Annotated in this window: 51 protein-coding genes (2 of these 51 running past the window's edge); 19 read left to right on the top strand and 32 right to left on the bottom strand. The window is 62.9% G+C overall.

Annotated features, from left to right (window positions below; all coding sequences use genetic code 11):
• Positions 1-3388: the 5' portion of a transcription-repair coupling factor gene (mfd, locus tag AL755_RS06280; protein ID WP_054010275.1), read on the bottom strand. 272 nt of this gene lie to the left of the window's left edge; 3388 of the gene's 3660 nt are visible here — the first part of the coding sequence; the start codon lies at positions 3386-3388; its stop codon lies off the left edge, out of view.
• Positions 3389-3593: 205 nt separating this feature from the next.
• Between mfd and AL755_RS06275 the strand changes: the two genes are divergently transcribed.
• The gene (locus AL755_RS06275) at positions 3594-4097 is read left to right on the top strand and encodes a DUF2505 domain-containing protein (RefSeq protein WP_054010274.1); all 504 of its coding nucleotides are present in this window, start codon (positions 3594-3596) and stop codon (positions 4095-4097) included.
• A 263-nt stretch (positions 4098-4360) separates the two neighbouring features.
• Here AL755_RS06275 and AL755_RS22350 read toward each other — a convergent pair whose 3' ends face one another.
• The 7 genes from AL755_RS22350 to AL755_RS06240 all read right to left on the bottom strand — a co-directional run bounded on the left by AL755_RS22350 (position 4361) and on the right by AL755_RS06240 (position 9785).
• A complete protein-coding gene (locus tag AL755_RS22350) occupies positions 4361-5647 on the bottom strand; it encodes a S24/S26 family peptidase (RefSeq protein WP_150117061.1) in 1287 nt (428 codons plus the stop codon).
• 10 nt (positions 5648-5657) lie between these two features.
• Positions 5658-6245, bottom strand: coding sequence for a SipW-dependent-type signal peptide-containing protein (locus AL755_RS06265; protein ID WP_054010273.1), 588 nt, complete (start codon positions 6243-6245; stop codon positions 5658-5660).
• Positions 6242-6976 carry a hypothetical protein gene (locus AL755_RS06260; protein ID WP_054010272.1) on the bottom strand — a complete coding sequence of 245 codons (735 nt, stop codon included), beginning with the start codon at positions 6974-6976 and terminating at the stop codon, positions 6242-6244. Before AL755_RS06260 ends, AL755_RS06265 begins: the two co-directional genes overlap by 4 nt.
• Positions 6973-7590: a signal peptidase I gene (locus AL755_RS06255; RefSeq protein WP_237762610.1), complete on the bottom strand. Its 618-nt coding sequence runs from the start codon at positions 7588-7590 to the stop codon at positions 6973-6975. Before AL755_RS06255 ends, AL755_RS06260 begins: the two co-directional genes overlap by 4 nt.
• On the bottom strand, positions 7587-8171 hold the full coding sequence (locus tag AL755_RS06250; protein ID WP_054010271.1) for a SipW-dependent-type signal peptide-containing protein: 585 nt from the start codon (positions 8169-8171) through the stop codon (positions 7587-7589). Before AL755_RS06250 ends, AL755_RS06255 begins: the two co-directional genes overlap by 4 nt.
• A gap of 28 nt (positions 8172-8199) precedes the next feature.
• Positions 8200-8760 carry an alternate-type signal peptide domain-containing protein gene (locus AL755_RS06245; protein WP_054010270.1) on the bottom strand — a complete coding sequence of 187 codons (561 nt, stop codon included), beginning with the start codon at positions 8758-8760 and terminating at the stop codon, positions 8200-8202.
• Between the two features lie 128 nt (positions 8761-8888).
• A complete protein-coding gene (locus tag AL755_RS06240) occupies positions 8889-9785 on the bottom strand; it encodes a response regulator transcription factor (RefSeq protein ID WP_054010269.1) in 897 nt (298 codons plus the stop codon).
• Positions 9786-9993: 208 nt separating this feature from the next.
• Here AL755_RS06240 and AL755_RS06235 point away from each other — a divergent pair, with 208 nt between their 5' ends.
• Positions 9994-11658, top strand: coding sequence for a sensor histidine kinase (locus AL755_RS06235; RefSeq protein ID WP_237762609.1), 1665 nt, complete (start codon positions 9994-9996; stop codon positions 11656-11658).
• 32 nt (positions 11659-11690) lie between these two features.
• Here the strand turns inward: AL755_RS06235 and AL755_RS06230 are convergent, their stop codons facing one another.
• The 4 genes from AL755_RS06230 to AL755_RS06215 all read right to left on the bottom strand — a co-directional run bounded on the left by AL755_RS06230 (position 11691) and on the right by AL755_RS06215 (position 14466).
• Entirely contained in the window at positions 11691-12620 is a 930-nt protein-coding gene (locus tag AL755_RS06230; protein WP_054010267.1) for a hypothetical protein, read from the bottom strand.
• Positions 12617-13234, bottom strand: a complete 618-nt coding sequence (locus AL755_RS06225; RefSeq protein WP_054010266.1) for a signal peptidase I — start codon at positions 13232-13234, stop codon at positions 12617-12619. The genes AL755_RS06230 and AL755_RS06225 overlap by 4 nt, the downstream gene beginning before the upstream one ends.
• Before the next feature lie 13 nt (positions 13235-13247).
• Positions 13248-13514, bottom strand: a complete 267-nt coding sequence (locus AL755_RS06220) for a hypothetical protein (protein WP_054010265.1) — start codon at positions 13512-13514, stop codon at positions 13248-13250.
• Between the two features lie 403 nt (positions 13515-13917).
• Positions 13918-14466 (bottom strand): alternate-type signal peptide domain-containing protein, encoded by a 549-nt coding sequence (locus tag AL755_RS06215; protein ID WP_054010264.1) that lies wholly within the window; start codon positions 14464-14466, stop codon positions 13918-13920.
• A gap of 278 nt (positions 14467-14744) precedes the next feature.
• Between AL755_RS06215 and AL755_RS06210 the strand changes: the two genes are divergently transcribed.
• From AL755_RS06210 to AL755_RS06195, 4 genes are all read left to right on the top strand, one after another.
• A complete protein-coding gene (locus AL755_RS06210) occupies positions 14745-15122 on the top strand; it encodes an Hpt domain-containing protein (RefSeq protein ID WP_054010263.1) in 378 nt (125 codons plus the stop codon).
• Between the two features lie 127 nt (positions 15123-15249).
• A complete protein-coding gene (gene nhaA / locus AL755_RS06205; protein ID WP_054010262.1) occupies positions 15250-16551 on the top strand; it encodes a Na+/H+ antiporter NhaA in 1302 nt (433 codons plus the stop codon).
• Between the two features lie 5 nt (positions 16552-16556).
• Positions 16557-17075: a VanZ family protein gene (locus tag AL755_RS06200; RefSeq protein ID WP_054010261.1), complete on the top strand. Its 519-nt coding sequence runs from the start codon at positions 16557-16559 to the stop codon at positions 17073-17075.
• A 10-nt stretch (positions 17076-17085) separates the two neighbouring features.
• The gene (locus AL755_RS06195; protein WP_054010260.1) at positions 17086-17661 is read left to right on the top strand and encodes an arsenate reductase/protein-tyrosine-phosphatase family protein; all 576 of its coding nucleotides are present in this window, start codon (positions 17086-17088) and stop codon (positions 17659-17661) included.
• A gap of 1168 nt (positions 17662-18829) precedes the next feature.
• Here the strand turns inward: AL755_RS06195 and AL755_RS23195 are convergent.
• From AL755_RS23195 to AL755_RS24510, 8 genes are all read right to left on the bottom strand, one after another.
• Positions 18830-20077: a lipopolysaccharide biosynthesis protein gene (locus tag AL755_RS23195; protein WP_150117059.1), complete on the bottom strand. Its 1248-nt coding sequence runs from the start codon at positions 20075-20077 to the stop codon at positions 18830-18832.
• Complete coding sequence (locus AL755_RS23190; protein WP_160318869.1) at positions 20064-21191, bottom strand: O-antigen ligase family protein; 1128 nt, start codon at positions 21189-21191, stop codon at positions 20064-20066. Before AL755_RS23190 ends, AL755_RS23195 begins: the two co-directional genes overlap by 14 nt.
• A 59-nt stretch (positions 21192-21250) precedes the next feature.
• The gene (locus AL755_RS22345) at positions 21251-22129 is read right to left on the bottom strand and encodes a polysaccharide pyruvyl transferase family protein (RefSeq protein ID WP_272946707.1); all 879 of its coding nucleotides are present in this window, start codon (positions 22127-22129) and stop codon (positions 21251-21253) included.
• A 122-nt stretch (positions 22130-22251) separates the two neighbouring features.
• Positions 22252-22794, bottom strand: a complete 543-nt coding sequence (locus tag AL755_RS24520) for a glycosyltransferase (protein ID WP_160318868.1) — start codon at positions 22792-22794, stop codon at positions 22252-22254.
• Positions 22764-23300 (bottom strand): glycosyltransferase family 4 protein, encoded by a 537-nt coding sequence (locus AL755_RS24515; RefSeq protein ID WP_082368959.1) that lies wholly within the window; start codon positions 23298-23300, stop codon positions 22764-22766. The genes AL755_RS24520 and AL755_RS24515 overlap by 31 nt, the downstream gene beginning before the upstream one ends.
• Positions 23266-24516: a glycosyltransferase family 4 protein gene (locus AL755_RS22330; RefSeq protein ID WP_150117057.1), complete on the bottom strand. Its 1251-nt coding sequence runs from the start codon at positions 24514-24516 to the stop codon at positions 23266-23268. The genes AL755_RS24515 and AL755_RS22330 overlap by 35 nt, the downstream gene beginning before the upstream one ends.
• Positions 24513-25520, bottom strand: coding sequence for a glycosyltransferase family 4 protein (locus tag AL755_RS22325; RefSeq protein WP_082368957.1), 1008 nt, complete (start codon positions 25518-25520; stop codon positions 24513-24515). The genes AL755_RS22330 and AL755_RS22325 overlap by 4 nt, the downstream gene beginning before the upstream one ends.
• A 41-nt stretch (positions 25521-25561) precedes the next feature.
• Positions 25562-26215, bottom strand: coding sequence for a glycosyltransferase (locus AL755_RS24510; protein ID WP_160318867.1), 654 nt, complete (start codon positions 26213-26215; stop codon positions 25562-25564).
• An 810-nt stretch (positions 26216-27025) separates the two neighbouring features.
• On the opposite strand from AL755_RS24510, the gene AL755_RS06190 reads away from it, so the two are divergent.
• From AL755_RS06190 to AL755_RS06175, 4 genes are all read left to right on the top strand, one after another.
• Entirely contained in the window at positions 27026-28507 is a 1482-nt protein-coding gene (locus AL755_RS06190) for a polysaccharide biosynthesis tyrosine autokinase (RefSeq protein WP_082368955.1), read from the top strand.
• Positions 28508-28598: 91 nt separating this feature from the next.
• Positions 28599-30035, top strand: a complete 1437-nt coding sequence (locus tag AL755_RS06185; protein WP_054010259.1) for a sugar transferase — start codon at positions 28599-28601, stop codon at positions 30033-30035.
• 333 nt (positions 30036-30368) lie between these two features.
• Positions 30369-32147, top strand: a complete 1779-nt coding sequence (locus tag AL755_RS06180) for a DUF4012 domain-containing protein (RefSeq protein ID WP_237762608.1) — start codon at positions 30369-30371, stop codon at positions 32145-32147.
• Positions 32148-32328: 181 nt separating this feature from the next.
• Positions 32329-32958, top strand: a complete 630-nt coding sequence (locus tag AL755_RS06175) for an LPXTG cell wall anchor domain-containing protein (RefSeq protein ID WP_054010258.1) — start codon at positions 32329-32331, stop codon at positions 32956-32958.
• Between the two features lie 90 nt (positions 32959-33048).
• On the opposite strand, the gene sufU is transcribed toward AL755_RS06175, so the two are convergent.
• The 3 genes from sufU to rfbA form a co-directional block, all read right to left on the bottom strand.
• A complete protein-coding gene (gene sufU, locus AL755_RS06170; RefSeq protein WP_054010257.1) occupies positions 33049-33510 on the bottom strand; it encodes a Fe-S cluster assembly sulfur transfer protein SufU in 462 nt (153 codons plus the stop codon).
• Positions 33511-33513: 3 nt separating this feature from the next.
• Positions 33514-34824, bottom strand: a complete 1311-nt coding sequence (locus AL755_RS06165) for a SufS family cysteine desulfurase (protein WP_237762607.1) — start codon at positions 34822-34824, stop codon at positions 33514-33516.
• 85 nt (positions 34825-34909) lie between these two features.
• Positions 34910-35770, bottom strand: coding sequence for a glucose-1-phosphate thymidylyltransferase RfbA (rfbA, locus tag AL755_RS06160; RefSeq protein ID WP_054010255.1), 861 nt, complete (start codon positions 35768-35770; stop codon positions 34910-34912).
• 51 nt (positions 35771-35821) lie between these two features.
• On the opposite strand from rfbA, the gene rfbB reads away from it, so the two are divergent.
• From rfbB to AL755_RS06140, 4 genes are all read left to right on the top strand, one after another.
• Positions 35822-36856 (top strand): dTDP-glucose 4,6-dehydratase, encoded by a 1035-nt coding sequence (gene rfbB, locus AL755_RS06155; protein ID WP_054010254.1) that lies wholly within the window; start codon positions 35822-35824, stop codon positions 36854-36856.
• Positions 36853-38268: a sugar nucleotide-binding protein gene (locus tag AL755_RS06150; RefSeq protein ID WP_054010253.1), complete on the top strand. Its 1416-nt coding sequence runs from the start codon at positions 36853-36855 to the stop codon at positions 38266-38268. Before rfbB ends, AL755_RS06150 begins: the two co-directional genes overlap by 4 nt.
• Before the next feature lie 469 nt (positions 38269-38737).
• Positions 38738-40375, top strand: a complete 1638-nt coding sequence (locus tag AL755_RS06145; RefSeq protein ID WP_054010252.1) for a hypothetical protein — start codon at positions 38738-38740, stop codon at positions 40373-40375.
• A gap of 134 nt (positions 40376-40509) precedes the next feature.
• Entirely contained in the window at positions 40510-41046 is a 537-nt protein-coding gene (locus tag AL755_RS06140) for a DapH/DapD/GlmU-related protein (protein ID WP_054010251.1), read from the top strand.
• Between the two features lies 1 nt (position 41047).
• On the opposite strand, the gene AL755_RS06135 is transcribed toward AL755_RS06140, so the two are convergent.
• The 3 genes from AL755_RS06135 to AL755_RS22315 all read right to left on the bottom strand — a co-directional run bounded on the left by AL755_RS06135 (position 41048) and on the right by AL755_RS22315 (position 44761).
• Complete coding sequence (locus AL755_RS06135) at positions 41048-42307, bottom strand: hypothetical protein (RefSeq protein ID WP_054010250.1); 1260 nt, start codon at positions 42305-42307, stop codon at positions 41048-41050.
• A complete protein-coding gene (locus tag AL755_RS06130) occupies positions 42304-43737 on the bottom strand; it encodes a polysaccharide biosynthesis tyrosine autokinase (RefSeq protein ID WP_054010249.1) in 1434 nt (477 codons plus the stop codon). The genes AL755_RS06135 and AL755_RS06130 overlap by 4 nt, the downstream gene beginning before the upstream one ends.
• A 151-nt stretch (positions 43738-43888) precedes the next feature.
• Positions 43889-44761, bottom strand: coding sequence for a glycosyltransferase family 2 protein (locus tag AL755_RS22315; RefSeq protein ID WP_082368953.1), 873 nt, complete (start codon positions 44759-44761; stop codon positions 43889-43891).
• Between the two features lie 25 nt (positions 44762-44786).
• Here AL755_RS22315 and AL755_RS06115 point away from each other — a divergent pair, with 25 nt between their 5' ends.
• Positions 44787-45974, top strand: coding sequence for a glycosyltransferase (locus AL755_RS06115; RefSeq protein WP_054010246.1), 1188 nt, complete (start codon positions 44787-44789; stop codon positions 45972-45974).
• Here the strand turns inward: AL755_RS06115 and AL755_RS06110 are convergent.
• Entirely contained in the window at positions 45953-47419 is a 1467-nt protein-coding gene (locus AL755_RS06110; protein ID WP_054010245.1) for a lipopolysaccharide biosynthesis protein, read from the bottom strand. The two genes, AL755_RS06115 and AL755_RS06110, sit on opposite strands and share 22 nt — an antisense overlap.
• 186 nt (positions 47420-47605) lie before the next feature.
• Here AL755_RS06110 and AL755_RS06105 point away from each other — a divergent pair, with 186 nt between their 5' ends.
• Genes AL755_RS06105 through AL755_RS06090 form a run of 4 tightly spaced genes read left to right on the top strand, consistent with a single transcriptional unit; the run spans position 47606 to position 51348 of the window.
• Positions 47606-48451, top strand: coding sequence for a hypothetical protein (locus AL755_RS06105; RefSeq protein WP_237762606.1), 846 nt, complete (start codon positions 47606-47608; stop codon positions 48449-48451).
• On the top strand, positions 48444-49529 hold the full coding sequence (locus AL755_RS06100) for a glycosyl transferase (protein WP_237762605.1): 1086 nt from the start codon (positions 48444-48446) through the stop codon (positions 49527-49529). Before AL755_RS06105 ends, AL755_RS06100 begins: the two co-directional genes overlap by 8 nt.
• Positions 49526-50617 carry a glycosyltransferase family 2 protein gene (locus AL755_RS06095; RefSeq protein ID WP_082368952.1) on the top strand — a complete coding sequence of 364 codons (1092 nt, stop codon included), beginning with the start codon at positions 49526-49528 and terminating at the stop codon, positions 50615-50617. The genes AL755_RS06100 and AL755_RS06095 overlap by 4 nt, the downstream gene beginning before the upstream one ends.
• Positions 50614-51348 carry a polysaccharide deacetylase family protein gene (locus AL755_RS06090; RefSeq protein WP_107503818.1) on the top strand — a complete coding sequence of 245 codons (735 nt, stop codon included), beginning with the start codon at positions 50614-50616 and terminating at the stop codon, positions 51346-51348. The genes AL755_RS06095 and AL755_RS06090 overlap by 4 nt, the downstream gene beginning before the upstream one ends.
• A 3-nt stretch (positions 51349-51351) precedes the next feature.
• On the opposite strand, the gene AL755_RS06085 is transcribed toward AL755_RS06090, so the two are convergent.
• The 5 genes in view from AL755_RS06085 to AL755_RS06065 are tightly spaced (at most 32 nt apart) and all read right to left on the bottom strand, a layout consistent with a single transcriptional unit that may run on beyond the window.
• Positions 51352-54180, bottom strand: coding sequence for a PKD domain-containing protein (locus AL755_RS06085; RefSeq protein ID WP_054010242.1), 2829 nt, complete (start codon positions 54178-54180; stop codon positions 51352-51354).
• Positions 54180-54929: a delta-60 repeat domain-containing protein gene (locus AL755_RS06080; protein WP_054010241.1), complete on the bottom strand. Its 750-nt coding sequence runs from the start codon at positions 54927-54929 to the stop codon at positions 54180-54182. Before AL755_RS06080 ends, AL755_RS06085 begins: the two co-directional genes overlap by 1 nt.
• 2 nt (positions 54930-54931) lie before the next feature.
• Entirely contained in the window at positions 54932-55726 is a 795-nt protein-coding gene (locus tag AL755_RS23445) for a hypothetical protein (RefSeq protein WP_160318866.1), read from the bottom strand.
• A gap of 32 nt (positions 55727-55758) precedes the next feature.
• Positions 55759-56541 (bottom strand): CDP-alcohol phosphatidyltransferase family protein, encoded by a 783-nt coding sequence (locus AL755_RS06070; RefSeq protein ID WP_054010239.1) that lies wholly within the window; start codon positions 56539-56541, stop codon positions 55759-55761.
• A 6-nt stretch (positions 56542-56547) separates the two neighbouring features.
• Positions 56548-57671, bottom strand: the 3' portion of a protein-coding gene (locus AL755_RS06065; protein ID WP_082369523.1) for a DUF1972 domain-containing protein. 76 nt of this gene lie beyond the right edge of the window; the window shows 1124 of its 1200 coding nt (coding positions 77-1200); its start codon lies off the right edge, out of view — the gene reads right to left on this strand; the stop codon is at positions 56548-56550.

The following is a 57671-nucleotide window of genomic DNA, read 5'->3' as shown; positions in this document are numbered from 1 at the left end:
CATGGACCTTGAAGCGGGCCACGGCGATCAGGTTCACGGCGGCGGCCGGCAGCTCGCCGTACCGGTCCACCAGCTCGGCCACGACGTCGTCGATCTCGGCGATCGTGACGGCGGCGGCGAGCTTGCGGTAGGCCTCCAGGCGCAGCCGCTCCCCCGGCACGTAGTCATGCGGCAGGTGGGCGTTGACGGGCAGCTCGATCTTCATCTCGGCGGCGCGCTCCTCGCCACCGCCACGGAACTCGGCCACGGCCTCGCCCACCAGGCGGATGTACAGGTCGAAGCCCACTCCCTGGATGTGGCCGGACTGCTCGCCGCCCAGCAGGTTGCCGGCGCCGCGAATTTCCAGGTCCTTCATGGCCAGCGCCATGCCGGCACCGAGCTCGTTGTGCGCGGCCACGGCCTTCAGGCGTTCAAGTGCCACCTCGCCGAGCGGCTTGTCGGCCGGGTACAGGAAGTACGCATAGGCGCGTTCACGGCCGCGGCCCACACGCCCGCGCAGCTGGTGCAGCTGGGAGAGGCCGTAGTTGTTGGCCTGTTCCACGATGAGCGTGTTGGCGTTGGAGATGTCCAGGCCGGTTTCGATGATGGTGGTGCACACCAACACGTCGAAACGCTTTTCCCAGAAGTCCACGATGATCTGTTCCAGCCGGGACTCGCTCATCTGCCCGTGGGCCACGGCCACGCGGGCGTCCGGGACCAGCTGCTGGATGTGCGCGGCCGTGCGCTCAATGGACTTGACCCGGTTGTGGACGTAGAACACCTGGCCCTCGCGCATGAGTTCGCGCCGGATGGCGGCGCCCACCTGCTTGTCCGTGTAGCCGCCCACATAGGTCAGCACGGGGTGGCGTTCCTCCGGCGGGGTGGCCAGGGTTGAGGTTTCGCGGATGCCCGTCATGGACATCTCCAGGGTGCGCGGGATGGGCGTGGCGCTCATGGCCAGTACGTCCACGTTGGTGCGCATCTTCTTCAGCGCCTCCTTGTGTTCCACACCGAAGCGCTGCTCCTCATCGACAATAACCAGGCCCAGGTCTTTGAAGCCGAAGTCCTTGGAGAGGAGCCGGTGCGTGCCGATCACCACGTCCACGGAGCCGGTGCGCACGCCCTCCATGATCTCCTTGGATTCCTTGGCGGTCTGGAAGCGCGACAGCGGCGCCACCCGGACCGGGAAGCCGGAGAAGCGTTCGTTGAACGTCTCGTAGTGCTGTTGGGCGAGCAGCGTGGTGGGCACCAGCACGGCCACCTGCTTGCCGTCCTGGACGGCCTTGAACGCGGCGCGCACGGCGATCTCGGTCTTGCCGTAGCCCACGTCGCCGGAGATCAGCCGGTCCATGGGGACCTCCTTCTCCATGTCCGCCTTGACCTCGTTGATCGCCACGAGCTGGTCGGGCGTCTCCACATAGGGGAATGCCTCCTCGAGCTCGGCCTGCCAGGGCGTGTCGGGTCCAAACGCGTGCCCCTTGGAGGCCATGCGCGCGGAGTACAGCCGGATCAGTTCCCCGGCGATTTCCTTGACAGCCTTGCGGGCCTTGCTCTTGGTGGCGGCCCAGTCGGAGCCGCCCATCTTGGAGAGCACGGGCGCGTCGCCGCCCACATACGCCGTCACCTGGTCCAGCTGGTCCGTGGGCACGAACAGCTTGTCGCCGGGCGCGCCGCGCTTGGACGGCGCATATTCGAGCACCAGGTATTCGCGCAGCCCGACGGCCCCGCCAACACCGGCGCCGGCCACCTTGCGCTGGATCAGCTCCACGAACTTGCCCACGCCGTGCTGTTCGTGGACCACGAAATCGCCGGCGCGCAGTTGCAGCGGGTCCACCACGTTACGCCGTTTGGAGGGCAGCTTGCGCATGTCCTTGGTGGAGACCGCCGACGCCCGGCCCAGCAGGTCCGCCTCGGTCAGCAGCCCCAGCTTGAGGGAGTCGAGCACGAAGCCGCGACCGACGTCGGCCGTGGTCACCTCGATGATGCCCGGCTGCGGCTCCGCATCCAGGGAGTCCACGCGCGACGCCGGGATGTTGGCTTCGTGGAACAGCTCGGCCAGGCGCTGGGCCGGGCCGGGACCCTCGGTGGCGACCACCACGCGCCACTGGTCCTTCACGCGGGAGCCGATGAATTCCATCATCTCGGCCACGTCGCCGCGGTAGCCGCGCGGTTCGCGGGCGTGCAGGTTCACCACGTCCGTCTCGGGGAGCAGTTCCTCGTCCTGGGTCAGCGAGGTGATGGACCACCAGGCCACCTCGTCTCCCAGGGCGGCCTCCCGGGTCTCGGCCAGCGACTTGAAGCTTGCGGCGGCCAGGTCCACGCCGTGCCCGGCCAGGTCAAGGGGTGCGTCGCCGCCGTCGGACGCCGTGGACCAGGCGGCCTCGAGGAACTCCTCGTTGGTGGACTCCAGGTCGTGCGCGCGGGCCCGGACCTTTTCCGGTTCCAGCACCACGGCCACGGAGCCCGCGGGGAACAGCGAGGTCAGGGCCACCATGCCGTCCACGAGCGCCGGAGCCAGGGATTCCATTCCCTCCACGGCAATGCCGCCGGCGATCTTTTCCAGCATGGCGGCTGCTGCCGGCATGCTGTTCTTCAGCTTGGCGGCGCGGCCCATGACGGTGGGCGTGATCAGGATTTCCCGGCATGGCGGCGCGTACAGCTCGGTGGGGTGGGCGATCCCGCCGGTGGTCGAGCTTGTCGAGACCTTGGAGGACAGCGAGCGCTGGTCGGCCACGGAGAACCAGCGCATCGCATCCACCTCGTCGCCAAAGAACTCGATGCGGATGGGGTGGTTTTCGGTGGGCGGGAAGACGTCCAGGATGCCGCCGCGGACGGCGAATTCGCCGCGATGCGTCACCATGTCCACGCGGGCGTAGGCGGCGTCGGCCAGCTGCTTGACGAGCTCGGTGAAGCCGATCTCCTCCCCCACCTTTACATGCACGGGCGCCAGCTCGCCGAGCCCGGCGACGATCGGCTGCACCACGGCGCGGATGGGTGCCACCACCACGCGCAGCTGCCCACCGGCGTCGAGCTCCGGGTGTGCCAGTCTGCGGAGCACGGCCAGGCGGCGGCCCACGGTGTCCGATCGCGGCGACAGCCGTTCATGCGGCAGGGTCTCCCAGCTGGGGAATTCGGCCACGGCGTCGGCCGGCAGGAAGGAGCGCAGCGCGGCCACGGTGTCCTCGGCCTCGCGCCCCGTGGCGGTGACGGCCAGGACCACCCCGGCGCCGCCGTCGGCCGCCACGGCCAGGCCGTCGGCCATCTCGGCCAGGAGCACCGGGCGCATGCCGGCCGGGGCGCTGAAGGCGAGGTCGGTGCTGCGTTCGGCGGTTGAGGTGGCCGCATAGCTGCGCACGCGGGCAAACAGCGGATCGGCGGCAAGGGCTGTGCGCAGACCTTCAAGACTCATGGGTGGCTAATCTCCTTGGCGCGGGGGCCGCTGGGGCACATTCTTTTTTCGCGCCGCTGAACAGCACGAAAGCCCGGAATTCGTGTGAACGCCGGGGACCGTTCCAGCTTACTCCCGGGCGGGCCGCCGCGCTCGGCGCAGCCGTGCCTTGGTATCCTGATACCTGCCCTAGCGGGCCACCATTTGAGCTATATACGGAGGAACCATGGCACTTGCTGCCTCGACCACCCTGTCCGCCACCGCCCAGCGTGTCACGGACGTGTTCACCGATGAGGAATTCATCAAGTACGTCAGCTTCACCGTGGGCGGGGAGCTGAAGTCGTTTGAGATCAGCGGCCCCACCACCGGCGCGTTCACCACCAAGACCGTGCGCACCCTGCCCACCGACCGGATGCCCGACATTGCCCGCAAGGTGGTTGGCGCCACGCTGACCGTCACCCAGGTGGAGACGTGGGAGGCCCCGGCGGCCGACGGTTCCCGCAACAGCACCATCAAGCTGACCGTGGGCGGCGCGCCGCTCGATGTCACCGCGGTGCAGAAGCTCAGCGCTTCCGGCGAGAACACTGTTGTCGACCTCACGGGCGAAGTGAAGTCCTCGATCCCGTTCCTGGGCGCCAAGATCGCCTCCGCGGCAGAGCCCGTCGTGGGCCGCGCCCTGAACCTGCAGGCCACCCTGGCGCAGGAGTGGCTCACCTCCCACCCGGCGTAGGCCCCGGCCCATCCCGCGAAAACGGGGCCAACTCGCGAGAACGGTGCCAAGCCGCGAAAACGGTGGCAAGAACCACCGTTCTCGCGGCTTGGCACGGTTTTCGGAGTATTGCCAATTCGGCGGTGCAGCTCCTGCGACGTTCCGCTTCCGGAACCCGCATCTGCTGCACCGCCGAAACCGACGATGCGGTGCCGAGTCCGACGATTCGCTCCGTCAGACTCGACACCGCATCATCGACCTCTACATCTCGGTGGCTCGATAGGTCAGCAAGTCAACATCTTCCCGCCGAACAATGCACCCTTGTTGGCCGCCACAAGAGTGTCATATGTTGCAGGCGCCGACTCCCAGCCGTTCGGGTAGATGGCTACGACACTCACCGTAACCGGGTAGCTGTACGGAATTAGGATCGACAGAATGTCGACGAGGAGACTGAGCACGGCGCCCAGCAGTCCATTGGCATTTTGCATGGACAATCGCTCTGTTAGTACATCGCTGGCCAGCGTTTCGCTGTTACTCTTGCCACCCACCAGCACGGAAAGCCGGTATCCGATCGGCGGCACCGGGCTGTTGACCGGTGCTTTCCAGTTGAAATCGACCGATTCCTTGTCGGCGGTTTGGCTGCAAGACAAGGTTGTCGGCGCCGGCATCGTCGCGGCCGTCACGGACGCCTTGGCCGCGGCGCTGCCCGTGAACGACGCCTGGGTCGGTTCCGCCCGCGCGGCAAACCCGGCCGGTACGACTATCGCGAGCGCGGCCAGCACCGCCACAGTACCCTGCAGCGTCCGACGCCGGGCAAGCCGCCGGATAATCCCGAACCCGCCGGCGGGAGTTTCCGCGGGGACGCTCAAGGAACTGTAGCGCCCCCAATCGGCGCGGCGCTGGACCGGGCCGGAGCCGGGCACCGAACCCGCAAGCGGAGAATCCGGCCCTTGCTCACGAGGCAGGCGAGCGCCCGGGCCCGCGCTCGAACCCTTGCCGGCGCCGTTACCGCTGCCCGCGCCGCCTTCCGTGCCCGCATCCTTGCGGACGAATGCCAGATACACGAGCATTGCGCACAGCAGCCCGCCCAGGAAATACACCCACGGCTGGCCAAGCGCACTCGCCACAAAGCCTAGTACCGGCACGCTAAAGAAGAGCCTGTCCACCGTCTGCGCCATATAGGGCTGCAGATCGGCCACCGCGTTGGCGTCACCCTTGAGGATCAGTCCCCCGTCCGGGGTGCGGGACACCAGGCGGTGGGTGATGCGGGTCCCGTCGGAGGTCACCACGGACACCACCTGGCCGGGCACCGCATCAGCGGCCGGCGTGGAAATGGCCAGCCCCAGCGAGCCGGTCGGAATGCCAGGTCCCATGGATCCGGAGGCAAAAATCAGCGGCTTGATGCCAAGCACCAGGGTCAGCGCGGCAAGGACCAGGCACAGCGAACCCAGTACTGCGCCAATGTTCAGCGCCCACCGTTGCCAGCCTGGGCCGGCCGCGCCCAGCCTCCGGCCCAGCCCGACACCAGGCACAACGCCCGGCCCCCGGCCCCCGTGAAAAGTGCGGTTCACATGGCGCATGTCAGGACCCGATGGTGGCGGTAAACGTCAGGGTCAGGGCCGTCGCGGCGGATTGCAGGGTATTGGGGGCCGTGGTCGGCAGCGTGTATTGCACGCACAGGGCTTCCGACGCGCCGGCGTTCAGGCTGGGGCGAGTCACCGCCGTCGGGAATGCGGCTCCCGCCGCCTTCGTCATCAACACCGTGCCACCGGTGCACGTGGTCGCCGGCGGGGTTCCCGTCAAGGTGCCCGTGCTCACCACCACGTTCAGGCCGTTACCCAGGGCACCAGCCCCGGTTTCCGCCACACTGCCGGCGATCGAGTACGGGGCGGCGATGCTTCCGGTGTTCTTCACCACCACCGCCGCAGCCTCAACCATGCCCGGGTACCAGTTCGTGCTGGTGAGCATCGGGTAACTGGCCGAAACCGAACCTGCCGTTGCCCCGGCCCCCAGTGAGACGGTTCCCGCCGAAATGCTCGAGGTCGCGGTCGCCGATCCCGTCCAGGCGGCCAGGGTGGACACGGCGCCCAATCCCACCAGCACGCCCATGGACAGCAGCGCCTTGACCTGCATGGCCCGCCGCGGTGTGAGCCCCTTGTTCTTGATCATTGCTGTCCTTCCGTGCAAGTGTTGTCGCCGGCTTTCCCAGCCCGCGAAGTTCGACGCCGCGACGCCAGTGCCGCCGCCCCGCCCACCAGGGCGGCTACCGCCAGTGGCCACATTCCGAGTGCGGCGCCGGTGTCGCCAAGTTCGCCCGGCCGGACGGGCCATCCCGGCAGGCCCGGGCCGCCCGGCCCAACGGGTTTGCCCGGGTTTCCAGGGCTGCCGGGGCGTGCCTCCGCGACGACGACCCGCAAGGTCACGGCATCCTGCCGGGACTGGGAACCGTTGCCGGCATCCTCCGGCAGCCTGGCGCCAATCCGGACGCTGGCGCTGCCGCCGGGTTCCAGTGCCACCACCTTCGAGCTGCCGGCATTGACGTCCACCTGCACGCCGCTGGACGGCACTGGTGGGACGATCGAGACCTCCACCGCCATGGCGTTGGCGTTGCGCAGCCAAATCGTTCGTTCCAGCGATTCACCCGGCACCAGCTTCGGGGCACCGGCAAAAAGGTCGGGGACGTCGGTCCCATAGTGGACGCCGTCACCGCTGTAGAGCATCCCGGTCCCCCCGATGTTGTTGCCCGAGCCCTGATTCCCCGGCTCCCCGCCGTCCATGGCCAGAGAACCGGGGTAGGTGAAAGGTGCCGGTCCGGCCAGGGCGGGAGCCGCACCCAGACCCAGCGCCGCCACCACCATTAGGCCGGCAGCCACGGAACGAACGCCGTTGCACAAAGTCATGAGCGCGCCTTCCTGCTCGTGTCCCCGGCCGTATCCCCAGCCTTGCCACGGGTTTTGTCCCGAACAGCACTGACGGCCATGAAGGCGGAGTAGCCCAGGAGTGCCGCGACGGCCAGCCACAGCAGCACGCCGCGCTGCTGGTTGGTCAAAGCGGTGTTGATGTATCCGAGGTAAGGCACCGAGTACCAGAGGCGCCCACGGATCTGTTCCGGAAGCACCTCGGGGTCGGCCGAGTTGTTGGCATCGCCCTGGGTGATGAACGTTGCCTGGCCGCCCAGTGTGGAACCGACGGCAATGATCCTGTGCGTGACCACGTCGGGTTCGCCGGGCTTCATTTGGTAGGTGACCACGTCGCCGGTGCGCAGTGTGGCCGGGTCCACGGGGCGCACCACGGCCAGTGTGCCGGGCGGCATGCCGGGCTCCATGGAACCGGTCAGCACTGTGTAGGCGGTACCACCGGCGGCGCGCGGCAACACCACCATGATCACCGCCAGGGCCAGGACCGTGAACAACGCCAACCAGGACGCCGTCTGTCCAATCCACCACAGCGCACCGCCGCGCGCGGAGTCCGGCCGGGAGCTTGGCGAACCGTGCCGCATTGCCACGGCCGTCACTTTTGGTCTCCCCGGAAGGACAGTACAAGGTTCATGATGCCGCCGGCCGCGCTTTGCGGGGCCGTTGCCGGCAGGCCCACGCGCACGCACAACAGCTGGGCGCCTGTCTTGGCCGGCAGTACCTGGGCGGCAGAAAAGACCGCCCCGGCACTTGGCGGACCGGAGTAGAGCGCCTGTGCGGGGTCGAGTGCCTGGCCGGCGTTGCAGGCGGTCGGGTCCGTGACGGCGTGGATGGTCAGGACGGCGGCCGCGGCCAGCGCGTTATCCGCCGGTTTCGGAACGGCGGGAGCCGTGGCAGCGCCGTTGAGGGTGTAGCCGAGACTGGTGGTGCCGCCGTTGCTGATGGTCAACGGGGCCTGGACAAATCCGCCGGGCAGCAGGGCCGCAGTGTTGAGCTGGCTGAACGCATAGCTTGCCGACGCCGTGCCGCCGTTTCCGGCAAAAAGGACAAGGTTTCCCGTGGTCACGGTTCCCGGCTCAACAGCTCCCTGGGCACGCCAAAGCGCGGCCGTGCCTTGGGCGCCCACTAAGAGCACCACCAGCACGACCGCGGCAAGGGCGGCCTTGAGCCTTGCGGGCATATCGGCAAACGTCTCGTCCGCGGTCTCGCTACGGGCGGGTCTGATTCAGGGTCAGCGCCAGCGCGTCAAGGGCTATCGGCTGATTCATGGTGGCCGCCAAGGTGCTGCCGGTGGTGCCCTTGGCAAAGGCCACGGTGATGGTGACGGGTACCGAATACGTACCCGGCTCCGTGAACGTAATGACGTTCCCCGCTGCACTGATGCCCGTTCCGCTGGCGGTGGCCGCAACGGTCACCGTGACGTCGGGCTGGAGGGCGGCCGGGATGGCGGCAAGCGTGCCCACGGTCAGCGCCCCCTTGAGGTTTTTGCCATCGGCGGAAATCTTCACGGTCTGACTGAATTCGACGGTGTCGCCGGGAACAATGTGCTGCGTTGCCGGATCGAACGCGGCGTTCGCGGGGAGGACGTCGGCGCTTACGTCGGCCCACGTCCCCGGGGTGGTCGTGGTGTCCAGGGTCAGGTGGCCCGTGCTCACGGTGCCGGCGTCGATGTTGCCGGAGCCCTGCCACAGTGCAAATGTGCCGGCCCCGCCCAGGAGCAGTGCGGCAGCCGCGCCGGCAGCGAGACCGGACTTCAGAACCTTCTTCATGGGTTTCCTCACGTTAGTTGCGTGCCCCAACAGGCATCAACCACCACTCAAACCCAAAAACTCACAAGATACAGCCCTGCAGGTGGCCCATTACCTTGGCCAATCGGCCAAAGTTTGCCGCCAATTGGCTAGATTGCCAGCTGATAGCCCACGCCGCGCACCGTCTTGATCCAACGCGGGGAGCGCGGATTGTCGCCAAGCTTGCGCCGCAGATTGGCCATGTGGACCTCGATGGTCCGTTCGTCGGCGTCGTTGATGTAGCCGCCCACGTCGTAGTCCTCCCCCCGCAGCCGGCGCACCAGCTCGGCCTTGGTGCGCACCAGCTTGCCGCTTTCCATCAGGGCCAGCATCAGGTCGAATTCCGTGCGGGTCAGCTCAAGATCGGTACCGTCGACGGCGGCCGATCGGGTGGCCCCGTTGAGTCGCAGGCCCCCGTGTTCCAAGGTGCCCGGTTCCAGGGTGCCGTAGTCCAAGGCGCCGGGTGCGACTGCGGGCTGCGTCGCCGCTGCCGCTGCTTCCGGGACCAACGACGGCGTCGCTCCGGTTTCCGGGGCGGGCACGTCGCCGCCGGGACCACCGTCGAGCGGGGCGGCGAGCGGGGCGGCGGACGGGGCGGCGGACGCAGCGGCAGGCGCGGGAACGGCGCCGGAATTCTGGCGGGGACGGCGGAGCATGGCACCGACCCGGGCACGGAGTTCGCGGGGCCGGAAGGGTTTGGTCAGGTAGTCGTCCGCGCCTGTTTCCAGGCCCAGCAGGGTGTCCAGTTCGTCGGCCCGGGCCGTGAGCATGATGATGTACGCGTCGCTGAAGAGCCGGATCCGCCGGGCCACTTCAAAGCCGTCGATGTCCGGCAGGCCAAGGTCGAGGGTGACGATGTCGGGCTTGGCGCGGCGGACGGCTTCAACGCCGTCCAGGCCTGTACCGGCCGATTCGACCACGAACCCGGACTGGTTCAAGACCATGGTGATCAGTTCGCGAATGTCCTGATCGTCCTCAATGACAACAGCGCTTCGAAGACCGTCCATATTAACTCCACCACCTGGCTAAAGACCTGCCGACCCCCAGGCCGGCCTTGCGACGCCTTTTTGGGCGCATTTGAACAGTATGACAGCAATTGCTGACTCGCTACGGCGAGACTTGCTGGCGTGCCGGCGGGGCTGCTACGGCGTATTTGGGTGAGAGACTGTTTGTAACATCGCCGCTGCCCGGCTCATCCCCCACGACGGAAGACCTTTGACGAAATCCACCGCCGAGAACCTGTTGTCCCGCCACTTCTACCAACGGTCCCTGCGGGTGAAGGTCATCCTCACGCAGTTGCCGCTCAGCCTGACCGTGGCGCTGACGGTGGCCATTGCCGCCGCCTACTACCCGCTGACCCTGGCGGACCCGATCTTCGGAGCCGGTTTGTGGATGCACGCCGGCATTTTGGCGATCTGCCTGGCGGTTCCGTGGGACAGGCTGCCTCGCGCATCGTTCCTCGTTATTCCTTACCTGGATTTTGTGGCTGTGGCGTTCACCCGCCACGGCAGCACTGCGTTCATCTCCGCGGTGGGGTTGTTGGTGTTGTTCCCGGTCTTTTGGCTGTCGGCGTCCGGCATGGCCCGCAAAACGGCAATCTTCTCAAGTACCGCCGCGACCTTCCTGACGGTCTTGGTGCCCCTGCAACTGGGCGGCGCCCGTTTGACGCCCGAGCTGATCGCCAAGTACGCCATCTTTCCCTTCATGATGATGGCGTTTTCAATCACGGTGGTCATCATGACCGCCAGCATGGACAGCCAACGCCTGGCCATCCAGGCCAAGGACGCCGAGTTGCGCCGTGCCCTGGCTGTGAGCCGGCAGCGCGAACAGCTGCTGGCAACGGTGCTGGACACGGTCGCCGTCGGACTCGTGGTGGTGGACGGGGACGGACACGACCAGCTCATGAATTCCACCCAGGAGGGCATCCATGCCCTGGCCAAGCCGGCCGGGATCGCCGATCCCGAGGAGAAGGACCTCCTGCTGTTCAGCCAGGCCAAGGTGCCGTTGGAGCCCGATGCCCGCCCGGTCCGCCGCGCGATCCTGGGCGAATCGTTCACCAACTACCAGCTGTGGATTGGTACCGGGGACGATGCCAGGGCCATTTCCGCAACGGCCCGCACCATGCGCAACGACGACGGCAGCTCGGCCGGCGCCGTGGTGGCGTTCCAGGATGTTACGGAAATGGTCGCGGCGCTGGCAGCCAAGGACGACTTCGTTGCCAACGTCTCGCACGAGTTCCGCACCCCGCTGACATCGATCCTGGGTTACCTGGCCATGGCGCAGGATGAGCACGAACGGCTGCCGGCGGAAGTCGTGAAGTTCCTGGGCATCGCCGAACGCAACGCGCAGCGCCTGAACCGGCTTGTGGCGGATCTGCTGACCAGCAAGTCCATGGTGGTCACCACGGCGCTGACGGACGTGGCGGCCTTGATAGCCGACACCGTCGCCTCCGCAGCGCCGGCCGCGGCCCGGAACGGGGTTGAACTGGTCACGGAGGTGCCGGCACAGCTGCGGGCCATGGTCGACGCCGGCCGGATCGGGCAGGCGCTGGACAACCTGGTCTCCAACGCCATCAAGTACTCCCCCGGCGGCGGCACCGTGACGGTGCGTGCCTGGCATGACGGCGCGGACGTGTTGTGCGAGGTGGCGGACACCGGCATGGGCATGAACGACGCCGAACAGGCCCAGGCGTTCACGAAGTTCTTCCGCGCCGATCCCGCCGTGGAGCTGTCCATTCCCGGGTTGGGGCTGGGCCTGCTCATCACCAAGACGATCGTCGCCAAGCATGGCGGCACCATCTCCATTGAGAGCGAGCGCGGCGTCGGGACCACCTTGCGGATGGTGCTGCCCGGCTGCGTCCCGGTCCCGGTCCCGGCCTGAACCCTAAGCTCTCCGTGGCGGCTTGGCCCCGACTAGTTGTCTCCGACCGAGGAGTTCCAGAAGTAGTACCTGATGGTCTTGTACACCGGGTCGCCGGCCGTGGTGCCGTTCATGGGTTGCAGGCGCAGCAGGTAGTCGCTGTAGTACGGGGCCTTGTCGCCATCCTTGGCGGCGGGGTTGCCGAACTGGTCGGCGGCGGCCTGCGGGAACGTCAGCGTCGCGGACAGCCCGCCTTGCGTGAATTCCGTGCCGTAGGACGACGTCGTCGACTTCACCGTGATCACGTAACTGGTGGCGCCGGGTGCCGCCGTCCAGCTCAGCGGCAGCGTGGACGTGGTGGTTCCGCGCACCACCGGTTGCGCCGTGATGGCCGGCGTGCCCAGGGGTGAGCGGCCCGCGGGGTTGGCGTAGTAGCAGTTGGTGGAATCGTTCTGCGCGTACTTGAAGGTGCGGTAGACCGGGTCCCCTCCGGTGCCGCCGTTCATGGGCTGGACCCGCAGGATGTAGATGCCAAAGGACGCCTGGGTTCGTTGCAGGGTGAAGACGGCGGAGGGCGCGCTCACGGTCTGCGTGCGCTGGTAGGAGTAGCCGTTGCCTTCAAAAGTCAGCGTGGTGACGTAGGCGCTCGTGGTGGTGGCTGCGGGCCAGGTGAACTTGATGTCGGCGCTTGCGGCGTTGTCCAGCTGGGCCTGCGGGAGGACCGAGGCGCACCGGACGGATGTGCTGTCCAGGAGTGAGGGCCGCACGGCGAGGACGGGTGAGACGACGATGGTGCCGTTTCCCGCGGGCGCGATGGGCGCTGCTCCGGCGGTGATGGCGATCGTGGCGGTGGCGCTTTGCTGCCAGTTGGCGACGGCGGCGCTGCCGCTGCCCAGGATCACCACCAGCACAAACGCCACAAGGGCCGTCTTGAGGCCGGGAACCCGCCGCAGCGCGGAAACCGGGGCCGTGCCGGCCTTCATGCTCGGCTGCCCAACCGCAGAGCGTGGCGGGGTGACTTCCTTGACTTGCGGGCGGACAGCCCGCCCTGGACCAGGTTCAGCGCGCCAAAGCCGATCAGGACCACGGCGATCACCGGCACCAGCGCTGCCCGGTTGCTGTGGCCCACGGTGTTGGCCACGAATCCCACGTAGGGAACGGCGTACAGCAGCTTGCCCTTGACCTGGACCTCGCGGACGGGGTTGGGGTCAGCCACGGAGTTGTTGTCGCCCTTGGTGGTGAGCACCCGCTCCCCGGCCTGGGTCGCTCCAATGGCAATGATCCGGTGGCTGATCACGGCGGGCTTGCCGGATTCGAGCTGGTAGGTGACGATGTCCCCCAGCTTGAGCGCGGCGAACGGTTCGGGCTTGACCACCAGGAACGTGCCGGGCGCATATTTGGGCGCCATGGAATTCGTCAGCACCGTGTAGGACTGGGAGCCGGTGGCCATGGGAATCAACACCAGCACCAGTGCGGCCAGTGCGGCGGCCGCGAGCAGCACCAGTGCCGTGCCGCGCCCGGCCAGGCGCAACCAGGCTGGTACGCCTCGCCGGGACGCTGCGAGTGTTGCGGTGGCGGCGGTGCTGGTGGTGGTCACTGGCTTTCCTTTTCTACAGTTGCTTGACGACGATCGGGATGGTGATCCCGGCCGTTGTTCCGGCCAGGCCGGCCGGTGTGCCGGCGTCGAGGGTGACCTGGAAGCAGAACACGCCCGTGCCGTTCTTGGGAATGGTCAGCGTGGGCAGGTCCGTGGCCTGCGTCGATGTGAAGAGCGCAGGATTGGCGCACTGGGCCAGCGATGTGGCCGCGACGGACTTGATGGCCAGGTAGGCTGCCAGCCCGCTGCCGCCGTCGGACTTGCCAGGCACCGAGGCCACGGAAGCCGAGATGGTGAAGTCTCCCCGGCGTTGGTGACGTTGCCCAGCATGACGCCGGCGTAGGCGGGCTGTCCGGGAACGACGACGCCGGCCGGGCTGGTGCTCAGCGCAATCGACGCTGCTGTCCCGTTGGGCAACGTCATGTCGGTGACGTTGCCGGTTTGGGTGTCGGTGAGGCTGACGCGGAAATCGGCAGCCTGGATGGTTCCGGCGTTGCTGCCCACGGCCACATTCCAGAGTGCGTAGCTGCCGTGCACGGTCAGCAGTCCCAGCAACACTGCGGCGCACACCAGCGCGGTTGTCTTCAGGATCCTCGAACTTCGCACGGAATCTCCACATCGGGTTGGCGGGGTGCGGGCCGGTGACCGGCACCCCGCCGGGATCTTACGGGTTTGCGGTAAGGCTAGGAGGCGTTGGCGGAGGCCGGGGCCTGCTGCACCAGAAGGTAGCCGATGCCGCTGAAGTCGTACGTGGAGCCGGCCGCGCCCCGACCCGTCGTGGACGTCTTGAAGGTGAAGGTGGTGCTGGCGGTGACCACGCCGGAATCGGCGGGCAGCAGCACAGTGGTGGGCAGGATGTCGGTTCCCTTGGTGAGCTTTGTGGCGCCGATGACCACGTTGCTGCCAAAGCCGTTGTCCACACCCGCACCGGTAACCATCAGCTTGGCGCTCATGAGGTCGCCGGTCAGGGTCACGTTCAAGCCCTGCGTGTAGGTCAGCACGTCACCGGGAACCACCTTGTACGTGGCGACGTCGATCTTGGTGCCGGCGGCGTTGGTCCATTGGCCCTTGCCGGCGGTGGTGGTCACGGGCGTCAGGTTCAAGTCACCCGATACCACTGAGCCCATGGTCGCGTTTTGTGCCTGGTTCCAGGTGGCCAGCGTTCCGCCGCCACCCACCAGCAGGATCACGCCAATGCCCGTTACCACTGCGCCCTTGACCATCTTGTTCATCGTGAGACCCCTTGTTCATGTTCTTCCCGTACGGATGTTCCCGCCGTTGGAAACAACCATCCGGGACCTTGCTCAAGAAAGTGCACTGGAAATCTGGAAGATTGCGGGAAGAAAAACTCAAGATTTCCGCGCGGCGAACGGCAGTTGCCCAAGATCAGCAAAAGCTCAAGATTCGGGCAAGATCCGGCGTAATCGGGTGGTTAAACAACTTTTGTCTAAGGGGCGTGACTAATGTTGGTATCTACACAATGATCGGACCACGGTGAGAGGAGACGACGATGCCACGCCAGCCCCTGCCTTTGGTGAGCTTGGCAACTTTGCGTGACCTTGAGGCGTCCCTCGACGGGGAAGCCACCCTGTGCCGCGGCTTTGTCAGGTCCTATGTGAACATGTGGTCGCCCCGGTACGAACGCCTGTGCGGCGCAGTGGCGGAGCAAAACCCAGAGGCTGCCATGGATGCGGCACTGAGCCTGTGTTCGTCCAGCTACATGGTGGGCGCCCAGCGCTTGGCGGGCCTGGCCGAGGACTTCATCACCATCCTCAAGAGCGGCAAGGCATCCACCGCAGTGCGGGCACTACAGCCGCTGGGCCGTTGCGGGGAGCAGACCGTGTGCGAGCTGGTGAGCCAGTACATCTGCCCTGATCACGGCAGCTGAAAACCCGCACCCTGTACACTTGGGTATAGGTGCGCCGGGAAGTCTGGTCGGCAATGTCAAAGCCGTACCCACTTGTTCCCGGGAATTTGTTCCAGGAACCTCTGCACCGAGAGAGGGCCCCACGCCCATGAACCTCCCCTCCCCCCGCCGCATCCTTGGCCGCGGAAGCTATGGCGAGACAGTCCGCATCGGCCACATCCTGCGCTCCGAAACCGTGGGCGGCGCCTTATTGCTGGCAGCCACCATCATCGCCCTGATCTGGGCCAACTCCCCCTTGGCGGACGGCTATTTTGCCTTGCGCGACTTCAGGATCGGCCCCGAGGCGTGGCACCTGAACCTCAGCCTGGGCGGTTGGGCGTCGGACGGTCTCCTGGCCATTTTCTTCTTCGTGGCCGGCCTTGAACTCAAGCGGGAATTCGTGGCGGGCGATCTTCGCAACCCGGCCCGCGCCGTCGTACCCATTGCCGCGGCCGTGGGCGGGGTGATCGTTCCCGCCGTCCTGTTCGCCCTGGTGAACCTCACGCAGGGGCCGGCGATCCTGAAGGGTTGGGCCATTCCCACCGCGACGGACATTGCGTTTGCGCTGGCCGTGCTGGCGGTCATCAGCACCCACCTGCCCACGGCCCTGCGCACGTTCCTGCTGACCCTTGCCGTGGTGGACGACCTCATCGCCATCGCCATCATTGCCGTGTTCTACCCGGGCGAGCTGCACCTTTCCTTCCTGGCGATCGCCGCCCTGCCGCTGCTGGCATTCACGTGGCTGGTGCAAAAGCGCATCCATGCCTGGTACCTGCTGCTCCCCCTGGCGTTTACCACCTGGGCGCTGGTCCATGCCTCCGGCATCCATGCCACGGTGGCCGGCGTGCTGCTGGGCTTCGCCGTGCCCGTGCTCCGGTCGGCCAAGCGCGGCGGTCCGGAGGCGGGGCCCGGCCTGGCCGAGCACTTTGAACACCTGGTCCGACCCATTTCCGCCGGGGTGGCCGTGCCATTGTTCGCCTTCTTCTCCGCGGGGGTGGCGCTGGGCGGGCTTTCCGGCTTGAAGTCGGCGTTCACTGACTCGGTGGCCCTTGGCATTGTGCTGGCCCTCGTGGCGGGCAAGTTCATTGGCGTCTTTGGCGCCACCTGGCTAGTCACGAGCACCACCAAGGCCAAGCTCGACGACGGCCTGGCCTGGATCGACGTCGCCGGCCTTGCGCTGCTGGCCGGGGTCGGGTTCACGGTGTCGCTGTTGATCAGCGAGCTCAGCTTTGGCGACGAGAGCCCGCACTACAGCCACGCGAAGGTGGCCATCCTGGCCGGTTCGGTGTTGGCGGCCTTACTGGCCGCAGTCGTCTTGCGGAGCAGGAACCGGCACTACCGTAAACTGGCGGAGCTGGAAACCGTCGACAATGACGGTGACGGCATTCCCGACGTATACCGACAAGACTGAGACTGATGGCCAAGACCCTCCACCGCATTTCCCTGGTGCTGGCCGGCGCCTATTTGGTGGCATTGGTCTTGATCGTTTTCTGGCCCACTCCCGTTGACAAGCCGGCCGCGGGCACGCTGCACCATTTCATTACGTGGATGCACCTGCACGGCGTACCCGGGTTCATCGGCTACAACCAGATCGAGTTCTCCGCGAACATTGTGCTGTTTGTGCCCATGGGGTTCATTGCCTCGGTCTGGTCCAAGAATGGTTGGGTGGGTTTACTGACGGGTGCGCTGACGTCGTGCCTGATCGAACTCAGCCAGGCGTGGTTCCTGCCGGCCAGGTTCGCCTCGGGCATGGATGTCCTGTCCAACACGATGGGCGCCGGCATTGGTGCGGCGATCTATTGGGCGATTCACGTGTGGCATGCCCGGCACAACGCCACGACCCCGGCAGTGGAGATCTCGGCAACGGTGGTCGAGCCTCCGGTGGTCGAGCCTGTCGAGACCCCGGGGACGCCGGCTGCACCCGCGGGACGGTAGCGTAGAACGCATGAGCTCCACTGCGCCCTTCAGGATTTTGACCGTCTGCACCGGCAACATTTGCCGCTCCCCCATGGCCGAGCGGCTCCTCCAGCAAGGGTTTGACCAGGCGTCACCGGGCGCCTTTACCGTGGCGAGTGCCGGAACGGGCGCTTTGGCGGGCCACGCCATCGAGCCACACATTGAGGGTTTTGTCCGGGTCATGGGCGGTACCACGGACGGCTTTGCTGCGCGCCAGCTCACCCCGGGAATCCTGGCGGAACAGGATCTTGTCCTCGCGCTGACCCGCCGGCATCGAAGTAAAATCGTGGAGATGCGGCCCGCACTCTTGAAGCGGACTTTCACGTTGCGGGAACTGGCCCGGATCCTGCCCACGCTTGAGGTGCCTGCCGGCCTGACCCCCGCGGAGCGGTGGGCGGCCATGATTCCGCTGGCGATCCGTGCCCGCGGCATGCAGGTCACCCTTCCGGAGGACGACGACGTCGTTGACCCCTACCGCCGCTCCGACGACGTCTACGAGCAGATGCGCCGCGAGATCACGCCCGCAATCCAGGGCATCGTCGCGTGGGAACGGGCAAACGCGTAAGGCCTTGGTTGAACACGGTGAGGGAATGTGCAGGCGTCGATGAATCTGATCCGAACTTCGGATTTCTACGAGCGACCCATGCTGATTTCAACAATCCACCCAACAGCCGGGGAACATCTTTGACGACATTCATCAGCCCCACCATGTCGGCGACGCCAATATCAACACGTACGCTGCGTCGAGTCACGGTGGATGCAATTCGGACAAAGGCATCCCCATGATGGCTTGGCAATAGTCCAAGCCCCCACCTCCGTTGCTCTCTGGCCGTGAACTTCACAAAATCCTGCACCACGGGCCGGACACCCCGGCCCGCTACCCGCCAGTGAACAACGCATGCCATTCTGGTCCAAGCATTCAACTTCATTGGCCCCGACAACTGGATCCTAGAACTTTCATCGTGTTCCTTAGGACTCCTGGTGAGCACCCTGACACAGCTGATCTCTCACGGCCGATGACAACTACAAGTCCCATCGGAGATGTTTTGAGCAGAAGCGGTTGCACATGTCGACGTCACCAACGTGGTAATAGCCACCTTCAGTCCAACGGCCAACCCCGCCTACTTCGCACAAGCAGAACCCGCGCCCTCCTAGTAGGGATTTGAATCTCAACGGGACCGTGGCTTACATGGGATCACATCTCCCAAGCGCTCTCCTGCAGCCAATACTAAGAACTGATACATAAACGGTGCCCACCCATGAACCTAATGTGAACGTATGCCCCACGGACACGGGTCGGCCCAGACCTGTCCCGGGCCCACTCTCACTCCCACTCCTGAGACAAGCGCCGCCCAAGGCAGCGAATCCACAACAGCCAGACCCAGACAGCAAAAAACTCCCCCCGGAATGACCCACCATCGTGCAAACCATTCCGAAGATCGAAACGTACAGCCCAGAGTGGTTCAGCCTGCCCAGTGAAAAACCAGAAAGCGCAAGCACCTATCCGCCTGCGAAACAGCAGAATCCAACAGGCCAGAGATACCTGACACCTGACACCTGACACCGCATTAATTCAAGGGCACACCTATTGATCCAAAGGCCACTCTGGAAGAATGAACTCCAAAACAAAGGCGGATTGATATCCGACAAAATATGACCCGCTGCAATCGCCTTCGACACGAGACTCGAGCTACCAACCCAAATCGCCCGCGCTGAACAAATCAGCGCCTTAGCTAATGCGATTTCAATCGTTCGCCATTAGAAACCTCAGCAAAAGACCAACTAACCCTTACGAAATACCACTGCACAACAAAACCGCCAATTCTCGCCAAAACCAAAGAGCAAGCCACTCCCCCCAAACCCCAGATTGGTACAATTAGACATCCAATCAAAAGCATTACCATTAGCTGGACGATCGTAGACTTCAAAAGATCAAAACTTCTCTTCTGGTGCATCAAATACGTGCCGGTGATTTGCATCAGTGCACCTAATCCATAGGCGAAGCCAATAAGACCTCCAATCCAGACTTGAGGCACTGTTTCTCGCGGCATAATTAGTGGAAGAAATAAGACACAAACGACACCAATTATTGGCCACATAACCAGCGCAGGCGAAAAAACAAGCAGCAATCTACGAATCACAGCCCTACCGCCAACAGCAACTCTATTCATTGAAAATTGACCAATTGCAACGTTGAAAGTTGCAAGGCCTAGTAGGGGGCGTTGGACAGCTTGATATCGTGCAATATCAGCAGATCCGCCAAACCCGGAAACAATACTGTCAATTGATCCGGACAAAGCATTTGCAGCCTGGTAACCCGTTAGGAAGACAAGCTGCTTTTTGCCATCCGAAGACCCATAGAGGACTTCACTAACACCTTTGGACAGAAACTTTCGATCGCCCCTCCAAAGAAGTAAATCATAAACAACAAAAGGAATTGAGGAAACTATCAAGACTGTTGCGTTTATAAGGATCATAGACTTCGAGTCAATTTGAGTCCTACCCAAGAATATCAACAAGGAGGCAACTATGAAAGCCACCGAATTACCTAGTTGCGCGAACAATAATGGAACGCTCTTGACCTCCAATATTCGCGTGCCAATAATGCTTGCATAAAACCCTTGGCCAATTAGCAGCATCCCAGACCAATCCAAGGAATCACCTGGCAGTAGACGGACAAAAACTTCGACCAGACCACCGACTATCAAATAGGCCACAATTCTGTGTCCATTCACAGCGCCCAATCGACCCAATTTCGCAAACGCGTCAATTTCTTGGAATAGGCGTTGCCCACTCACGCCGTCCATAAAACGAACAATAATTGCAACGATTGCAGTGGCCAATCCATAGAGACCCAATCCGCTCACCGTGGAATTTGTTGCGAACAACAAGAACAATAGATAAGTAGTCCCCGTGGACGCGAATACGCCGATTGCGACAGAGGAAAAACGGCGAATTGACTTTCTCTTAGTGAGTTCCACGAGCAGCAGGCTTCGTACTAGATGTCTTGATTGAAGAATTGTGGTTTCCAACAATGAGTGCAGTGATCAATACCAGATAAAGCAAACGGCCACTTGGATAGTCAAGAAATAGCGGAATCTCAGTCAGGGCCTGAACAACCAACACTAACCAAAGCATAATCCCAAATTTATTATGTTTACGATTTAAGTCAAAGGCCATTGAGGTAATAAATAATACGCCAGTCGCAGCCAATAGAAATCCGCCGGATACGAGGTCCATGATGACTTGGTTGTGGGCGTGAGACCAGGGAATTGCTCCCTGCTCCTGAAGCAATCGGAAGAACCCCAATCCTCTTTGCTCAAGCGGCACAGACAACTGAGCCATCGCCCACTCCCAGATCCCTGTGCGGCCCGTAAACTGATCAGGATTCAGAAATCCACTTCGCCGCTCAACAAGGAGCGCTGGCGTAAGCAACACAACAAGGCCTGCCAATAGGTACCATTGAAACATCTTTTGGTACCGAGTTCGACTGACGACCAGTGCTATTAAAAGGGCCACGATTGAGGTGAATGAAAATGACCCGAGAACTACAATAGAACCAATTATTGCCCCAAAGATTCTGACTTTTTGCGAACTCACGGAAATAAGGATTAGCACCGCGCCGGCCATCCCGGTGATATTTGGATGTCCTAGTACCCCCCGCAAACGTCCCTGGGTAAATAAGCCAGTTCTATCATCGATCGAGAAAGCCCCCGCTCCGGCAAGCACGGTTAGAATGGAGAACAAAGAGACAAAGATAAATATTCGATAGATATCTTCAAATGTAATGTAAGGGGAAAAGAGTATCAGTACCGCAAATATAACGTGTGACTGAAACCATACAATGGTGTTTCCCTCGTAGAGAGCAGGTCCCGAAAGAAAAGGAATGATTCCCGTAACGAGGACAATACTCGACAAAACTACGTGTATTTTCCCCGGTTTGTCGCCACCAGCTATTTTGTGGAAAATGAAGCCCACTGCAAGAACGATCGACCCGTAGAGCGAAAAGACGGAGGCACTGTGAAGGGTTTCAAGAAATGGGAATGCAGTCTCCGCGAGTGGAATCGTAACGCCAACGCTCAATAGAAATAGCACGACGAAGCCTGCTGTGGGCGGCCCAATCTTCAGTGTAGTCGAGGGCTGAACTCTAAGACTCATCCTTTTAACCATGGTGCAACTACTCGGCACGCTTCTTGAGTTCGGTCCCTAATTTCCTGAACAAGACGGCCTACGGGGGGTTTGGCAATTGGAATATGATCCGGTTTTTCATGTAAACCTACTACTTGAACGCCCGTTTCTTCAACACATTCAAATTTGTGATGGTAAGCGACCGCCACCGTGGGTATGTCAAGGTTAACAGCGAGAAGTGCCGCATGGAGCCGGCCAGCATATACTTCTGAGGCTGTCAAATAGTGAGCAGCTGCTTCGTCGATGGTATTTGGGGAAACAAACTCTACATTTAGATGCGACCAATATTCATTGTCGCCCCGTCCATTCTGACCTTTGTCAAATTGGACATGCATTACTGTTCCTTTTACTAATTGTCTCCTGACAATACTCTCAACATAGTTGCGATACCAGTCCTCGGTTAGCCACGGTCGTTGCACTATCCAATGCTTACCATACCTGGGGAAGGAAATGATGGTCGTGTGGCTGTCAGACTGTGCCCGGTGGAAACCGTCGGCAGACCTGAACTCCTGGTCGAGGAATGAAAGATCACCTCCGAGAATAGTTGGGACAATCCCTTCAGCGTTAGCTACATCGGACTGTGTGCGAACCACAATCGGTTTTGAGAAGCGAGCCAAGACCCGCCGTGCCATCGTAGTGCCGTTGCCTGATTCAAAGGGACCCAGCCCCAAACCGAGACCAAGCGTCTCTCCTCGCCGCACACTAAGGTGCTTTTCCCATCTGACCAACGTCTCAACATTTCGCTGGTCAGCGGCCAACCACCCACCGCCCCAGAGGCACAGGGTTGCGCTGCGATCTCGTGCGCCCGCACCTTTAAGGACGTGCGAACCCAATGGCCAACTCATCAAGGAACGCCTCTCGGAAACCCTTACAGGGTCACCGACATACTGATTCGATATGGAGGCGAGCCAATCATCACCTAGATTCCCATGACTGTCCCAGCTGTAGAACTGGACTTTCTGCTTTGTCAACTAATCTGACCTCCTGCATTCAAAAGACTCCTGTACTGCTCCGTCCACTGCAGTGCAACTTCCGCTGGTTGACGACCCAACAACGCTTTCGCCGCAGTCCTGGGCGACACAATTCCTTGCTCGAATGTATGGAGCTTCTTGAAGTCCTCGAGTATCCCAGACAGTTCGCTTACCGATCCGAAGTAGCCCGAGTGATTCCCTAGCAAGTTTTCGTGCGCCGTAATTCGAGAAACCAACAACGGTAATCTATGTTGCAGTGCTTCCAGGATCGTGAGTGGTTCTCCTTCGAAGCTACTAGCGGAAATGATGCAGTCTTCGGCTCCGAGCATGCTCCAAGGGTTTCGCATGAATCCCGCAAAAGTTACGGTCAGCCCAAGATCATGGGCCAATCCTTCTAGGGAAGATCGTTCCGGTCCATCTCCAACAATCACAATTGGCAGACCCAAGCCGGCACTATGTGCAGCCCGAAGAATCCAATCCACCCGTTTTGACTTTGTTAGCCTGCCAACTACGTAAAGTCTGCGGCCCTGACTCTCCAACAACCCCCAGAATCGACAGATATGGGGTTTGGAATAGTTATGGACTCGCGTACAAGGCTATTCGAGTCGTAGCAATACACCGTGCGACAGCCAACCAATCGAAGGAGCCTGGGCATTATGCCACCAATAAACGGACGGCCGTCCCATGGATTCATTGTGTGTTCCGTTCGAATCATCCTCGGTCGGTTCCGACTACTTAAGGAACTCCACGCTAACAAACCAATCAAATCCGGTGCCTCGCAATTTAGGTGCAACACATCAAGTCGTTCTCGGATTACTAGACGACGAAGACGCACTACGCTCAAAAATACCCGGAGAACCTGATTCCGTGAGACGCTACGCAAAAGTGTCAAATCGGGGTTGCCCTCTTCGCCAGGCAACGCCGGATCAATAGCTATCCTCTGGAAGATTACCTGTTCCGAGTCAAACTCCGAGGAGAGTATCGCTGCAACCCTCTCAGCACCGCCACCGTCATAACGTATTAGAAGGCTGCCGACCTTGACCATCTGTTATCTCTTCTCCTAGGTAGTCCAAAACATATGAAACTTTGTTATCCCAGGTTTGGCTCCTCGCCCAAGCAATTGCCTCATTAGAGGCATGCACATAACCCTGCGGATCATCACGATGTGCCAGAACGTCATCAACAAGGCTCATCGCCAGATTCTGTGCTCCCCGCCACACGCGTGGGCCGCGAGCCACAATCTCAGGAACCATTGAACCAACGCCTTGGTGTCTCAAGACCAGCGAGGGGAGACCCCTTCCAGCGGCTTCAAGAACGCTAGGGCTCGAGGAATCTCGCATGCTTGTAAAAACCAGGTAATCGCTGGAGTCATATAGGTCTATGACTTGAGACCACGGAACCTTTCCCAAAAACTCAACATTTTCGTCGATTTGTAGACGTTTGGAAAGCTGTTTGAGCCTGACCAGTTCAGGCCCATCACCAGCAAATACCAATGACGCCTGGACACCACGGTCCAAAAGGTTCTTCAACACAAGTAGTGAAATATCTGGTCGTTTTGAGTGAACCATACGTCCAAGCCAAAGAAGCCTTACTACATCATGAGCGCCCGTTCTGCCCTTATCTACGATCTCTGCCGGATCAATTCCATCGGCGAACATCATTTCGACCTGATCAAGGCCCGATGCATCAGCAAACTTCCTAGTTTGATCATTTGTAACCAATGTCAGCGACGGTTCAGTCTTCCCACTGAATCGAGCTCTCTGTCTGGCGATTGCAATTGGAAACGCTATAGCCCTCAAAAGTTCCTGTGGCCAGGCACGAAATGGCAATCCACGAAAGAGCGCCAATTGTCCCCCACCCAATGGACCCCAGACAGTCTTAGCCTCAGGATGGACCGTTGTCATCGCTGGAGCCAATCGAATCGACCCCCATGAGACATGGTGGATAATATGCCAATTGCTGTTGGCTTTTAGGAAGGAACGAACCTGAGAAGTCCAGTTCCTATAGTGAATCGCATTCTTGATAAGCTCATGGGGCTTTTGCGCAGCCTTAGCATGTTGATTCTTGCCGATGCGAATAACTTTCGATATACATGGATCCCACATATTTAACTGGTCGGGCGAGTCTGTTGGACCCGAAGAGAGAATTGTGACTTTATATCCTTGGCCCGAATAGATTCTGGCCCATTTTTCGGCAAGTCCCGCCTCAGTTCCTGACCCGGGCATCGCTTCATAGGCCAGTATCAAAATATTACCGGTCAAAGTACTGTTATCCTGTCAATGAGTGGAGCCACTTGATCTGACCAATTAGAAAATGCCACTTTTGGAGGCGCGTCTTTATCAAACTGACGAATCCAAGATCCGTATTCGTCCGCTGTCGGTCCTGTAATTTCCGTGATTAGACACATACCGTCGACTAAGGGTACCGACGAGAATGCTGCTTGCGTACCGATTACAGGAATACCGTTCGCAAGAGATTCTATGACCTTATTCTTAACGCCCGCGCCCTCCGAAATGAGTGAAAGCGAACAGGAAGCGCCTTGATAGGCATCCTGTATGTTTTCGACCCAACCTCTCAAATCAACATAATCGGGAAGAACAAAATCTTTCGGGAAATTTGGACCTACGATCCGAAGGGTGATGTCCTTACCGTCAGATACAACATTCCCGGCCCAGTTCAGATTATGTCGAAGCATCGATCGGTTAGGACCATAGCCCCAATCAGCAACACAAACTATGGTATTGCCTTTTGCCCACAACAAGTCCGTTGAGTGGGAATCTGCAGAGTTGCCTACAATCATTTTGGCGGTACCAGGATCTATCCACTTAATATCGGACGAAAGATCGGTCGTCGAAATATAGCTCAAGGAATGAATCAACCGCGATACTGTGATTAACGAGACCGCTGCAATCGTCTTCTTTATGCCCCGAATAGCCAGGCCCTTAATTCCAGCATGAGCGCCAGATCCCAAATATGCTGACCGGATCCAACTATCACATATATCGACATGATATTGGCTCTTGTTTTTGAGTCTAATAAGTTGTGGGATGATTCCTACTGCTACAGGAAGACCCTCAAAGAATATAAGATCTCGACTTTCGTTGGATCCACTGTCGAATAAATGCAGATCAGTTTCCCCAATCTTACAACTCGAAAGCAGTTCGGGCCATCGACCCTTTTTCCTTTTAACTTCAACAACGACGACTTCAATTCCATGTGAATGCAGGCCAGCGACTATGCCCTTACGACGAACAATTGCACCCATTGCCGCCCTTTCTTCACGTTTTTGACAAACATAAAAGATCCTCACGACGAGCTACCAAGGATTTGCATTGCGCATGCGTGAGGGCCCCGAGCAGCAAGCTCACGTGCCGCGTGACGTGAATAGTCTGCAACGGTCACTTGGTAGGCGGAGATAGCTGTCCTAATTTGTTTAACTAATTCAGCTGGATCTGAATCCTTAAGGATACCGATCTGCAATGGTCCGCTCATAAATTCCGGGGGTCCGTGGAGTGCGGTTGTTAGCACTGGTTTTCCAAATTGCAATGCTTCCAGGTGTGAAAGGCCCAGAGACTCGGATATTGACGTGCTTAGAAAAATATCGAATTTGGCGATCTGATTTGAGGCATTTGCAGTATGAATTACTTCAATATTCTCAGACTCGGTGAGACTTTGGAGTACGGCCATCTCTGCGCTAGTTTGAGGTTCTGGGCACACGACTATCCCATTCCATTTGCCCATTGTCACGACGTCGCGGAAAAGTTCGAGCCTTTTAATTGGGTCGAGACGCGCGATTGTCCCAATCGTTATATTCTCCGAGTTAGGAATCGATTTAAACGATGCGATCTCAGATTTTTTAGGTCGTGGCCCTAGGGGAAGTATGCACTGAGGCCAATCGACTCCAACAGACCGACCATAGTCGGCCACGAATCGACTCACAGGATGTACTGCAATTTTCATCCTTTTGGATATTCGAGCTCTGAGTGGACTCCATTGCCATTCGCCATGCACAACAAAGGCTCGGTGCCGAGAGCGATCCACAAAGTTGCTTTGCCACACAGAGCGGAAATCATTCAATATTACGAGATCTGACTTGCACGACCGCATCCGGGATATTCTTGGAATGTGGGGGTTGTGTCTCGCGAGTTGACTGTTCTTTTCAACTCTAAGAATTACGTTGTGACCCATTTCTATTAGCTCTCTGGCGAGATCTGACAGAAACACTTCACCTCCACCCCATATAATTTCACGCGATGATAGTACTATTTTCATCCCGCACCCCCTAATATCTTTCCTATTTTTTTAGTCTAATTGCAGATAACCGGTCGATTGACAGAGTACCCTTGCGACTGTAATTGTTTCGCGGGGACTCGAATGATTTGCGCCAAGTTGGCAATTTTCAGAATAGCGGTCCGCCTTTGAGCGGCCAAGGTTACCCTAAGTCGCATGCCAGCCTGTGGTTGCACATCTACAGACTATTTCAGCCTTTCCTCGGAGTTGTGACGAGCATCACAAGTCTCAATTTCATGGGCCACTGCTTCCAAGTTGAATATGAGAAAGCGGCGTGTGGTTGGCAAGGCTGACTTTAAAGACTAACATCGCTCATTGTCACATTGCCCAAGTGGATTTGGTTGAATCTTTGTGGTATGAAGCGCGGCACTCTTTTGGTCGGCAATGAAGCGGTAGTATGGGACGTAACACTCAATGTCCTGATCGAGGTCTCAGCTCGCTATCAATGGGCGTCTGGCATCTGCATGGGGGAACCTTCACTTGGAATTACGCGATTATTTGCTCATTTTACGTCGGAATTGGATACTTATCGTTTCCGCGACGATCGTCGGATTGATGATTGGGGGTCTCTCGTCCGTTCTCACGAAGCCCGTCTATACCGCTGAAACACAGCTCTTCGTGGCTACACAGAGTTCCGGATCGGTCCAGGATCTTCAGACAGGAAATTCGTTCATTCAAGCTCGAGTGTCTTCGTACGTGAAGACAGTGACAACTCCAACCGTCCTCCAGCCTGTGATCAACTCGTTGGGTCTCGACAAGACGCCGCAACAACTAGCGTCGATGGTCCAAGCCTCTTCCGATCTAAAAACTGTGTTCATCACGATTTCAGTCAATGATGGATCCCCGGTTCAAGCAGCTGCAATTGCACAGGCAGTTGGTGACAGTCTCATAGCGGCCGTCGACAAGCTGGAAATGCCCAAGGGCGGCGGCGTCTCTCCTGTTCGAGTCTCCGTAGTGACACCGGCAACGGCACCAGTGGCTCCGTCAGCGCCCAACACAAAGATCAACCTAGCTTTGGGATTGCTAATCGGATTGGCTGTTGGCGGGGTGGCTGCTGTATTGCGCACTACCCTGGACACGCGGATTCGAAATGCGCGTGATTTGAAATTGGTTACTCAAGTTCCTGTCCTCGGGGGAATCGCTTTCGACCAAGACGCCACGAAGACCCCTCTGTTGACGCAGTTGTCCGGTCATAGCCAGCGGGCTGAGTCATTTAGACAGCTACGTACGAACCTGCAATTCGCTCACGTAAGTCATAAGAGTAAGACGGTCCTTGTCACTTCCTCACTGCCTGGCGAGGGCAAGAGCACCACCGCTACGAATCTCGCCCTTGCCATGGCTGAGGCTGGCCAACGTGTTGTGCTTGTGGACGCCGATCTCCGGCGACCCATGGTGGCGAACTACTTCGGCTTGGAAGGTCAAGCTGGGCTAACAACTGCGCTTGTGGGAGAGGCCCCTGTCCTCGATCTCCTTCAGCCTTGGGGCATGACCGATCTTCATGTTCTTTCGTCGGGCCGGATACCTCCGAATCCCAGTGAACTATTGGGATCAGAATCCATGAAACAAATCATCACCACCCTGGAAGCCACTTTCGATGCGGTCGTCATCGATGCGCCCCCTCTACTTCCAGTGACTGATGCAGCCGTACTTGCACAGCAGGTTGGTGGCGTGGTCTTGGTTGTAGGCTGCCATACGGTACGTCAACAGGAGGTGGAGAAGTCTTTGGCATCGTTGGCGCTTGTCAACGCGGACATTCTCGGCGTCGTGTTGAACCGGGTGCCGGTCAAGGGCCCGGACGCCTATTCGTATAGCTACTACGGCTACTCTTCGAATGCACCCACTGCGGTAGCACCCCACCCACAAACCAAAGTCGCCGATAAGCAAGGAGACTTCGGACCTACAGAGGATGATTTCGACAATATTCTCCGTGGTCATCCCACCCGGGCCTCACGACGCTCGTGACTGATTGACGGACTCTACGTAGCACAGTCAAGTCGGAATCTTTCAGATCCGGCCTCGTTAAACATGTGGGTTCCCCCGGGGGTGGGAACAAATGAATCAGAATAATTGGCGGAGTCGCTATGCCAAGCGAATCTGGATTGTCGATGCCATCGTCGTAATTTGGGCCGCCGTAGGCGCCCATCTCATTCGGTTTGGGCTGGACGGCGACGAGACAATTGCAGGGGCGCGGGCCACGCCCTACTTCGTCATGACGCTAATCTTGCCAGTGGTCTGGTGGATCATGTTGGAGATGTGGGACAGCCGTGCTTCCCGAATTCTCGGCAGCGGTCCAGATGAATATAAGCGCGTATTTGCTGCAAGCCTTTGGCTCTTTGGCGCCTTGGCGATCTTTTCATACGCATTTCAAGTTGACGTGGCACGTGGGTACGTTGGCATCGCATTTCCGCTGGGGGTTTTCGGCCTCGCTGCCGGCAGATGGGTCCTCCGTCAGCACCTAACCTTGGACCGTTCGGGTGGCCGAAGCGTATCCCGACTACTGCTGGTCGGAGGTGATACAGCCGTCACCCACCTCATTGACGCGCTGAAGCGCCACCCGATGTCCGGTTACAAACCAGTAGGTACCTATCTCCCCGGCGCAGACGCCACCACGATCAACGCTGCCCAGGAAATACGCGTGCTCGGCACTGAACCGTCAGTAGCCGGCATCATGACTGCCGTCCGGAACTGCGATGCGGATATGGTTGCGCTCTCCGGAGGTACCGCCCTCCATCCAACGACCATGAGGCACCTCGGATGGGCTTTGGCGGAACAGAATATTGGTCTGATTGTTGCCCCGGCGCTGACTGACATTGCAGGGCCCAGGATTCATACTCAGCCCATTGCAGGCCTGCCATTGATCCACGTTACGACTCCCAAGTTGGAGGGCGGCAAGCGCGTGGCAAAGCGGACCTTTGACTTGGTCGGAGCCTCCCTGCTGGTTGCCTTCCTGTCCCCTGTCCTGGCCACGTTGGCCGTGCTGACTAAGCTGTCAAGCCCCGGTCCTGTCTTTTACATGCAGGACCGCATTGGTGTCCACGGAACTACCTTTAGAATGATCAAATTCCGGTCAATGATGGTGGATGCCGACCTTCAGCTTGCCGGACTTCTCCAAGCACAAGGAACTGACGATAAGCCCCTTTTCAAGGTTGAGAATGATCCGCGCATCACCCGCGTCGGACGGGTTCTGCGCAAGTTTTCGCTCGATGAGCTTCCGCAACTGTTCAACGTCCTAATGGGGAGCATGAGCCTGGTTGGTCCGCGCCCGCAACGAGACGGCGAAGTCGCCCTCTATGATGATGCGGCCAGGCGCCGGCTCTACGTCCAGCCCGGAATGAGCGGCCTGTGGCAGGTTAGCGGTAGATCCAATCTCAGCTGGGATGAGAGCATCAGACTCGACTTGTACTACGTGGAGAATTGGTCGCTGACTACGGACCTGGTGATCCTCTTCCGCACGGCCAAGGCCGTGGTTGGCAGTAACGGTGCCGTCTAGTTCTGGCACCATTCTCGCCCCCGCAATTTTAGCTCTCCCGGTCTTTGACTTTGAAAGGTCAAGCAATGAACTTATCTGCCACTGTGGCGAAGTCGCTCGGAATGGGCGCACCGGTACGACGCACGCGTTTGGCCGTCAGGTCATCACTGACACAACGAGACGCCGGCTGGACCTACCGCGGAATGGGAAGGTCCTAGCACCATGACCGATCACCTCGGCTTCACAGAAAACCCAGAACTAGAAAACCGCTCCGAGCGCGTTCGCCGTTCGGGCAGCGGCAAGAAAACCGCCGCCCGCAAACGCCGGCGGCGCGTCCTAAAGGTAAGTATCGCTGTGGTAGTTGTTGCCGTCGCCCTTGGCGGGGCCGGTGCCTGGGTTGGTTACCAGGCCCTGCACCTCAAGGACGACATGCAGGCAACCACCGAGTTGTTGCCCAAGTTGAAACAGCAGCTCCTTGAGAACAACAGCACCGGAGCAGCCGCAACGGTTTCCAGTTTGGCCGCGCACACTGCAGCCGCCAAGGACGCGGCCACCGACCCCGTGTGGAAACTGGCAAGCTCACTGCCCTGGATTGGACCCAACCTTGCCGCCGCCACGGACATGGCAGTGACCGCCGACGACGTCGTTCGACTGGCAGCCAAACCCCTGGTGGGCACTCTTGGCTCGCTCGATTGGAAGACTCTGACGCCAAGCAACGGTGCGGTGCCCCTGGATGCGCTCTCCGCCGCGGCCCCGAACGTGGTATCGGCTGCAAACACTGTTGAGCTCTCGCATGCGCGGTTGGCAGACATTGACGCTTCAAAGCTGCTGCCGCAAATTGCCGAACCACTCCAGACAGCCCGGAAGCAGCTCGATGAGCTGCGCGGAACGCTCACCATTGCCGCCAATGCGGCCCGCCTGGTACCGCCCATGATGGGCGAAAAGGATTCACGCAACTACCTATTGCTGATCCAAAACAGTGCCGAAGTTCGGGCCACCGGCGGCATTCCCGGTGCCCTGGCGATCCTGCACGTGGAAAAGGGCAAGATCGAACTCACCAACCAGGATTCCGCCGGCGGCATCGGCGTCTTTGACCCCGCACTCAAGGTTGACCCCGCACAGGAAACCATTTACTCCCCCCGGCTGGGAAGCTATATGCAGGACGTCAACCTGACACCGGATTTCCCCACCGCGGCCGCCACCGCCCGCACCATGTGGCAGGCGCGCCATCCCGGGCAAACGGTTGACGGCGTCATCACCTTGGACCCCGTGGCGCTGTCCATGGTTCTGGGCGCAACCGGACCGGTCGACGTGAGCTCCGCCGTGCCGGCCGGCGCGGACATTGGAAGTCTTCCCACCAAGCTCACCAGCGGGAACCTGGTCAAGGCGCTGCTGTCCGATGTATATGCCAACATCGAGGAGCCCAAACTGCAGGACGCCTATTTCGCGGAAGTGGCAAAGAAGATTTTTGGCGAAATATCCTCCGGAAAAACATCCGGGGAAAAGCTAATTGCCGCCCTCGGTAATGGCGTGCAGGAAAACCGCATTAAAGTGTGGTCCTCCCGCAACGAGGAACAAAATGTATTGGCCAAGCAGCGGATCGGCGGGGCAATCGCCGGCTCCGCCGTGGCGCCTTCCGCATTTGGCGTCTACTTCAATGACGGCACCGGTGCCAAGATGGACTACTACGTGAAACGGAAAGTCCAGCTCGTCCAGCAATGCACGGCCGGCGGCTATGGCAAGTACACGGCCCACATCACGCTCACCAACACGGCACCCGCCGATGCAGCCACGTCCTTGCCGAAATACGTCACCGGCGGTGGCGACTATGGCGTAACGCCGGGCCATGTGGCCACCAACGTCGTAGCCTACGGCCCGGTCCAGGCCCGCGCGCAGGAGGCCCGCGTCAACGGCAAGACCGCCGGATTCGGCTCCTTTGTGCACGCCGATCGTCCTGTTGGCGTGGTCCGGGTGGACCTGGCACCGGGGCAAAGCACCACGGTGGACATCGACTTCGCAAAGGTGGTCCAAACCAGTCCCGCCGTGCTGGATGTGACGCCCACGGTCCAAAAGAGCGCCGACGTCATTGTGCCGACGGATTTGGCAAAAGGCTGCGCGGCCACCAAGCCATAAAGGTTTGACAAAGTTTGAATAACAGGCATTGACAAGGCATCACTCGTCATGCATGTGTTCATTAGAAAAAATGCAATCCGGGTTGGGCGCGCCCAATGCCGACTGATAGTCTCAAAAAGGCTTCTGGTCTCATCGGGGGCGCTTTACTTTATTTATTTGAATTAGAAGTGGGGAATACTGTATGAAGAAAACACTCGCCAGCCTGGCACTTGCCGGGCTCCTAACCTTGTCCGTGGGGACGGTTGCAGCCCAGGCTGCTCCCGACTACCCGGCCGGACCCTCTGCCGTAGTCTCAGTCGGCACCGTGGTTCCCGGCCAGGCACTCTCCTTCGGTGGCTCCGGCTTCACTGCCGGTGAAACCATTGACATCACGGTCACCCAGACCAGCGCCGTTGCAGGCGGTGCAATTGGTTCCATGGGCGGTGGCGCATCGATGTCGGTGCCCGTCATCATCAAGCCCGCTGCATCGCAGTCCTTCACGACTGTTGCTGCTGCTGACGGTTCCTTCAGCACGTCAGTCACGCTGAACGAAACCGGCACGCACACGCTGACGGCCACCGGACGTACGTCCGGCGTTACCGTCAGCCAGGTTGTCAAGGTTGTCACCAGCCTCGACTCCGAAGCCGGCCTGTCCGGCGGCAACAACGGAGCCGGCAGCGTTGTTGCCGGCACCGAAAACGGCGGTCTCGCCAGCACCGGTATTGACACCGGCGTTTTGGTTTGGTCGATCGTTGGCGCCGGCGCACTTGCCGCGGGCGTTGGCACCGTGGTGGTTTCACGCCGTCGCAGCCGCAACGCTGCAAACGTCTAAGACACCAAAGAAGTTCTCGGGTTCGCCCGTAAACTCAGGAAAGCCCGGAGCCACTGGCTCCGGGCTTTCTTGGTTCGTGACAGCGCGGTTCTAGCGTGTCTGCGCCAGCGCGTCCTCGGCGGCGACCCAGGCCAGCATGGCGCACTTGACGCGGGCCGGGAATTTGGAAACACCCGAAAGTGCTGCGGCGTCCCCCAGGATTTCCTCGTCCGCTTCCAGTTTTCCGCGGGATCGCATCACCTCGCGGAAGTTGTCAATCAACCCGTGTACCTCCGCCACGCCCAGCCCCTCGGCCAGCTCGGCGAAGATGGAGGCGGACGCCATGGAAATGGCGCACCCGTCCCCCGCCCAGTGGATGCCCTGCACGGTGCCGTCGGCAGTCTCCACGCGCAGGGTGATCTCATCGCCACACACGGGGTTGAGCTGGTGGCATTGGCCCACGCCGTCCGGCAGGTGGAGCCCCTGCAATTGGTCGTCCGCCAGGTCGGCGCCCGTGCGGGCCTTGGACTGCTCCAGGATGATTTGTTGGTACAGCGAATCCAGTGAACTCATGGTTTAGGCTCCCGTAATGCCGAAGTAGGGGCGCACTCCCGCCACGGCGGCCAGGAACGCATCCACCTCCTCGGTGGTGTTGTACAAGTAGGTGCTGGCGCGGGTGGAGGCGTTCAATCCCAGCCGGCGGTGCAGCGGCTGGGCGCAATGGTGGCCCACGCGGACGGCGATGCCGGCGGCGTCAAGGAACTGGCCGACGTCGTGCGCATGGACCCCGTCCACCTCGAACGCGGCAAGCCCGGCCCTGGCTGTGCCGGACGCCGGCCCCAGCACGCGGATGCCGTCGATCGCCTCAAGACCGGCAACGAGGCGCTGCCCCAGCGCGGCCTCCCACTCGTGGATCCGCTGCATGCCCGTTTCACTGAGGTAGTTCACGGCCGCGGCAAGTGCTGCGGCCTGCGAGATGGCCTGCGTGCCGGCCTCGAAACGCTGCGGCGAGGGCAGGTAGCCTGCCTTTTCCATCGTGACGGTGGTGATCATGGAGCCGCCGGTCAGGAACGGCGGCATGGCATCGAGCAACTCGGCCCGGCCGTAGACGGCGCCAATGCCCGTGGGCGCCAGCATCTTGTGCCCGGAGAATACGGCAAAGTCGACGTCAAGCGCCTTGACGTCGAGTGCCAGGTGCGGCGCGGATTGGCAGGCGTCCAGCACCACCAGGGCGCCAACGTCGTGCGCCATGCGGGTCAGCTCCACCACGGGGTTGATGACGCCGGTGACGTTGGAAACGTGGGTGAACGCGAAGACCCTGGTGCGGGCCGTGAACAGCGCGGCGGCGGCCTCCATGTCCAGCGTGCCGTCGTCCATGATCGGCACGAACTTCAAGGTGGCACCCGTGCGCCGGCACAGTTCCTGCCAGGGAATCAGGTTGGCGTGGTGCTCCATCTCGGTCACCAGCACCTCGTCCCCGGGCCCGACGGCGAACTGCCGGGCCTCGGCGGGGACCTCACCAATGCTGGCATTGCCGAAGGAGTACGCGATCAGGTTAAGCCCGGCCGTGGCGTTCGCCGTCCAGACAAGCTCGTTGTCGTCGGCGCCGATGAAGGCGGCCACCGTGGCCCGGGCATCTTCAAAGACATCGGTGGCGGCAACGGCCAGCGTGTGGGCGCCGCGGTGCACGGCGGAGTTGCGTTGTTCGTAGAACTCCTGCTCCGCCTCCATGACGCTGGTGGGCTTTTGCGAGGTGGCTCCGGAATCCAGGTACACCAGCTCACGGCCGTTGACCTGCTGGTCAAGGATGGGGAAGTCGTTGCGGATGCGGCGCACTTCTGCGTCGGTCAACGGCCCCTGGTGGTCGTGGTCAGTGGATTTCAACACCAAAGCGCGCGCTCCTTCTAAATAAGTCACATCCAATGCACTTAATTATCGCACTGATTCCGCGCAGCCCGGCCAAAGCCTGCCCTTAGTCAAGCAACCCCAGCAAGTAGGCGCCGTAGCCGCTCTTGAGCAGTTTCCCGGCACGTTCACGCAAATCGTCATCGCTGAGGAAGCCCTGCCGCCAGGCCACCTCCTCCGGGGCGCCAATCTTCAGCCCCTGCCGGCTCTCCACCGTCCGTACAAAGGTGGAGGCGTCGTTGAGATCACTAAAGGTTCCGGTATCCAGCCAGGCCGTGCCGCGGGGAAGGAGTTCCACGTGGAGCTCGCCGCGCGCCAGATAGCTGCTGTTGATGTCGGTGATCTCCAGTTCACCGCGGGCGGACGGCTTCAAATCCTTCGCAATGTCGATGACCGAGTTGTCGTAGAAGTACAGTCCCGGGACGGCGTAGTTGCTGGCGGGAACGGCCGGCTTTTCCGCCAGGGAAATGACATTGCAGTCGGCGTCGAATTCCACCACGCCGTAGGCGCTGGGATCCTTGACCCAATAGCCAAAGATTGAACCGCCGCTGATGTCCTGATGCTGCTGGAGCTGGGTGCCCAATCCCGGACCGTAAAAGATATTGTCGCCCAGCACCAGGGCCACGGTGTCGGAACCGATATGGTCCTTCCCCAGGATGAATGCCTGGGCCAGGCCGTCGGGTGACGGCTGTTGGACGTAGCTGAGGTTGACGCCAAACTGGGAGCCGTCGCCCAACAGCCGCTGGAATTGCTCGGCGTCCTGCGGAGTGGTGATGATGAGGATGTCCCGGATGCCGGCCAGGATCAGGGTGGAGAGCGGGTAATAGATCATCGGCTTGTCATAGACGGGCACCAGCTGCTTGCTGATGCCCAGAGTGATGGGGTGCAGGCGTGAGCCCGTCCCGCCGGCGAGGATTATTCCGCGCATCGTTACCCTCCTGTGCCGCCCCGGCGTGACTCCCGGCGCTACGCTGGGGTCATGCCGAGAATTCTGGTCACCGGCGGCGCCGGCTTTATTGGGTCCAACTTTGTTCACTATGCCATGAGTCACACCGATTTTGCGGTGACCGTGCTGGATAAGTTGACGTACGCCGGGAACCTGGCCTCCCTGTCTGGCCTGCCCGCCAGCCGTTTCACGTTTGTGCAGGGTGACATCTGCGACGCCGCCCTGGTCGACTCGCTGGTGGCCGGCTCCGACGCCGTGGTCCACTACGCCGCGGAGTCCCACAACGACAATTCCCTGGCCGACCCCTCCCCCTTTGTGCAGACCAACATCATGGGCACCTTCACGTTGCTCGAGGCCGTGCGCCGCCACGGCACCCGCTTCCACCACATTTCCACCGACGAGGTCTACGGCGACCTGGAGCTTGCCGACCCGCAGCGGTTTACTGAGGCCACCGCGTACAACCCGTCGAGCCCGTACTCGGCCACGAAGGCCGGCTCGGACCTGCTGGTCCGCGCCTGGGTCAGGTCCTTTGGCATCAACGCGACCCTCAGCAACTGCTCCAACAACTACGGACCCTTCCAACACGTGGAAAAGTTCATTCCGCGCCAAATCACCAACGTCCTCGACGGCGTCCGGCCCCGCCTCTACGGCGCGGGGCACAACGTGCGCGACTGGATCCACGCGGACGACCACTCCTCCGCCGTCCTCACCATCCTGGAAAAGGGCGTCGCCGGGGAAACGTACCTCATTGGCGCGGACGGGGAGAAGGACAACAAAAGCGTCATTGAAATGATCCTGGCCGCCACGGGACAACCGGCTGACGCCTACGACCACGTCACGGACCGCTCGGGGCATGACCTCCGGTACGCCATCGACTCGTCCAAGCTGCGCACCGAACTCGGCTGGGCGCCCGCGTACGGCGACTTTGCCGCCGGCCTTGAAGCCACCGTGCGCTGGTACCGGGACAACGAATCCTGGTGGCGGCCGCAAAAGGCCGCCACCGAGGCCAAATACGCCGGCCAGGGCGAGCAGCTCAGGGCCGTCGCAACGGACGGCGCACAGCCGTGACGGGTCTGCAGTTCGGCAAGGCCCTGGCCGCCCGCCCAACCCCCATTCCCGGCGTCGTCCTTTTTGACCTGCCCGTCCATGGCGACAACCGCGGCTGGTTCAAGGAAAACTGGCAGCGGGAGAAGATGGCCGCCGCCGGCCTGCCGGACTTTGGCCCCGTGCAAAACAACATCTCCTTCAACGAATCCGCCGGCACCACCCGCGGCATCCACGCGGAGCCGTGGGAGAAATTCATCTCGGTGGCCACCGGGCGGGTCTTCGGGGCGTGGGTGGATCTGCGTGAGGGGCCCTCGTTCGGCACCGTCTTCACGGCCGTGCTGGACCCCTCCACCGCCATTTTCATCCCCCGCGGGGTGGGCAATGCGTTCCAGACGCTCGAGGACGGCACCGCCTACTCCTACCTGGTCAACGCGCATTGGTCCCCCGCGGCCCGCTACACCTTCCTGAACCTGGCCGACGAAACCGCCAACATCCCCTGGCCCATCCCGCTCGCCGCGGCCGAACTCTCCGACAAGGACAAGACCCACCCGCGCCTCGCCGACGTGGTCCCCATGCAGGGGAAGAGGACGCTGGTCCTGGGTGCCAACGGCCAGCTAGGCCGCGCACTGGCCGCGATGTTCGACGCCGACCCAACAGTTGAGTTTGCCGGCCGGACCGAGCTTGACCTGGCCGGGCCGGACCCCTTCGGCGACCGTGACTTCGCGGCCTACGACACGATCATCAACGCCGCCGCCTACACTTCCGTGGATGCCGCCGAAACGCCCGCCGGGAGGGCCGCGGCCTGGGCGGTCAACGCGAGTGCCCTGGCCGCCCTGGCCCGGAAATGCACCGAACACCGCATCACGCTGGTGCACATCTCCAGCGACTATGTCTTTGACGGCACCGTCCCCGTGCACGACGAGGACGAGCCGCTCTCCCCCCTTGGTGTCTATGGCCAAAGCAAGGCCGCGGGTGACGTGATAATCGCCACAGTGCCGCACCACTACATTCTGAGAACCAGCTGGGTAATCGGTGAAGGAAACAACTTTGTTCGCACCATGGCAGCTCTGTCCGAGCGGGGAATCAAGCCGCGGGTGGTCAACGACCAGTTTGGCCGGCTGACGTTCACCGCCGACCTGGCGGCCGCCGTCGGACATCTTTTGGGCAGTGGCGCACCGTTTGGCACGTACAACGTGAGCAACTCGGGCCCGGACCAGTCCTGGGCGGAAATCGCGGCGGACATTTTTGAACTTTCCGGGCGCTCCCGCGACGATGTTACGGGCGTTTCCAGCGAATGTTACTTCGCCGAAAAACAAGCCGCGCCGCGTCCGCGGCACAGCACCTTGAACCTCCAAAAGCTCGCGCGCACGGGCTTGGACATGCCGTCGGCGGCCGTCCGGCTGCGGGAGTACCTCGAGCAAATCCGGCACTAATTTGTGTGTTTTATGGCACTTTTGAGCGATCACCCGTTCGGCTCCGTTACCGTCCCGTGATAAATTGGTGATCAGTATCGTCCGCTACGGTTCAATTTCGAACAGCGGCGAGAGGTCCAGACTTGGGAAGCGGGCTCAGCGCTTGCCCAATGTGCGAAGCACGTTCACCCAATGGGGGTGTCCAATGCCAGGCGTGGTCAGACGCCCGTCGGCAAGTTTGTTTTGTGCTGGACTTGGTAAGTGAATACACGATATTCACTCGACACAGGACCCTGCATACGGACAGGGCTGTGCCCAAAATACAGCGTGGCTGGGAGGCAGGCTGTAACAAAAAATAGGAACTATTTTTGTGAAGAAATCCACACGCCTTCTGGGCTTGGTGCTTGCACTGAGCACGGTCCCCTTGGTGGGCATGACCGCTAACGCGGCAACTGCCCCGACAGTCTCAGAGTCAACCATTTGTTCAGCAATGAACACCAATATCTTCAGCAGCGTCAATCCGAGCACCAGTGCCTCGTTGATGAGCTCATCCCAGCTCGAGATCCAAAACGGCAAGACCAAGTACGGTTTCACCGACGGCGGCGGCGTGCTGTTCAACGCTGCCCCCAAGGCCGGCACCGGCCTGGTCCCCGTGTACCGCTTGTTCAAGAACAACGACTTCCTGTGGATTGCCGACGACGGCCACTCCACCGAGTACGCCGACGCGCAGAGCAAGTATGGCTACAAGAGCCAGCAGATCGACTTCTACGCATCCCCCACTCCGCTTAGCTGCGGCATCCCGATCTACCGTTTCCAAAAGAACGGCATGCACCGCATGGCCACCACCGCCGCCGACCAGGCCGCGTTGAAGGCCGCTGGCTGGAGCGCCGAGGGTGCCAAGTTCTGGGCCGTCGCCTCCGCCGACGCCGCCCCTGCACCGGTTCCCACCCCGAGCGCCAGCGCCAAGCCGACCGCGTCCCCGAGTGCCAGCGCCTCCCCGAGCGCCACCGCCTCGCCGTCCCAGAAGCCCACGCCGTCACCGACGGCTTCGGCTACCCCCACCCAGACGGCAACACCCACGCCGACGCCGACCACCGCCCCCACGCAGCCGGCCAACCCGGACTGGGTACAGTGGTCCTCCATTGCAAAGCCCGGCCAGGACATCAACGCCGTGCTGCAGAACCCGGCACTGGCCGGCAAGATCCTCAAGCTGCCGGCCGGCGTCTTCGAGGTCAGCAACTTCAAGGACCAGTCCAAGGCCATTGAAGTCCCCTCCACCGTGAAGGGCATCGTCGGCGAAGGCCGCGACACCATCATCCGCATGAAGGCCAACACCTCCACCTACGCCAGCTGGGTTCCGGCCCAGGGCTCGGGTGACACCAACCAGCTGTACGTCATGCGCATGAACAATGGCACCGTGCCGCAGATCCTGTCGAACTTCTGGCTTCAGGGCACCACCCAGGGCCACCTGTACAACGGCATCATGGTGGGCGAATCCAAGCCGGGCACCACGGTTTCAAACCTGCTGATCACCGGTATCCCGGGCAACGCAGGCTTCCCCCCGGGCGAGACCTTCGGTCTTAACTGGTGGCGCGGCAGCAACTCCATCACGCGCGACGTCGAAATCGACGGCCACGCCGTGACCGGCAACACCTACGCTTCCCGCGTGACCGGCGACATCGTCGGCGCCTCCCCCATTGGCTACAACAGCCACGACGGCGCCAAGCTGTACAACGTGTACACGCACGATTCCAACTACGGCATGCCCACGTTCTGGCAGTCCAACAATGCCGAGACCTGGAACCTGCAGTCCATCCGCAACGTGATTGGCATCAACCACGAGCGCAGCTTCAACATCATCCACCACAACCCGGTGATGTACGGGGCCAAGGACCGGATCCAGATCCAGTTCATGTCCGACCAGGGCGACGGCAACCTGACCGTCATCGGCGCCCAGTCCGATACCTGGATCAGCCCGAGCCAGTCCGGCCCCATCGGCGTTGGCGTCAAGATCGCGATCCTGACCCCCACCAACTACGCCGGGCCGAACACCAACACCATCAAGACGGCACCGAAGGTGTTCCAGGCAGACGGCACGACGGCCGTCCCCTACCTCTGGGCACACTAGGGGATTCCTTGAAGGAGCCGTGCAAGGAGCAATCCTGACACGAACTGAATAATCGGCTGTGGGACTTCCAGGTGAAGTCCCACAGCTGTTTAATGCCCGGTGTCCGCGGTATTTCCTGCGTGTAGGATCGGCCCATGAGGCTCAAGCAGACGCTGACAACCGCCGCCCGGGATTTGCTGGTCAACGGCCTTCTCTCCTCGCCCCTGGTGCCCGAATCCCAGCGCTGGCGGGCCTTGCGTGCGGCCGGGATCAACGCATCGCCGTCCACCATTGCGGGGCGGGCGTTTTTTGGCGGCACGGACATCAGCATTGGCCGGGGAAGCTTCATCAACTACGACGCCTTCCTTGACGGTTCGGCCGCGATCACGATCGGCGCGCGGGTCCAGTTCGGTCCCGGGGTCATGGTCATCACTGGTTCGCACCACATTGCCGGGCCGCAGGAACGCGCCGGAGCCAACTACGCGCTGCCCGTGGTGATTGGCGATGGCTGCTGGATCGGGGCCCGCGCCGTGATCCTCCCCGGCGTCACCATTGGGCCCGGATGCGTCATTGCGGCGGGCGCCGTAGTGAGCGCGGACTGTGAGCGCAACAGCGTCTATGCCGGCGTCCCGGCCAGGCGCAAACGCGGCCTCGAGGACGACGACGCCGACGCAGCGGAGGCGCTCACGTAGCCTATTCCTTACTTGGTTCCTTGGATCTTCGGGGCAGGGCCGCCATTCCCACGGCCAGGCCCAGGATGGTCACGGAGGAATACAGGGGGCTGAAGAACATGTTCCACAACGTGATCACGGCCAGGAACAAGACCACCGCGTGGCCCGCGCGGCTCACGATCGCCACCGTGGCGTAGCGCAGGATCAGCCAGATAATGAAGGCCGACAGCACCAGGCCCATGAGCCCGAAATACACCCACAGGTCCCCCGTGCTCGAGTGCAATTCAAACTGGGACCCAAACATGTATTTTTCAACGTAGCCGTTGTTTGGCTGGTAGTTGATGGCCAGCATGCCGGCCTTTGCGATCGCGATGTCGTGCAGGGACGGGACGATCCCCACACCAAAACCCGCCGGCTGGAAATTGAACAAGGCAACAGTCGCCGCCATTTCGGGCCGCCCGCCCAGGATCAGTGAACCCGACTCGTTGATTTGCGCGATGGAGCGTTGTTGCGCGGCGGCACCCAGATAACCATCCACCAAAAGGCTGGAACCCACCTCGTAGACGACGATGATCACGGCCACGGCACTCAACAGCGTCCTGGCCACCGCGGCCCGCTGGCTGCGCCCCGCGGGAAGCATCTGCCATCCCACCAGGACAATGACAAGCGCCAACATGGCAAAGAGCGACCGTGAGTCATGCAGGCCCGAGTAGGCACCCAAGGCGGCCAGCGCCACCAGCGAGAGCAGCCGACGTCGTCCACGCAAACGGCCGTCCGCCAGGCCGGCAAGCGCCAACACCATGACGATCACGGGCAGCGAATAGCCGAACTTCCAGGGGTTCGTGGCCACGTCGGCGTCATTGCCCACCCCCAACATCAGGCCCATGCCGTAGCCGAAGCAAATCATCCAGTCGGGCAGCACTTTCCGGGCCCACAGCACCACGCCCACGGTCAGCAGCAGACCCACCAGGATGGCGGGGTTGATGATGATCTTGCTGCTGTCCACCTGGTGGTCGACCTTGTTGAAGTTGTACAGCACGAACCCCGAGGCCAGGCTGGCCAGGCCCAGCACAAAGAAGGTGGGCAGGCCCTTGAAGCGTCGGATGCTGGGCAGCCAAAGCGGCAGCAGGGCGAAGGCGAGCACGTAACCGATGGTGATGCCGTGGTAGATCTGCTGCCGCCAGCCCAGCAGGACCAGGACGCCAAACGCGGCCACCATGGTCGCCAGGCGCCAACGGTCCTGGCGCCCGGTGGTTTCGGTGCCGGCCGTCAGCAGGCTCATTTGCGGGCGGTCACTTGTTTGGCGGCGGCAGCGGCAGCCGCCGACGTCTTGGCGGGGGCCTCACGGACCTCGGTGGTGTGCTTGGGGGCCCTGTTGGCGCCGCCAACGCGGCCACGGATCTTGAACAACTTCGCCCCGGACCGGTTCAACACCGTCCCGAGCACCTGCCCCTTGACCGCCTCAATGGAGCAGAGCGTCTCGTGGACGTCGTCCCGCCGGCTCTTACCGGCCCGCGCCACCACCACGGCCCCGTCGGTCAGCCGGGTCAGCGGGAAGGTATCGGCCACGGGCAGCACGGCGGCCGAATCACAGATGACGAAATCGTATTCGGCCAACAGGTGTTCCATCAAACCCTCCATCGCGGGGGAATTGAGGAGCTTGCTGGACTTGGCGGTGGACCGTCCGGCGGGCAGCACATCAATGACGTCCCAGCGCCGCGTCAGCCCGGCGATGGTGGCGCTGCCCGTCAGGACCTCGCCCAGCCCGGGCCGCTTGCCCAATCCACAGGCCGCACTGGCCCGCCCCTGCCGGAGGTCGGCGTCGATCAACAGCACGCGCCGGGCGTGCTCGGAAAGCGCAACTGCCAGCCCCAGGGCCACCAACGTCTTGCCGTCATTGACATTCATGGAGGTGACTACGGCAGAACGGACGGGCCCCTCCGCTTTGGCGTTGACCACGTGGTCGGCCAGGCGGCGGAAAGCGTCGGCGTGCTGCCCGGAGACAACCATCTGCGCGACGGATTCAGGCGTGCCCAGGCCCCTGATGTCCGGAACGGAACCAAGCAGCGGCACCGTGCCCGAACGCTTGAGGTCGTGCTCCGAGCGGATGGTGTTTTCAACCACCCGCCGGCCCAACACAAAACCAATGGCCAGGATCAGGGCGCCGGCGCCCCAGATGATGACGAGCAGCTTGGTGTTGGGGGAAAATGCCGCGACGGGAACGCTTGCCGTTGCAATGGGCGTCATCAGGACCGCCGGCGTGCTGTCCGAGCGCTTGGGCGAGAGCGACTGCGCAACGGTTGCCAGCGAAACGGAGACGGCATTGGCCACCTTTGCCGCCGTTTCCGGGGATTCGTCAACCACCGTGATGTCGATGATGACGGTATTGAGCGGCGCATCCGCGGAAACCGATTTCGCCAACTCCGCCGGGGTCTCGTCCAAACCAAGCTTCGTGATGACCGGCTGGAGGACCGAGGGCATCTGGGCCAGGGCGGCGTAGGACTGGATGAGGTTTTGCGTGAACGTTGACCCCTGGACCAGGTCGGTGATGTTTTCCCCGCCCGCAGCAGCCACAAAAATGCTGCTGGTTGCCTTATACATGGGGGTGGTGTGGCGGGCCAGGGCGAAGCCGGCACTGGCGCCCAAAAAGGCGATCACCACAATCACAATCGCGTACCGTCGAACGGTACCCAGATAATCGGACAGCTCCATAACTGCACCCCTTTTTGCGGCTCAATGCCTTTTCCCGACAATACGCGAACAGACTTGCTTTTCAATCACTCCGGGAAAGATTTGCGGTATATTCCCAGACGCTGCTTCCCACCCAGGGCCCGCATCATCGCCAGGCCGTCGCGGGTGCCCTTCAGGCCCGCACCCAGCGGTCCTGACGGGCGCAGGAATTGGCGCCTGCCCCCGCGCAAGAGGATTTGATACGCCGCTCCGCCGGCACGCCGCCGCCACCGAACGCGATCGTCATTGGGCAGGTTGAGTGCCGCGAACAACAGCCTGTTGCGGATGTTGTAGTAATAGTAAAGATTCGATTTGGCCCGGGACGCGCCGGCGCCCGCCGCTCCCGGATGGGTGCCGCCTTCATCATGGACGGCCGTGGCCCCGGCCACCACACGGAGAGCTCCCCCGGCCCGGCACACGCGGAAGGACAGGTCCACGTCCTCCCAGTACAAGAAGTAACGGTCGTCAAAACCGTCCACGAGCTCCCACAGTTCCACGCCCACCAACAGGCAGGCCCCGTGAGCCAGGGATGGACGCGCTCATTCCCGGTGCGCCGGTGCACCGACCGCGTCTCGCCGCTGTCCAGGTCGACGTCGGCGCCGTCGAACCAGACCCGGCCGCCGGCGTCGTAAATGGTCGGGGCCAAAAGTGTCAGGGGGCTCTTTTCAAGCTCCGCCCGCAACGTCGCCAGGCTTTCGGCCGGGATGACGGCGTCGGGGTTCAGCAGCAGGAACGCCTCCGCACCCCTGGCCCTGGCCGCGGCCACGCCCAGGTTCATGCCCACCCCAAAACCGACGTTTTCCTCCGTGGTCACCACGTGCCAGCCGTGCCCGGCGGCGAGCGCCGTGACCGCTTGCTGTTCCGCGGCGCCGGAAAAGCTGTCCACCACCACCACATCGGCGTCCGGCGTCCCCTCCGCCACGGCGGCCAGGTTTTGTCCCAACAACTCGTGGGACGCATAGTTCACAACAACTATGGCCAGCGGGCGGAATGTGTTGCGTGTCATACCAACAGCCTACATAGTTGACGCTATGAACGAACCCCTTTCGCGTCCTGTAGTGCTGGTGGCACACTCGGGCGCCGAACTGTACGGCGCCGACCGCGTGCTACTGGAATCCGTGACCGGAATGGTGGCCCGGGGCCTGCGCGTGGTGGTCACGCTGCCGTCCGGCGGAGCCCTGGTGGCGGAGCTGGAACGCGCCGGCGCCACGGTGGTCATTGTCCGGGTGCCGGTGCTGCGCAAAAGCTTCCTCAGCGTTGCCGGCCTGTTCACGCTGGCCCGTGAATCGATGTCCGGGGCGTGGCGCGGCGCCCGGCTCATCCGGCGCATCGGCCCGGACCTCCTCTACGTCAACACCGTCACAATCCCGCTGTGGCCGGTCCTGGGCCGGTTGGCCGGCCGGCGGGTCCTGGTCCACGTCCACGAGGCGGAGCGAACGGCCCGCAAGGCACTGCGCGTGGCACTTGCGGCCCCGTTGCTTTGCGCCACGACGATCGTGGCCAACAGCCGGTACAGCGCCGACACCCTGGCGCAGACCCTCCCCCGGCTGCGGGCCAGGACCACCGTCATCTACAACGGCGTTCCCGGACCCGCGCAGCCCGTGCCGCCCCGGTCCGCGGTGGAGTCGCCGCTGCGCGTGCTCTATGTGGGCCGGTTGTCGAGCCGCAAGGGCGTCCACACGGCCATCGCGGCGGTGGCGTCGGCGCGGGACGCGGGGCTCGATGTCCAGCTGGACCTTGTGGGCGCCGTGTTCCCGGGCTATGAGTGGTATGCGGACCAGCTCCATGAGCAGGTTGAACAGCTGGGCCTTGACGGCTCGGTGACGTTCCACGGTTTCCAGGGTGACGTGTGGGCGTTCTACGCGGCCGCCGACGTCGCGATCGTGCCCTCCGGCCTGGACGAACCCTTTGGCGACACCGCCGTCGAGGCCCTGTTGGCGGCCCGTCCCTTGATTGTCAGTCGGACGCCAGGTCTCAGCGAGGCCGCCGGCGGCTTTGATTCGGTCCAGTTCGTGGACGTGGACGACGCCGGCGCCGTGGCACGCGCCCTCGCCACCGCCGTCGAACAGTGGCCCCTGCTCCGCGAGCAGGCCGTGGCCAACGCGGCGCTGGCGGCCATGCGCTACTCGCCGGAACGGTACTCCGACGCCGTCTGTGCCGAACTTGAACGCCTGGCGCCCGCTGCGGACCGTCGCCGTCAGCGCACGCCCGGCCGCTGAAGGGCGCGGCGGGAAATCCAGGCCAGCCCGGCCAGGTCACGCCGGACGGCCGGAATCACCAGGCCGGCGAGCGCGATGACGGCCAGTGCTGCGACGATGGCGGTCCCCACCGCGGCGATCGGCTGCGCATGGGCCATGAGCAGCGACACCACGTGGGTTGCCAGGCCCACCGCGATCGACACCGCCATGATGCGCCCGGCGCTGCCGTAGAGCCGGCGCATGGGCAGTCCGCTGCAGCGCGAGAGCCACCACAGGGACGCCGGCCAGTTCAGGGCCTGTGCCACCGCGATGCCGGCGGCCACCCCGACGATCCCGCCCTGGCTGCCCACCACGATGCAGATGATCGTCACGACGGATTCGACCATGGAGTAGTGCAGCAGCGGCCGGGTCAGGCCCAGGGAGACGTAAACCCAGTAGCCCACGAACGCGAGTGTTTGGAACGCCCCGGCGATGGCCAGCAGCACCATGACCGGTTCCAGCGCCAGCCACTTCCCACCCAGGAAGAGCGCCGTGATGGGCAGGGCCACGCCGGCCACGCCTCCCATGACGGTCACCAGGGTGTAGCCGAGCGCCAGCTGCCCGTGCAGCACGAACTCGACGAACCTGTCCTTTTCCTCCTGCAGTTTCGCCAGGACGGGCAGCGCCACCACCGATGCGGCGCTCCTTGCCTGGGTCAGCGGCATCGTCAGCAGCTGGAAGGCCCTGTTGTACAGCCCCAGCGGCCCAGCCCCGAACCTGACGCCGATGACGAAGGCGTCGGTGTTGTAGCTGACGTAGGTGACCATCTGGATCGCCACGAGGTGCCAGCCAAAGCGGATCATGCCGTTCATCGACACGTTGCGGGGCCGGCGCGGAAGCCATTTCGCGGCCACCATGACGAGGGTCATCATGACCCCGGCCAGGACCAGCTGCTGCACCACCAGCGACCAATAGCCGGCGCCCAGGGTGGCCGCCGTGATCGCGGCGCCCAGGGCCACGGCCGCGGCGATGATGTCAACCAGGGCGAGCCTGCTGAATTTCAGGTGCCGGTTGAGGTCGGCCCGGTACTGGGTGGAGATGCCGTTGATCAGGAACGACAGCGAGAGCGCATGGGTGATGGGAATCAGCGCGGGCTGGTGGTAGATGTCCGCCACCAGGGGCGCGGCCAGGAAGATGATGATGGTCAGCACGAGCCCCAGCGCGGTGTTGAGCCAGAACAGGTTGTCACGCTGGTGGGTGGAGAGGGTCTTGGCCTGGACCGCGGCGGAGGACAAGCCAAAGTCGCGGAAGAGGTCGGCCACGCCCATGATGGCCGCCACCATGGCCAGCAAGCCGTAGTCGGCGGGGGAAAGGATCCTGGCCAGGACGATCACCGAGGCCAGCTGGATCAGCACTTTTACGCCCTGCCCGCCAATGGTTTGGGCGGCGCCGCGCGCGGCCCGGGTCCCGAGCCCCTCCTCACTCATCCATGCACCACTTCCTGGCCGGTTTGTACGAAGCTATGAGTGAGCCTAGTGCGCCGTGGCACGGCACGCCACGGTCCACCCCCTGGGACACGATTGCGGGGTTCGTGGACATTGTGCGCCGGCTCACCCTAGAGTCAAGTCATGAGAGTCCCGGTACGTCCCCTGGAAGAGCGTTGGCCACGCGTTATGCAAGAACGCCTGGGCAGGTTTTTCTGGGCCGACCCCCGCGCAATCCTCCGGGCCGATGCTTCGCCGGAGGAGTTCCGCCGGGCCATGTCCGCCATCGAGGTGGGCGGTACGTACAAGATCACCGGCGCCAACCGGCATCCCGGCGCGGACGAGCTGATGCTGGCCAACCTTGACCTGGCCGACGCCGTCATCGTGGACATTGGTGCCTCCGACGGGTCCACGTCCCTTGACCTGATCTCCAAGCTTGGCGGCTTCAAGCAGTACATCATTGCGGACAAGTATTTGCGGGTCTTCGCCCGGGAGAACGGGCGCAAGACGTATTTTTACGACGACGACGGGAACTGGATCCTGGTGGTCGGATCCCGGGTGCTGGCATGGCCGGCCACCTCAGGGTTCATCCGGGCGTTGTTCGGCCGTGGCGCCCGCACCGCCGCCCACCGGGTTGCCCCGCGGGAAGTGCTGCTGCTCAACCCGGCCGTCCAACAGCGCATGGCGGCCGATCCGCGGGTCACCGCCCGGGTGCACGACGTCTTCCTGCCCTGGGAGGGGCAGGCGCCGGACGTCATCAAGGTGGCTAACCTGCTGCGCCGCCTGTACTTCCCCGACGCGGACATCGTGCGCGCGTTGGAGGTGCTGCTGGGCAACCTGCCCGACGGCGGGCACCTGGTGATCGTGGACAACCCCCGGATCGACGGCATGCCCCCGCGGTGCGGGCTGTACCGTCGCGACGGCGGGCGGTTCGTGGTGGTTGCCGAATCCGAGAATGTTCCGGAAATCTCCACCCTTGTGACGGGAGTGGACCTGGGGGACCGAACGGATGCCCAGCGATCGAGCGATGCCTGAGCGCAGCGCGGCCGTCGATGCGCATCCCGCGGCGGAAGGAGGGGCGGCCGTGGCGGCAGCCTTGAGGATCTTGCAGTCGTTCCCCACCCCGCGCCCCACCACCAACCCATATCTGGTGATGCTGGCCCAGGCCCTGCGTGCCGAACCGGACCTGGAGGTGCTGAACTTCTCCTGGAAGACGGCGCTGCTGGGCCGCTACGACGTTTTCCACGTCCACTGGCCGGAGATCATGGTCACCGGCGGCACCCTGCCCAAGCGCACGGTCCGGCAGGCCTTGTTCCTGCTGCTGCTTGCCCGGCTGCGCCTGACCCGCACGCCCATAGTGCGCACCCTGCACAACATCGGCCTCCCGGACGGCCTGAACCGGGTGGAGCGAGTGCTGTTGAAACTCTTCGAACGGCGCACGGCCCTGGTCATCACGCTGAACACCCTGACGCCGGTTCCACCAACCGTCCCGTCGGCCACCATCCTGCACGGGCACTACCGCGACTGGTATGGGAAGTACCCGCAAAGCGGGGCGGTACCCGGGCGGTTTGGCTACACGGGACTGATCCGGCGGTACAAGGGCGTGGAGGCACTGGCCGCGGCGTTCCTTGATACGGCCGGGCTGGAACCGGGGCTGAGCCTGCTGATTGGCGGGAGCCCGTCGTCGGACGGGCTGACGGAGGGCCTGCGGGAGCTGGGCGGGCGCGACGGGCGGATGGTGCTGGATCTGCGGTTCCTGCCCGACGCCGATTTCGTCACCGCCATCTCCTCCTCGGAGCTGGTGGTGTTCCCGTACGTGTTCATGCACAATTCCGGCGGTGTGCTGGCCGCGCTGTCGCTGGGGCGCCCCGCACTGGTCCCCGACAACGAGGTGAACCGCCAACTGGCCGCGGAGGTCGGGCCCGGGTGGATCCATTTCTTCACGGGGGCCCCCACCGCCGAGGTGTTGCTCGAGGCGCTGCGGGCGGTACGCGCCGCGGGACTGCCCGAGGCCCCGGATCTGTCGGCCCGGAACTGGGACCACGCCGCGGCCGACCATCGTGCGGCATACCGGCGTGCCGTCGACTCCCTGGGCGGGAGGCCTGCGCGATGACCCACCTGGTGGTTGGCGTCCTCACCTACAAGCGGCCGGAGCCGCTGGGCCGGGCGCTCGTGCGGGTGTTGGAGCATGCCGCCGCGCTGGCCCGGGACAATTCCGGCGTCACCACCGAGGTGCTGGTGGTGGACAACGACCCCGCCGGCAGCGCCCGGGACATGGTCCGTTCCCTTGCGGCTCCCGGACTGCGCTACGTGGTGGAGGCCGAACCCGGGATTTCGGCCGCCCGCAACAAGGCCCTGGACGAGGCGGCTTCCGCGGACATACTCGTTTACATTGACGACGACGAACGCCCCGAGGAGCTGTGGCTGCAACCGCTGCTTGACACCTGGCGGCAGACGGGAGCCGCGGCCGTCATGGGACGCGTGGTTTCCGAATATGAATCCGAGCCCAGCCCGTGGGTGGCGGCCGGGACGTTCTTTTGGCGCCCGCGCATGCCCACCGGGACGGTGATTGCCGTGGCGGCCACGGGAAACCTGCTGCTCGACATGGCGCAGATCCGGCGCAGCGGCGTGCGCTTTGACCCGCGCCTGGGCCTGACCGGGGGCGAGGATTCCCTGTTCAGCCGGAAGCTTGCCCGCCGCGGCTACACGCTGGTGTGGTGTGACGAATCGGTGGCCACCGACTTTGTGCCCGCCGCCCGGCTGCAGCGCGGCTGGCTGCTCAAGCGCTCCTGGAGCCACGGCAACGCCGCCACGCTGGTGGAGCTGATGCTGGCCCGGAGCCCGATGAGCCGTGCCGCCGTAAGGGTGCGGGCGGTGGTCCGCGGCTCGATTCGAATCGCGGCGGGCGCGGCCCGCAACCTGGCCGGCCGCGTAACCGGTTCGCTGCGCCACCAGGCCCGGGGCCTGCGCACCGCCTATCACGGGGCCGGCATGGTGGCCGGCGGCCTGGGCCATGTGTACAAGGAGTACGCCCGCCACGGCGACGCCGGCACTGGCACTGGCACTGCGGGCGGTAGCGGCGCGAATGCGGGACCTGCCGGTCTTGGCACGGCAGTGCCAAATCCCACCGTGCAAAATACCAGTGCGCAATCTACCAGTGCGCAAAATCCCGCCGGGTCCGCCTCGGAGGAATCCGCGTGAGCGGTCTGCGCCACGCGCTTGCGCCCTACCTTGGCCCCATGGTGCGCCGGCATTCGGCCGTGGTGGGCTCGGTGGTCGCCGTCCGCACCACCCTGCCCCAGGTGGTCCTGACGTACGACGACGGCCCCACCCCGGGCGCCACGGAGGCAGTTTTGCGGGCGCTGGCCGAGGCCGGGGCGACGGCCACCTTCTTTGTGCTGCTGTCCCGGGTGCGCCGCTCCCCCGCGCTGTTGGCGGAAACCCTGGCGGCCGGGCACGAGATCGCCCTCCACGGGCTGGACCACCAAAGACTTTCGGGAATGAGCTATCGGGAGGTCCGGCGTCGTTCCCTTGACGGGAAGAAGGAACTGGAGGACGCCGCCGGCGTCGAGGTCCGTTGGATGCGTCCACCGTACGGTCACCAGACCCTCGCAAGCTGGCATGCCGTGCGGTCTGCCGGGCTGGAGCCGGTGTTGTGGGGGCGCAGCAGCGGGGACTCGCAGGACTACCCCGCCGGTGATCGCTTGCGCTTTGCCCTGGACGGGATCAGCGCCGGGGACATCCTGCTGGGCCACGACGGCCACGCCGATGCCGGCGACGGCGTCGACGACGGCCCGGAACCCGTCCTGGACAGGTATGCCCTGGCCACCGGACTGCTGGCCGGGCTTCGCCAAAACGCCCTCAGCGGTGTTTCGCTGGATAATGCCTTATCCGGCGGAACACCGCTGAGGGCGGCTTGGTTCAAACGCTGACTGCTACTGGACGATCGTGGCCACCAGGTTCTGGTAGGACACCGTGGTGTTCGCCGCCGCCCCGGCCGACAGGTAGGACAGCATGCCCACGCCGCCGCCCACCTGCAGGGACGCCGTTGAATCGGTGGTGGTCAGGTTCCAGGTGGCCGGCGCCGTAGTGCCGTCCGGCCAGAACTTCGCCGAGATGGTGGTGGGGCTGGTGCCGTTCACCTGCAACTCGACGTCGACCTTGGTGCCCGCCGTGTACGTGAAGGGCAGGTTTGCCGAGGTCAGGATCGTCTCGGTGGAACCGATGTACCTGGAGATCGTTGCGGACAACGCTCCACTGGGGGTGATGGCCAGCTTGGCCCGGTAGTCACCCACGTTGTCCACCGAGCGGCCCTGTACCGAAAGGTACATGCCTCCGCCGCCCGGCAGGTTGTTCAGCGAGAACGACAGTGTCAGGTCGGTGCTGGTGGAGGTGACCGACGTCAGGTTGGCGTTCGGTTGTTGCCCGGGCAGGTTGATCATCTTCGCGGTGCCGTTGGACACCGAGTATTGGTTCATGTTGCCCGAATCAATGGACCACGCACCGCCCACATCCGCGGTGCCCCAATTGTTCGCCACGGTCCTGGCGAACAGGTCCTGGGCCACAATGTTGGCCGGCGGCGGAGCGTTTACCGTCACCGTCTTGGTCAGCGAGTTGGTGGCCCCGAGGTTGTCGGTCACCGTCAGCGTCACCTGGTAGCTTCCGGCGGCGGCGTAGGTGTAGGAAACCGTCTTGCCGGTCGCCGCCGGACTGCCGTCACCGAAGTTCCAGCTGTAGGAGGCTACCGTGCCGTCGGGATCCGTGGAGGTCCCGCCGTCGAAGGCAACGGCAAGGTTCGTCGGGGTTGCCGTGAACGCCGCGACCGGCGGCTGGTTTGGCCCGGCCACTGTCACCGCCTTCGTCAGCACTCCCGTGGAGCCTAGGTTGTCCGACACCGTCAGCGTCACCTGGTAGGTGCCCGCCGCAGCGTAGGTGTGCGAGGACGTCTTGCCGGTTCCCGCTGCGGTGCCGTCACCGTAGTTCCAGCTGTAGGCGGCGATGGTGCCGTCGGGGTCGGTCGAGGCCCCTCCGTCGAAGGCCACCGCAAGGTTTGCCGGGGTCGCCGTGAATGCTGCCACGGGCGGCTGGTTTCCGACTCCCGTCTTACCCAGGTTGTACTCGTTGGTCACCGATTGCGGTGTGAGGACGGTCGGGAAGATGGCTGCCTCATCGATCGTGGCGGCAATGTAGTTGCTGGTCGGAGGCGAGGGCCAGCTGCCCAGGTTGTCGCCGCCGATCCGCCAGTAACCACTGTAGGACTGGCCCGCGGTCACGTCGGTGCGGGTGCTGAGGCTCACTCCGTCAACGTACAGTGCCATGCCGTTCGGCCCCAGCGATGCCGTGACCATGTGCCAGGCGCCGTCGTTGTACTTGGCGGTGCTGGCCAGCGTGGAGGGTGTTCCGTTGTAGACGCCGAAGATGATGTGCCCGGCATTGTCCATGTACAGCTGCCTGTCGTAGCTGCTGGAATTGCCCGTCGTGGACGAACCAAAGCCAAGGATCTTTCCGCCGCGGGTGCTGGTCGTCTTGACCCAGGCCGACATGGTGAACACGTTCGGTCCGGCGATGGCCACGCCCGTGGAGTAGCCGGAGCCGGAGCTCGTGCCGCTGAAGGTGGAGGCCTTGTCGGTATCGCCGTTGATGGCGCCGGCCACGTTGCGGGTCACGCCCGTACCGAGCTTGATGTTGTTGCCGCCGGTCAGGTCGGCGGCAGTGGTGCCGCTGGCCTCGCCGAGCCGCCAGTAGTTGCCCACGCCGTCATTGACTACCTGGGTCGCGTATGGGCTCAGGGTGCCGGTCAGGGCGGTTGTCACGGAGACGCTGTCGGATCTGGCCACGTTCCCAAATGGGTCGGTGGCAAACACCCGGTACGTGTGGGTTGACCCCGGCACGAGTCCGGTGTCCGTGAAGGACATTTGGCCCATCATCCAGAACGTGGAGTTCGCGGTGGTGGTGTAGATGGGGTGGCCGGTGTCGCCGTCGCGGATCACGTCATAACGGATGGCCACGTTGTCGCGATCCCAGTTTTGGGTCCAGAGGATCCTGGCCGTGCCCGCGGAGAACGACTTGATCGTGGGGTTGAAGGCACTGCCCGTAATCATGGGGCCCTGCAGGTTCGGGGCAATGGCCGGCACGGCGTAACGGACCAGGCCCTGTTGTGCCACTCCGTTGACGTGCAGGAACTCGCCGCCATAGACCACGTACTGGCTATTGCCTTGGACCGTCCACGGTCCCTGGTATTCACCGGTGAACGTTCCCTCGTCCATGTCGGGGAACCAGTTCAGCAGGGACGGAGCAGGAGCGCCGGCGAAGTTGAAGTAGCCGGGTTCGGTGTTGGTGCCCACCACGCCCGTGGCCGCCTTGCTGAAGGCGAGCCCGCGGTGGAAGGTCCAGGTGGGTTCGGTTTGCGGAAAGCCGCCAATCGTTGAGCACAGGTGCGGGTGGCCGGCCACGTAGACTGCGGTTGCGCCCGGGTACACGCTGTACGTGTCACCGTGGCAATCCTCAAGCCAGGTGATGGCGCCGTCGGACCAGTTGGCCGAGAACGATCCCTCCAGGTTGCCGCCTGCGCCAAACACGTAGCCGGAGCCATACACCTGGTTGCCCGAGGATGCCAGGGCCAGGATGGCCGCGGCGGATCCGCCGTCGCGCACCAAGTTGTTGGCCGCCATGGGCAACAATGCGCCGGTGGTCGCATCCACCATGCCCATGCCGTAGCCGGGGTTGGCGGAGCCGTCGAGGGTGGTGAACGAGCCGCCCACCATCAGCTTGGTCCCGTCGGGGAAAGCACCATGGCTTCCACGGTGCCGCCCGCACTGACGGGATTCCAGGGCAGCAGCGAACCGTCGGAGGCATTGAACGCGGCAAAGTTGGCGCGTGGGGCCGAACCAACTGCACTAAACCAGCCGCCCGCGTACACCGTGGTGTTGGTGGCCACAATGGACTTCACCGTCGCGTTGATGGGCGGCGCGAAGCTCGTGATCAGGGCACCCGTGGTGGGATTGAGAGCGGCGATGCGGTAGGCGGCCACGCCGTTGACCGTGGTGAATTGCCCGCCCACGTAGATCCGGGAGCCGTCCGGGGACGCCGTGATGGCGTTGGCCTGGGCGTTGAGGTTCGGTGCGAACCCGGGGATCAGGACCCCCGTGGTGAGGTTGTACGCGAGGATGTTTTGCCGCGGGACGGTGTTGACGCCCGCGGCGGAACCGGCCGGCCGTGCGGTGGCGAAGTTCCCGGCCACGTAGACCGTGTTGCCCACCACCACCTGCTTCCATGCGACGCCGTCGATCTGCGTGGTGGGCAGGCCGTCGGCGGTGACGGTGGGCGGAGTGGCCGGGTTGGTGGGATCCGGTGGTGCGGAATCGGCCACGGCCGCGGGAACCATCACCACCGCGGCCGCCACCATGGCAGCCGAAATGGTGAACGCTGTCACGGCTCGTCGTGCCGTCCGCAGGAAGCTGCGTGCGGTGCCCCGGTTCGGGACCGGGGATGTGGCATTTTCAGTAGTGTGCATGGCTAGCCCTGTGCCTTCGGAAGGGCGCCTTCAAAGGCGACAATGGTTGAGGAAACACTGTAGTTAAAGAAGATCCGCACCTGGCCGCGCTGGCTGTTGGGGATCAGGAACACATACGTCCCCGAGGACGTCTGCCCCGGCGCCGTGCTTGCAGGGAACGCCACGACCCCGGGCCCGCTCAATGGCAGTGCCGGAATGTGGTTGGGCCCGCTGTCCACGTTGACCACCACGATGCCGGTGTTGATCGGTGTGGAACCGCCGTTGGTCAACGAGAGCGTAAAGCGGACGGACGGCCCCGAGACCTCACCGATGCCTTGTGCGACACCCTTGACCGCCTCGATCTTGCTGACAGTGGCCGTGATCCCGGGCACGGGTTTGGCGGCCGAGGCCAACGCCACGGCCTTCGCAATGGGCTGCGGGATCGTGGCCAGGATCTTGTCCTGCTTGGCCTTGGCTGCGGCCTCCGTCTTGGTCAGCGGCGCGGCCTTCGTGGTTGCCGGTGCGGCCGCCGCCGGAGTGGACGCTTTGGCGCTCGACGCCGGTGCGGACGCTTTGGCGCTTGTTGAGGGTGTGGAGCCCTTGGTGCCCGACGCCGATGCAGCTGCCTTGGCGCTTGATGACGGCGCCGGTGAGCTGATGGTGCCGGTCGCTACGGCGTCCTGGGCGTGCGGTGTGACGGCCGCCCAGATTCCTCCGGCGAGTACGAGTGCTGCCACACCTGCTCCGCAGCTGATCCATAGTTTTTTGCGGCTCTTCCCCGTCCCCTCCGGGGTACCGCTTGCTGGTATTTCAGCCATTCAAACAAACTCCTTGGTTGAGACCGTGGTTCTTATTTGGAGTCAAGCCCTCGCATGTCCCGGAACCACTTGGTGGAGGCGAGCAATAGATGGCCTGCGTTGGCGACAAAAAGCGCCGTGTAGAGCGCGAAGAAAACGAACGGTGCGCCCAGGAACAAAAAGATCAAGCACAGCACCCCATAGTCGGTCGGGACCAGCAGAAGCGTCTTGAGTACCGAACGCCCGGCCGCTGTCTTTGGCTTTGCAGCGGTGCCCGAGCGCAGGGCGTGGATCGTCTTGAGCTGGTCGTTGAGGATCATGGAGAAGAAGGAGACAGCGGCCACGATCGCGTACCCGATGGGCACCAGCAACCATGCGGGCGTGTCCAGGTTGAAATGCCTGTAGGCGGTGATCAGCACGGCCAGGTGAAGGCTGGAAATCTTCAGGCTGTCCAGTACGTGGTCAAGCCATTCGCCGGCGGCCGATCCCCCGCCGCGCAGCCGGGCCACCTGGCCGTCGGCGGAGTCAAAGGCGTAGCCGACGGCGAGCGCGGCCCACACGAGCAGGCCCAGCCACCACTGTGGCGTCACGGTGGCGATGAGCACGATTCCGCTCATCGTGAAGACCGCACTGATGGCGCTGACCATGTTGGGGGTCAACCCCAGCCGGTGGGCGGCGGCCGCAATGTAGCGGCCCACCTTGCGGTTGACGTAGATGGAGTAGGGGGGCGAGCCCGGGGCGGCCTTCTTCTGGGCTCCTGCCAGTTCCCGCACCGTGGCGCGGTACCCGGTGCGGGGCCGAAGTCCCTGCGGTGAGCTGACGCGTGATGTTGTCATGGCCGCTCAGCTCCTGGATCCCGCGGTATCGGACGCCGGGACCGCTGTGCTAGACCCCGGGACCGCCACGGGAACTGCCGTCCCGGGTGCCGCCGCACGACGCCGGCCGCCGCGGTTTCGGGTGAGTGTCCGGGCGGCGAGTTGCAGGCACAGGGCCTCGTACCGTTCGGCGACCTCGTCCCAGTCGTAGCGTCCGGCTTCGCGCCGGGACAGCTCACCGCGCGCCCGGCATCCCGCCGGATCCGCCTCGGCCGCATTGCTCAGCTCGCGCACGTCGTCGGGGGTCCGGAAGTAGCGGCCGGCCTCGCCGAGCACCTCACGGTTGAAATTGACGTCGAAGGCATTGGTGGCCGCGCCGGCCCCGATGGCCCGCAACAGTGACGGGTTGGTCCCGCCCACTGAATGTCCATGCCAGTAGACCAGGGCGTTGGCATAGAGCTCGTTGAGCAGTTCCTGGTCCCACACCCCGCCCAGGAAGCGGACGCGGCCGTCGGCCAGGTCACGCAGCTTTTGCGTGTAGGCCTCCGCGTAGGGGGCCGAGCCGACCACCACGAGCGAGTGTTTGGCCCCGCTGCGCACGAAGCCCTCGATGATCAGGTCCACGTGGTTTTCCGGCTCGAACCTTGCCACTACGAGGTGGTAGCGACCCGGTGCCAGGCCAAGTGCCGCGATCCTTGCCGATCCGACGGACTCCAGGATCGGGGCGCCGTAGGTGATCAGTTCGGTCCGGGCGTTGAACGATTCCGTGTAGTAGTCCTGGATTCCAACGGCGTCGGCGATCAACGCATCGGAGAGCCGGACTGATAGTGATTCGGCGAAGCGGTAGTACTTCTGGCCCACCGGACCCCACTTGGCCCGCTTCCACTCCAGTCCGTCCACGTGGGTGGCGACTGGGATGCGGGCGGCCCTGATGACCGGCAGCAGGGGCGAGTTTGCCGCGTTGAACACGATGGCCGCGTCCGTGCGGTGCCGCAACAGGTGCAGCACCGACAGTGCCGTGTGGCTGAGGGTCTCGAGGCTGCGGCGGCGCATTGCCGGCAGGTGCACCAGCTTCATCCCCAGGTACTCCTCCGGCAGCTCGCCGCCGTCGGTGCTCCGGCAGTACACGACCACCTCGTGCCCCAGTGCCA

Source organism: Arthrobacter sp. ERGS1:01, assembly GCF_001281315.1.
Taxonomy (GTDB): domain Bacteria; phylum Actinomycetota; class Actinomycetes; order Actinomycetales; family Micrococcaceae; genus Specibacter.
This window is presented reverse-complemented; position numbering and strand designations above follow the sequence as displayed.

Bases quoted from the DNA above. Each gene is read 5' to 3' on its own strand.
- AL755_RS06230 (WP_054010267.1), bottom strand. From the start codon at position 12,620: ATGAAGGCCGGCACGGCCCCGGTTTCCGCGCTGCGGCGGGTTCCCGGC.
- AL755_RS06105 (WP_237762606.1), top strand. From the start codon at position 47,606: ATGCAAGAACGCCTGGGCAGGTTTTTCTGGGCCGACCCCCGCGCAATC.
- AL755_RS06115 (WP_054010246.1), top strand. From the start codon at position 44,787: ATGAACGAACCCCTTTCGCGTCCTGTAGTGCTGGTGGCACACTCGGGC.
- AL755_RS06195 (WP_054010260.1), top strand. From the start codon at position 17,086: ATGAGCTCCACTGCGCCCTTCAGGATTTTGACCGTCTGCACCGGCAAC.
- AL755_RS06140 (WP_054010251.1), top strand. From the start codon at position 40,510: ATGAGGCTCAAGCAGACGCTGACAACCGCCGCCCGGGATTTGCTGGTC.
- AL755_RS06245 (WP_054010270.1), bottom strand. From the start codon at position 8,760: ATGAAGAAGGTTCTGAAGTCCGGTCTCGCTGCCGGCGCGGCTGCCGCA.
- AL755_RS06130 (WP_054010249.1), bottom strand. From the start codon at position 43,737: ATGGAGCTGTCCGATTATCTGGGTACCGTTCGACGGTACGCGATTGTG.
- nhaA (WP_054010262.1), top strand. From the start codon at position 15,250: ATGAACCTCCCCTCCCCCCGCCGCATCCTTGGCCGCGGAAGCTATGGC.
- AL755_RS06260 (WP_054010272.1), bottom strand. From the start codon at position 6,976: ATGACTTTGTGCAACGGCGTTCGTTCCGTGGCTGCCGGCCTAATGGTG.
- AL755_RS06215 (WP_054010264.1), bottom strand. From the start codon at position 14,466: ATGAACAAGATGGTCAAGGGCGCAGTGGTAACGGGCATTGGCGTGATC.
- AL755_RS06210 (WP_054010263.1), top strand. From the start codon at position 14,745: ATGCCACGCCAGCCCCTGCCTTTGGTGAGCTTGGCAACTTTGCGTGAC.
- sufU (WP_054010257.1), bottom strand. From the start codon at position 33,510: ATGAGTTCACTGGATTCGCTGTACCAACAAATCATCCTGGAGCAGTCC.
- AL755_RS06070 (WP_054010239.1), bottom strand. From the start codon at position 56,541: ATGACAACATCACGCGTCAGCTCACCGCAGGGACTTCGGCCCCGCACC.
- AL755_RS06095 (WP_082368952.1), top strand. From the start codon at position 49,526: ATGACCCACCTGGTGGTTGGCGTCCTCACCTACAAGCGGCCGGAGCCG.
- AL755_RS06185 (WP_054010259.1), top strand. From the start codon at position 28,599: ATGAATCAGAATAATTGGCGGAGTCGCTATGCCAAGCGAATCTGGATT.
- AL755_RS06135 (WP_054010250.1), bottom strand. From the start codon at position 42,307: ATGAGCCTGCTGACGGCCGGCACCGAAACCACCGGGCGCCAGGACCGT.
- AL755_RS06240 (WP_054010269.1), bottom strand. From the start codon at position 9,785: ATGGACGGTCTTCGAAGCGCTGTTGTCATTGAGGACGATCAGGACATT.
- AL755_RS22345 (WP_272946707.1), bottom strand. From the start codon at position 22,129: ATGAGTTGGCCATTGGGTTCGCACGTCCTTAAAGGTGCGGGCGCACGA.
- AL755_RS06085 (WP_054010242.1), bottom strand. From the start codon at position 54,180: ATGGTGGGCGGCTCGTTCACCACCCTCGACGGCTCCGCCAACCCCGGC.
- AL755_RS06200 (WP_054010261.1), top strand. From the start codon at position 16,557: ATGGCCAAGACCCTCCACCGCATTTCCCTGGTGCTGGCCGGCGCCTAT.
- AL755_RS06275 (WP_054010274.1), top strand. From the start codon at position 3,594: ATGGCACTTGCTGCCTCGACCACCCTGTCCGCCACCGCCCAGCGTGTC.
- AL755_RS24510 (WP_160318867.1), bottom strand. From the start codon at position 26,215: ATGAAAATTGCAGTACATCCTGTGAGTCGATTCGTGGCCGACTATGGT.
- AL755_RS06100 (WP_237762605.1), top strand. From the start codon at position 48,444: ATGCCTGAGCGCAGCGCGGCCGTCGATGCGCATCCCGCGGCGGAAGGA.
- AL755_RS06110 (WP_054010245.1), bottom strand. From the start codon at position 47,419: ATGAGTGAGGAGGGGCTCGGGACCCGGGCCGCGCGCGGCGCCGCCCAA.
- AL755_RS06080 (WP_054010241.1), bottom strand. From the start codon at position 54,929: ATGCACACTACTGAAAATGCCACATCCCCGGTCCCGAACCGGGGCACC.
- AL755_RS23445 (WP_160318866.1), bottom strand. From the start codon at position 55,726: ATGGCTGAAATACCAGCAAGCGGTACCCCGGAGGGGACGGGGAAGAGC.
- AL755_RS06175 (WP_054010258.1), top strand. From the start codon at position 32,329: ATGAAGAAAACACTCGCCAGCCTGGCACTTGCCGGGCTCCTAACCTTG.
- AL755_RS22325 (WP_082368957.1), bottom strand. From the start codon at position 25,520: ATGGGTGCAATTGTTCGTCGTAAGGGCATAGTCGCTGGCCTGCATTCA.
- AL755_RS22315 (WP_082368953.1), bottom strand. From the start codon at position 44,761: ATGACACGCAACACATTCCGCCCGCTGGCCATAGTTGTTGTGAACTAT.
- AL755_RS06145 (WP_054010252.1), top strand. From the start codon at position 38,738: ATGAACACCAATATCTTCAGCAGCGTCAATCCGAGCACCAGTGCCTCG.
- rfbA (WP_054010255.1), bottom strand. From the start codon at position 35,770: ATGCGCGGAATAATCCTCGCCGGCGGGACGGGCTCACGCCTGCACCCC.
- AL755_RS24515 (WP_082368959.1), bottom strand. From the start codon at position 23,300: ATGGTCAAGGTCGGCAGCCTTCTAATACGTTATGACGGTGGCGGTGCT.
- AL755_RS06250 (WP_054010271.1), bottom strand. From the start codon at position 8,171: ATGCCCGCAAGGCTCAAGGCCGCCCTTGCCGCGGTCGTGCTGGTGGTG.
- AL755_RS06265 (WP_054010273.1), bottom strand. From the start codon at position 6,245: ATGATCAAGAACAAGGGGCTCACACCGCGGCGGGCCATGCAGGTCAAG.
- rfbB (WP_054010254.1), top strand. From the start codon at position 35,822: ATGCCGAGAATTCTGGTCACCGGCGGCGCCGGCTTTATTGGGTCCAAC.